The sequence below is a fragment of the Citrobacter sp. wls714 genome (assembly GCF_005281025.1).
GTDB classification, from domain to species: Bacteria; Pseudomonadota; Gammaproteobacteria; order Enterobacterales; family Enterobacteriaceae; genus Citrobacter; species Citrobacter werkmanii.
The window spans coordinates 1-55706 of the sequence record NZ_SZWZ01000094.1 but is presented as its reverse complement, the minus strand read 5'-3'; the positions used below and the strand labels follow the sequence as shown (position 1 = coordinate 55706).

Genomic DNA, 55706 nt, shown 5'->3' with positions numbered 1-55706 from the left:
GTTGGACGATCAGGAAGCGATTACCGTTTTTGACTTCAAAACCAAGCTGGAGCTGCAAATTAGTGGTTTGGGATGCGGATATATTCCACGTTACCTGACGCAGCGATTTTTGGACAGCGGCGCGCTGATTGAAAAGAAAGTGGTCGGACAAATTCTGTTTGAACCCGTGTGGATAGGGTGGAATGAACAGACCGCCGGGCTTGCCAGCGCCTGGTGGCGGGATGAGATTTTAGCAAATAGTGCTATTGCCGGGGTGTATGTTAAAACGGATGCTGATAAATCAATCAGTTGAGAAAAAATATTTTTTTACAGTTGCTTCAATCTCTTGTTATTTCTCCCCAAATTAGTGCAAAATACGCCGCTTGCAAAAAATGACATTAACCGACGTTTTAATACGCGTCGGTTATTTTTTTGCATCAAACCAATCATTCATAAAAGAGGCCGGGCTTCGTACCGGATAGATACTTACTTAAAAATCGACAGTTGTTGTCGCTGAGGATTAACAAAAAATGGGGCAATTTTTTGCTTACGCGACGGTTTTCGCCGTAATGGGGGATAACTATGTCGCATAACGCTACTCCAAACACCTCTCGCGTGGAATTACGTAAAACGCTTACGCTGGTTCCGGTTGTCATGATGGGCCTTGCCTATATGCAGCCGATGACGCTGTTCGATACATTCGGTATCGTCTCAGGAATGACCGATGGTCACGTCCCGACAGCTTACGCCTTTGCACTGATCGCCATCCTCTTTACCGCACTAAGCTACGGTAAACTGGTTCGTCGCTATCCGTCCGCAGGCTCTGCCTACACTTACGCCCAGAAATCCATTAGCCCGACCGTTGGCTTTATGGTTGGCTGGTCATCGCTGCTGGACTACCTGTTCGCGCCGATGATCAACATTCTGTTGGCGAAAATATATTTTGAAGCGCTGGTGCCCTCGATTCCATCGTGGATGTTCGTGGTGGCGCTGGTGGCCTTTATGACCGCCTTCAACCTGCGTAGCCTCAAATCCGTCGCCAATTTCAACACTGTGATCGTGTTGTTGCAGGTGGTGCTGATTGCGGTGATCCTCGGCATGGTCGTTTATGGCGTGTTCGAAGGGGAAGGGGCCGGTACGCTGGCAAGCAGCCGTCCGTTCTGGTCTGGTGATGCGCACGTGATCCCGATGATCACCGGTGCGACCATCCTGTGCTTCTCGTTCACCGGTTTTGACGGTATCAGCAACCTGTCAGAAGAAACCAAAGACGCTGAGCGCGTGATCCCGCGTGCGATTTTCCTGACCGCTCTGATTGGTGGCCTGATCTTTATCGTCTCCACCTATCTGTTGCAGCTGTACTTCCCGGATATCTCGCGCTTTAAGGATCCAGATGCTTCGCAGCCAGAAATCATGCTGTATGTTGCTGGTAAGTTCTTCCAGGTAGGCGCGCTGATTTTCTCTACCATTACCGTACTGGCGTCCGGTATGGCGGCGCATGCAGGCGTTGCGCGTCTGATGTACGTGATGGGCCGTGATGGCGTATTCCCGAAAAGCTTCTTCGGTTATGTACACCCGAAATGGCGTACTCCGTCCATGAACATCATTCTGGTTGGTGCGATTGCTTTGCTGGCAATCAACTTCGACCTGGTGATGGCGACGGCGCTGATTAACTTTGGTGCGCTGGTGGCGTTTACCTTCGTTAACCTGTCGGTAATCTCCCAGTTCTGGATCCGTGAGAAGCGTAACAAGACGCTGAAAGATCACTTCCAGTACCTGTTCCTGCCAATGTGCGGTGCGCTGACCGTTGGCGCGCTGTGGGTGAACCTGGAAGAAAGCTCAATGGTTCTGGGCCTGATCTGGGCGGGTATCGGTCTGATCTACCTGGCTTGCGTGACCAAAAGCTTCCGCAACCCGGTCCCGCAGTACGACGAAGATATCGCGTAATAATTGCATTTAGCTGAAAAAAAACGGAGACATGTTCTCCGTTTTTTTATACGTGGGATTTATACAATCTCTTGCGCATATTGCCAGAGCGCTTTCAGCAGCGTCAGCTTCTCTTTGTTATCCGCATATTGCTGACTCAGCATCTGTAATTCATTGGCGTAATTTTGCAAAAACTCCGGCGTGAATACCTGACGACGATGGTCCAGCCAGCGCTGTTGTTCGGCTTCATCCAGCGTGCCGGGGAAGTTACGCGCACGGTAGTTAAACAGCAGCTTTTCAATGCGTTTATCGACAAAGGTGATATCCAGCGCCGGTAAATTGCGCGGCTCGGTTTCCAGAACGATTTTCATTGCGGCACGGTCGGCATCGCTGAAAAAGCCGTTGTACAGCTGGGCGTCTACGTTATCAGATGGCGCAAAGGGCTCCGCTTCGGCGAAGATTGCCACGACTTTGTCGCGTACCTGTGGGTTTTCGCGCAGAGTTTTGAGGTTATCCAGACAATGCTGGCGGTTAATACCAAGACGATCTGCATCTTCCGGGCGCAGGGTATTCGCCTGTGCCAGTACCGGACATTTGTTGATGTGCACCAGTTTAACCGGAACCGCTGGGTTACCTCCCAAATCTGCCTTAGCGGTGTAGAGCCGATCACGCAGCGCGTCGCTGTCCATTTCGAGCAGTGGTGAAATATCACCGGCTAAGTCGACCATGATAACCGCGTTGCGATTCTCCGGATGCCAGGCCAATGGCGCCACCCAACTGGTGTTACCGCGCCAGGCGCCGAACATGCCCGAGACATGGACCAGCGGTTTCATCTGCGGCACATCAATTAGCGCCGCCAGTTTGTGCTTATTACGATAGCTATAGAGATACTCAAACAAACGTGGTTGCCGTGACTTGACTAATTGCGCCATTGCAATCGTGGCATACACATCGGCCATTGCATCGTGGGCATTGGCATGCTCAATCCCATTCGCTTTGGTCAAATGTTCCAGGCGAAAGCTGGGCAAGCCATCGTCGTTTTCCGGCCAGTTAATACCTTCAGGACGCAGGGCATAGCAGGCTCGCATTACATCCAGCAGATCCCAACGCGAATTATCGTGCTGCCAGCTCCAGGCATAGGGATCGTAGAAATTGCGATACAGGATGTTTCGCGTCACTTCATCATCGAAGCGCACGTTGTTATAGCCAAGAATGCAGGTTTTCGGCACGGTAAACAGGGCGTGAATACGCGCAGCAAAAGCAGCTTCATTTTCTCCCTTTTCACGTGCTTCCTGCGGTGTGATACCGGTAATCAGCACCGCCTCTGGCTGTGGCAGATAGTCGTCTGCGGGTTTGCAATAAAAGACTTCAGGTTCACCGATAATGTTGAAATCGTTATCTGTGCGGATGGCCGCAAATTGTGCGGGTCTGTCCAGCGCCGGATGGGTACCAAAGGTCTCGTAATCGTGGAAGAGAAAACCAGGTTGCTGCTTGCCGTCATTCATTGTTCAGTTATGTCCGGGATCAATTTAGCGCTTATCTAAGAATACCAAAAAATAGCGAGGGAATCAGCAAGAGGATTATCGATGCGGAATGACCTCCGCAAGAAAATTGCGCTGAACGAAGCTTTGAACGAATGGTTAATTATTTTCTCCTCATTAAAGGAAATTACTGGAATAAATTTTCTTAAAATCAGAACTTGGGAAATAAGTTAATTGATAACCATTATTGTTATTTCCATTTCGTTTTCTGTGTTCTGGAAACTTTTAAAGTCTTTTATAAACAACGGTTTCATATTTCAATTAATACGCTTGTATCCATTGTAATAAAATGTGAGTGAGGTTAAGAATTAATAATCCAAACTCCATATAATAATTGGATATATCTAATAACAGGAGGTTATATGAGCATTAGTCGGCGTAATTTTCTACGAGGGGTGGGGATAGGCTGCTCAGCCTGTGCGATAGGAAGTTTTCCACCAGGCGCACTGGCGCGAAATTCTCCCGAGCACATAAAAGGGAAAACATCCCTGACGCCAAGTTTGTGCGAAATGTGTTCTTTTCGCTGCCCAATTCAGGCTCAGGTAATTAATAATAAGACGGTTTTTATTCAAGGAAACCCTAATGCGCCTCAGCAGGGCACACGTGTCTGTGCGCGCGGAGGGAGCGGTGTTAGCCTGGTCAACGACCCGCATCGTATTGTTAAACCGATGAAACGCACAGGACCTCGCGGGAGCGGTGAATGGCAGGTGATTAGCTGGCAGCAGGCATATAAAGAAATTGCCGAGAAAATGACGGCAATAAAAGCGCAGCATGGTCCCGAGGGGGTCGTATTCTCTTCCAAGTCCGGTTCGCTTTCTGGCCATTTATTTCATCTCGCGACGGCTTTTGGATCGCCGAACACGTTTACTCACGCGTCGACATGTCCCGCCGGAAAAGCGATTGCCGCTAAAGTTATGATGGGCGGCGATTTAGCCATGGATATCGTCAATACCCGTTATATGGTCTCTTTTGGCCATAACCTCTATGAAGGCATTGAAGTTGCCGACACGCATGAACTGATGACCGCGCAGGAAAAGGGCGCGAAGATGGTCAGCTTTGATCCCCGTTTGTCCGTCTTCTCCAGCAAAGCGGATGAATGGCATGCGCTTAAGCCTGGCGGTGACTTACCGGTGCTGATGGCGATGTGTCACGTCATGATCAAAGAAAATCTGTATGACGCAGACTTTGTGGCACGCTACACCACAGGGTTTGACCAACTGGCTGAGGCGGTACAAGAGACCACGCCGGAATGGGCGCAAAAGCTCGCTGATGTGCCTGCTGATGTGATTATCCGGGTCACCCGCGAAATGGCCGCCTGCGCGCCTCACGCCATCGTCAGTCCGGGTCATCGTGCGACGTTTTCGCAAGAAGAAATTGATATGCGGCGCATGATTTTCACCCTCAATGTGTTACTTGGAAATATTGAGCGTGAGGGCGGGTTGTATCAGAAAAAAGCGGCGGCAACGTACAATAAGCTGGCCGGAGAGAAAGTTGCTCCCGTGCTGGCAAAACCCGATGCCAAGTTACCCAAGCCAACGGCGCAGCGTATCGATCTGGTTGCCCCGCAGTTCAAGTACATCGCGGCCGGTGGCGGCGTAGTGCAGAGCATTATTGATGCCGTCTTAAATCAAACGCCGTATCCGGTGAAGGGATGGATTATGTCCCGACACAACCCTTTCCAGACCGTGACCTGTCGACCAGATCTGGTTAAGACTGTTGAACAGCTCGACCTGGTGGTCAGCTGCGACGTTTATTTAAGCGAAAGCGCGGCGTATGCCGATTATCTTTTACCTGAATGTACTTACCTTGAGCGCGATGAAGAAGTTTCTGATATGTCAGGGCTGAATCCAGCCTATGCCCTGCGTCAGCAGGTTGTAGAGCCTATCGGTGACGCGCGTCCGAGCTGGCAAATCTGGAAAGAACTGGCTGTTCAGTTAGGCCTTGGGCAATTCTACCCATGGCAGGATATGCAAACGCGTCAGCTGTACCAGCTTAATGGCGATCATGCGTTATCTGCTGAGCTACGTCAGAAAGGGTATCGCGAGTGGGGTGTTCCGCTATTGCTGCGCGAACCCGAAGCGGTGCGTCAGTTTGTGGCGCGCTATCCGGGCGCGGTTGCGGTTGATAGCGACGGCACCTATGGTGAACAACTGCGCTTTAAATCCCCGTCAGGAAAAATCGAACTTTACTCTGCGGAGCTGGAAACACTCCTGCCTGGCTACGGTGTTCCCCGCGCCCGCAATTTCGCGCTCAAAGGCGACAATGAACTCTACTTTATTCAAGGGAAAGTGGCGGTTCATACCAATGGCGCAACGCAATATGTGCCACTGCTGAGTGAGCTGATGTGGGACAACGCGGTGTGGATCCACCCGCAAACGGCCCGTGAAAAAGGCATCAAAAGCGGCGATGACATCTGGCTGGAAAATGCAACCGGTAAGGAAAAAGGCAAAGCGCTGGTCACCGCTGGTATTCGACCCGATACGCTATTCGTCTATATGGGATTTGGCGCCAAGGCAGGAGCCAAAACAGCCGCGACGACGCACGGTATTCACTGCGGTAATTTGCTTCCGCATGTCACCAGTCCGGTGTCAGGTACGGTGGTCCACACCTCTGGCGTTACGCTTCGTCGGGCATGAGAAAGGAGTACATCATGAATCAATCAATAAACCCTTATGTCATGCTGCATGACGAAAAACGCTGTATTGGTTGTCAGGCGTGTACGGTTGCCTGCAAGGTACTGAATGACGTGCCTGAAGGTTTTAGCCGCTTACAGGTGCAGATCCGTTCACCGGAACAGGAACCCGAGGCATTGTCCCACTTCCAGTTTGTTCGTGTTTCCTGCCAGCATTGTGAAGATGCGCCGTGCGTCAGCGTTTGTCCAACCGGTGCTTCATTCCGCGATGAAAATGGCATTGTGCAGGTGGATAAATCCCGCTGTATTGGCTGTGACTACTGCGTTGCTGCTTGTCCGTTCCATGTACGCTACCTCAATCCACAAACGGGAATCGCAGACAAATGTAATTTCTGCGCGGATACCCGCCTGGAGGTTGGACAGTCGCCCGCCTGCGTTTCCGTTTGTCCTACGGATGCGTTGAAGTTTGGTCGTCGCGATGACCCGGAAATACAGCACTGGATCAATCAAAAAGAGGTTTATCGCCAGCAGGATACGCGTAGTGGTCCGGTGAATGTTTATCGGCGTAAAGAGATCCATCAGGAGGGTAAAGTATGAATTCTATCTGGGGAGCGGAGCTTAATTATGCGCCGGACTACTGGCCGTTGTGGCTCATTTATGCGGGCGTTATTGTTGTGCTGATGATTGCGGGCCTCGTCACGCACGCGCTGTTACGTCGGATGCTGGCGCCGAAAACGGCAACCGGAGAGGAGCACCGGGAGTACCTCTATTCGCTGGCTGTTCGCCGTTGGCACTGGGGAAATGCGCTACTCTTTATTCTGCTTTTGATGAGCGGCCTGTTTGGCCACTTCTCTGTCGGACCGGTAGCGTTGATGGTACAGGTGCATACCTGGTGCGGCTTCGCATTGCTGGCCTTCTGGATAGGCTTTGTGTTAATAAACGCAACCAGCGGCAACGGCTGCCATTATCGCGTGAAGTTAAACGGGTTGATATCACGCTGCCTGCTGCAAACGCGCTTTTATCTGTATGGCATCATGAAAGGCGAGCCGCATCCGTTTGCCGCAACGGCAAAGGATAAATTTAACCCACTGCAACAACTGGCCTACCTGGCCATTATGTACGCGCTGGTTCCGCTGTTGATCATCACAGGGTTGTTATGAGGGCCGGTAATGCTGGTGCTGCATATGGCGTTAGCGATTGTGGGTTTGCTGTTCATCTGCGCACATATTTACCTGTGCACGCTGGGCGACACGCCAGGGCAAATTTTCCGCAGTATGATCGACGGCTACCATCGGCATCGCAGTCATCACGCAGAGACTGCGCCACGCAAAGGATAATTTCGCGCGCGGTTTGTCTCTGACAGCCTTGTATAACAGCAAGAAAATGTGCCTTGTGTCACATTTTCTTGCAATTTATTCAAGTTTGTTCGACAGAACTTCCGTAAAAAGAACGGCTATTTCTCCCTTTTCTGAGGACATGCTGTTGAAACGCCGTTTGTTTATTGCCGCTTCACTATTCACGATGAGTTTTACGTCCGCCTGGGCGACCGATGCCGCCAGCTTCGCCCCTCAGCCGCCTGTGATAAATGCCGGGGCGTGGGTATTAATGGATTACACCACGGGCCAAATTCTGACAGCCGGTAATGAACACCAGCAACGTAACCCCGCCAGTCTGACCAAGCTGATGACCGGCTATGTTGTTGACCGCGCAATCGACAGTAAGCGCATTAGTCCAACCGATATTGTCACCGTTGGGCGCGATGCCTGGGCGAAAGACAATCCGGTATTCGTCGGTTCATCCCTGATGTTCCTGAAACAAGGCGATCGCGTTTCTGTGCGCGACCTCAGCCGCGGGCTAATTGTTGATTCCGGTAATGATGCCTGCGTGGCGCTGGCTGATTACATCGCCGGGGGACAACCGCAGTTTGTCGCGATGATGAACAACTATGCGCAAAAGCTGAACCTGCAGGACACCCATTTTGAAACGGTCCATGGTCTGGATGCGCCAGGTCAGCATAGCTCTGCTTACGATCTGGCCGTATTGTCGAGGGCTATCATCCATGGTGAACCAGATTTCTACCATATGTACAGTGAGAAAAGCCTTACCTGGAACGGAATCACGCAGCAAAACCGTAATGGCCTGTTGTGGGATAAAACCATGAACGTTGATGGTCTGAAGACAGGGCATACGTCCGGGGCCGGGTTCAACCTGATCGCTTCCGCCGTTGATGGACAACGTCGACTGATTGCGGTTGTGATGGGGGCGGAGAGTGCGAAAGGGCGCGAAGACCAGGCGCGCAAGCTGCTGCAATGGGGGCAACAAAACTTCGATACGGTGCAGGTTTTGCGTAGCGGTAAGCAGGTCGGTACTGAACGGATCTGGTATGGCGACAAAGAAAAAATCAGCCTGGGCACCGAGCAGGATTTCTGGATGGCCCTGCCTAAAACGGAAGTCGCTAACATTAAAGCAAAATATGTCCTTGATAAGAAAGAACTGGTCGCGCCAATCGCGGCACATCAGCGTGTGGGTGAAATTGAACTCTACGATCGGGACAAGCTGGTGGCGCACTGGCCTCTGGTTACGCTGGAGTCCGTCAGCGAAGGCGGCGTTTTCTCGCGTCTGAGCGATTATTTCCACCATAAGGCGTAGTTATTTCCTGGAATGCCTGACTGGCAAGAGTGCGAATCTGCTCACATAATAATCACTGTTTGCTTGTGGCCGTAATACCTAAAAATTACACTGTATATAAATACAGTGCAATCGCGGAGGTTATATGGAGTACGAGATTAAGCAGGTCGATAAACGCAGGATTGCCGGGTTTCACATGGTTGGTCCGTGGGAACAAACGGTAAAGCAAGGTTTTGAGCAGTTAATGAAGTGGGTCGACGGGAAGCAAATTGTTCCGCTGGAATGGATAGCCGTTTATTACGACAATCCTGACGTTGTCCCGGCGGAGAAACTGCGTTGCGACACCGTGGTATCTGTGCCTGAAGATTTTGCGATCCCGGAAAATAGCGAAGGGGTGATCCTGACCGAAGTGGCGGGGGGCGGCTATGCTGTTGCCGTTGCGCGCGTTGAAAACCATGATTTTGCGACGCCCTGGTATCAGTTCTTTGACCGCCTGATGCAGGATACGGCTTACGAAATAGCCGCTAAACCCTGCTTTGAAGTGTACATGAACAATGGCATGGAGGATGGCTACTGGGACATTGAAATGTACATACCGGTGCAGTCGAAGTAACTGTTTTTGATGCAAAACAGGATGATATTTTCAGGCAAAAAACGAGTACAATTTTGTTCTTTGCTATTCGCTGACGGAGTGCATGAGTGCGTGCCAATAAGTCACTGAGTCCTTTTGAAATTCGTTTGTATCGTCATTATCGTGTAGTGCACGGTATTCGCATTGCGCTTGCGTTTATTCTCACTTTTCTGTTGGTACGCCTGTTAAACATTCCTGAAGGTACATGGCCTCTGATCACTCTGGTGGTGATCATGGGGCCTATTTCTTTTTGGGGTAACGTTGTTCCCAGAGCTTTTGAACGGATTGGCGGCACGATCCTGGGATCGGTGCTTGGGCTGGTGGCCCTGCGTCTGGAGCTTTTTTCGCTTCCGCTAATGCTGATATGGTGTGCGGTGGCGATGTTTCTCTGCGGTTGGCTGGCATTGGGCAAAAAACCGTATCAGGCGCTGCTGATTGGTATTACGCTTGCTGTCGTTGTGGGCGCGCCCGCTGGGGATATGAATACGGCGTTATGGCGCGGTGGCGATGTTATTCTCGGTTCGTTACTGGCGATGCTGTTTACCGGCGTGTGGCCACAACGGGCATTTATACACTGGCGTATTCAGCTGGCGCATTGCGTAACGGGGTACAATCGAGTGTACCAGGCGGCGCTCTCCCCCAATCTGCTTGAACAACCGCGACTGGAGAAGCATTTACAACAGCTGTTGAGCGAGGTTGTCAAAATGCGCGGGCTCATCGTCCCTGCCAGTAAAGAAACCCACATTCAAAAATCCATTTTTGAAGCTATTCAGACGGTTAATCGTAACCTCGTCTGCATGCTGGAGCTGCAAATTAATGCGCTCTGGGCCAGCCGTACCAGCCATTTTGTTATGCTGAACGCGCATACTCTGCGTGAAACCCAGCTCAGGACGCAGCAGGCGCTACTGACAATAACGCATGCATTATATGAAGGTAACCCGCAGCCAGTGCTTGCCAATACGGAGAAGCTCAATGATACCGTGGTGGAGCTGCGTCAGCTTATCGCTGAGCATAAAGGTGATAATGTCGCGGAAACGCCTATTCACGGCTACGTTTGGTTAAATATGGAGATGGCGCGACAGCTGGAGTTACTTTCGCATTTAATCTGTCGCGCGTTGCGCAAATAAAGAGCAGATGAGGGGATTGGTTCTACTGCTGCTTCGATTCAGCAAAGATTAGAGGTATGATACTGAAAAAGGCTAAAACCATTGGTAACTGCAATGGCTTTACCCTCGATAATTCAGGTTTCAACCATGCATTGTCGATGCAGATGCAACTTGAAGTATGGCGGGCATGAAAGTAATGTTGACCCACTTTAGCCGTTGTTTTAACGAATCCGAATCTCACATTATCAGGGGTGTAAAAATGGAAACTACCAAGCCTTCTTTCCAGGACGTGCTGGAATTTGTTCGTCTGTTCCGTCGTAAAAACAAACTGCAACGTGAAATCCAGGACGTTGAGAAAAAGATCCGTGACAACCAGAAACGTGTCCTGCTGTTGGACAACCTGAGCGACTACATCAAGCCTGGCATGAGCGTCGAAGCGATCCAGGGCATTATTGCCAGCATGAAAAGCGATTACGAAGATCGCGTTGATGATTACATCATCAAAAATGCTGAGATCTCAAAAGAGCGCCGCGATATTTCTAAGAAGCTGAAAGCCATGGGCGAACTGAAAAACGGCGAAGCGAAAGCTGAGTAACGATTTATGCTTGTCCGGGTCGCTGCTGCGCGGCGACCCTTATTGCAGTTCAACTCCGCCTGCGACCATCCGTAATAAATGCTGTTCCGGCCAGTGGGCCGTCAGTTTTTTCTGCGTCAGCATCCATTTAATGTAATCCACATCATGACGTGTTCTGTCCAGCATCAGGCCGACAACGCTGCCGCTGTGCGCGACGTTAACGCCGTATAAATCACATTCCTCTACCAGCGCTAAGAGCAAATCAAAATCAGGCTTCGGTAACAGCAACTGGCTGGCGACTGCGCTAAGCGTAGCGGCTTCGCCCAACCGGTAAGGGTTTTGGCTGATACAGGCATCCTGTACTTTTTCCCATGCCTGTTTGAGGGCCGGAGCGCCTGCCTGTAACCCGGCATGACGGGGAATACGGTGATAATCCGCAGTACGCAAGGTCTCCGGGCTTTCGAGAACCAGCAGATCGAGTTGGGGCTGGGATTCGCAGGCAATTTGCGTTGAGGCGTCGTTATGATCGAAAAGGGTAAGCTTACGAAAAACGGTGCTGTCGGTAGGCTCCAGCGAAACGCAAAGGTGCGCCAGCGTAGGCTCGTCCAGGTGATGGCCCAGATGATGTGCTGTGGCGACAGCAGTGGCGGCAATATCTGCAGTGCTGCTGGCCATTCCTTTAGCGATGGGAATAGTTGACTGGACATCAATTCGGATATCCTGACTCATCTGCGCCGGGTATTGCCAGTGCTGCAATAGCCGATTAACCATCGCCCGTGAAAGTGGACGTTCCTCTGCCAGCGGCGAGCCTGAAGTGACCTCAACGGTGCTATACCATTCGACCGGGCAGGAGACTAATTTCTCGCTGCCCAGAATCCAGCCCTGGATAAGTTCTCCGCACGATGCGGGACATTGCGCAACAGCCACGTCTTCACCTTTGTGATCAGCAATCTTCGGCGCATAGTGTCATGGCGATCATGCTATTACCATGATTTGCCGCAATTTGCGGTGCGGCAGCGCTAAGCGGGAATGCCCAATGTCACAGTTTCTGATATCGCTAAACGCATAACGTCCTGCGCTATCATCAGCTCTTCATTGGTATTAATCACCGCCACTTTAACCAGCGCATTTTCTGTCTGAATAAACGTGGCGTTTCGCTGATTTTTTTCTTCATCGACGGCCAGTCCCAGGAAATTCAGATTGCGACAAATTGCCGCTCGCGCTCGCGCTGAGTTCTCGCCGATCCCACCGGTAAATACCAGCGCGTCCAGGCCGCCCATCTGCATAATATAGCTGCCAATGGTGGCGCGAATACGCTCGGCAAAAAGCGTCAACGCCAGCGCCGCCTGATGATTACCTGCATCTGCGGCATGTTCAACATCGCGATAGTCAGGTGAGATGCCAGAGACACCGAGTAGTCCGGATTCATTGTTGAGCAATTGGTTGAGCTGCTGCGGTGTTTTGCCTTCGCGCAGGGCAATCCATGGCAAAATCGATGGGTCAATATCGCCGCTTCGCGTGCCCATCATCACGCCTGACTGCGGCGTAAATCCCATTGAGGTATTAACCGATTGCCCACCCTTAATGGCGCAGATGCTGCTGCCGTTGCCGAGATGGCAACAAACGACGCGCAGGGCGCTGAGGGGCACTCCCAGCTTTTCAGCAAGCTGGGCACTGACGTATTTGTGGCTGGTGCCATGAAAACCGTAACGACGAATACCCAGCTCTGAATAGTAACGCCAGGGCAGGGGATAAATAAAAGAAGGCTCGTCAAGAGTCTGATGAAAAGCCGTGTCAAAAACCGCAACGGCTGGCGTTTCGGGTAATAGCTGGCGAAATACCGCGATCCCCAGGGCATTTACCGGGTTATGTAGCGGCGCCAGTTCGGCAAGGCGATCGATTTCCGCCAGCGTTTCATCAGTCACCAACGCGGAGTCTTTAAAAGATTCCCCACCGTGCGCAACGCGATGCCCTACGCCGTCGATTTCTTGCAGGCTGCTGATAATGTTGTGGCTGAGTAGTTTTTCCAGTAACAGCGTCACTGCTTCACGGTGATCGGCGACGGGCAATGTTTCCAGCCATTTCTGCGCTGGCGTCTTAAGAGTGACCTGCGCATCAGACATACCGATACGTTCGATCAACCCCTGACAAATCATTTCACCTTGCGGCATCGCCAGCAGCTGAAACTTAAGCGAGGAACTCCCCGCGTTAATGGCCATTATTTTGTGAGACATGAAAGTTCCTTTGCATTCAGAAAAATGAACATCTCATCGACCCCTGTATTCTCCAGCGCGCTGGTGACAAACACTTTTTGCGCGCCAGCCTCGGCTAACCAGCTCTCAACGAGGGAAATGCGCTGCGGGTTGGCTAAATCGGCTTTAGTGACGAGGCCAATAACGGGTCGGTTCATTGGGCCGGTGAAACCGGGAGAAAATGGTGACCACGGCGCGTCAGCATTGAGGACCAGCGCGATGATGTCTGCTTCACAGGAGCTGGCCAGCAGCGCACTATACAGACAGCGGTTTTCAAGATATTCGCCCGGTGTATCTATCGCTGTGGGCGACCAGACTATGGCCTGGGTCTTCTGATAGTGAAGCGCTTCTCCCCGCATGCATTGTGTGAGCGACGTTTTTCCGCACTGGCTGGGTCCGATTAGCATGATGCGTTTCATGGGATTACGTCCGGGTGATGGGGCAAGCGGTAAAACGCATCATTTCGCCCAGCGTTCGGGTTACCTGTTTCAGCGCGTACTCAACGGCGGAGACATCGCCCGTCAGTACCACTGCGCCGGTAAATCGGTCGAGAAAACCAATCTCTACCGCCCCGGATTTCGTGGCGATATCGCAGGCGATAATTGAGGCTTCGCTGGGGGTAATCGTCAAAATCCCGATTGCGGATACTGAATCCTGTAATCCCAGCTTCTTGAACAAATCTTTTCCGGGATTGGCGATAAGATGCGCCAGCGTGACCTGCTTGCCAGGAACATATTCCTGGATCATACGATCCGTGGTGGGCTGTCTTTCCATTATCCCTCCACCATCTGCCGCCACATGCTTTCATGCGGGCGAGGTATGACAGAACGATAAACCAACAGGCCTTTTTCACCCGCGCTTTCACTGGCAACCGTTACTGCGTTATTCACATCGGATACATCGCCAGCGACAACCATGTAGCACTTGCCGCCAATACCAAATGCCATGTGCACACGAACCAATGTGACATTGGAAGCTTTAACTGCGCGATCCGCGGCACAGATACAGGCCGCCACGCTCCATGTTTCAACAATCCCGACGGCCTGACGCTTATCCACGCTATTTAACCCGCTGATCGCCGGGAGTACGCTGGCATGAATATTAGGCAGTACCAGACTGTCAACGAGCATATCGCCAGCAAGAGATGTACCAGTGGCTATCGCCTGCTGTACTGCGCCTACGTCACCACCAAGCATAAGCAGGAATTTTCCCGGGCAGATGGTCTTGCTGACCAGTAAATTCACATTCGCGCTTTTTAACATGGCATCGCCAGCTTCCATTCCTTTGGCAATGCTGGTGAGTTCTAAGATCCCTATAGCCTGAGACATGATTAACCTCTTATTACCGTGATGGATTGCTCAGTGATTTCGCTGACAATACCGTCAATACTGGCGTGGACTGGCGCACCTAATGCGCCTACCGGCACATCGGCAACGCATTGACCGCGAACAACGCGATCGCCTTGCTGTACACATGGGATGGCGCTGGCGCCAATATGCTGGCGTAGCAACAGCGTCGTTTCATCGGTGGAATAATCAGTCTCAGCCAATGGCGCATCGTGATACCAGTCGCTAAGACCCAGTTTGGTAATAAGGCGCTTAACCGGGATCAACCGGTACTTCGCCATTTCATCCTCAGGATTTAGCGGCCCTTCATAACGATGGTTGAGCGCCCGTAGTTCGCGTTTAAGCATGCGGTTGATTCGCATCGGCGATATCCCAACCGGACAGGCTACGTTTTCACAGACATTGCATTCTGAGCAGGTCAGGGCCGTGAGCAGCAGCTGTGGTGTGGCCGCCTGCTGATAATTAACCGCGCGAACCAGCAGGTGTGGTGATAATTCATGTCCGATTAAGTGCCTTGGGCACAAATCCGTACACAAACGGCACTGCTCGCATACGGTTTTTGCGACGGAAAGCACGGTGCGTTCATCCTGCATTCGCCGCTGAACCAGCGCATGAGATTTTGGTAAAACCAGCAACCCACCGGTGGTTTTGCTGACGGGGGTATCCAGGGAGGTAATCAGACCGCCCATCATCGGGCCGCCATTAATAAATCCAGGATCGTCAACGGTTGCGCCTCCCGCCAGCGCCAGCACCTCGCGAAGTGACATCCCGATAGGGACAGTGAGAGTGATTGGTTTGGCGACTGCGCCGTTGACGGTCAGCGTGCGACGGGTAACGGGATATTGCTGTTCAACCGCTCTGGCGATGTTGAGCACGGTCTGGACGTTATTGACCACCACGCCGACGCTGACCGGCAGTGCGGCAGATGGGACCCTCCGGCCTGTTGCCATCCAGATGGTCAGCACCTCGTCACCGGCTGGGTAGACATCTGGTAAAATGTGTAACCGGATATCGGCAGGCAGCAGGGTAGCTAACGCATTGATAGCATTCTGGTATTTTTCTTTAAGCGCAATAATGCCGGCACTGGCTCCGGTAGCCGTCATGGCATATTTAACGCCGCGAATAAGTCGACCTGCCTGGACGCTCATCAATTGCTGGTCAACTTTTAACATCGGTTCACATTCGGCGGCATTCACCAGAAATGTATCGACCTGCGCCTGTAATTTTACGTGTGCAGGAAAACCCGCACCGCCTGCCCCGACAACGCCAGCAGCCCGAACGCGTTCGCGTATCGTCTGCGCATCATAAAGCGTGGACTCTGCCGTCATGGCTGTATTCATAATAATTCCTCAAGCAGTTCCTGCATGGCACTGGCGTCGGCAACACGAGGATTGGTTTGCAGCGTGACATCAGCCAGCGCGGCCTGAACCATCGACGGTATACGCTGTGACCAGATTTGCTTTCCGTCTTTGAGCGCGTCAACTAAAGAAGGTAACGCACACTGTTTTTTGAGAAGCTCAATGTGATGAATGAGCGCATTCAGCGCAGCCGTATCGTTCGCATTATCCGGGCATAAATGGCAGGCTTTAGCGAAACGGGCATAGCGCTTCGCGGCTCTGGGGTCGCGGGCGTTAAAATGAATGACAGGGGCCAGCAGCAGCGCATTGGCAAGTCCGTGTGGCAGATGAAACTGGCCGCCTAGCTGATGGGCAATCGCATGGTTTATCCCCAACCCCGCCTGACTAAATGCCATTCCCGCGAGTGTCGACGCGTTGTGCATTTTCCCCCTGGTTGCCAGACACTCGCCTTTGCTGACGGCGACGGGAAGGTACTGGAAGACGATTTGTGCCGCTTTTTCCGCCAGAGCGTCGGTGAAATCGCTGGCCTTCGTGGACACGTAAGCCTCCAGCGCATGCGTCAGGACGTCCATGCCGGTATTCGCGGTGATGGCTGGAGGTACGCTAACAACCAGTGTTGGATCGAGGATGGCCATATCCGGGTAAAGCGCATTATTAAACAAGGGATATTTAATGCCTTTATCCGGATCGCTAATCACGCAGGCGCTGGTCACTTCCGAGCCTGTCCCGCTGGTGGTTGGAATAGCAACACAGGTTTCGATTTCAATACCGAACTGTCGGCTGAACCAAACGATGGCTTTCGCGGCATCCAGCGCTGAGCCTCCGCCAAAACCAATGACAACATCCGGTTGCAGAGACTGCATTTGCGCAATCCCTTGCACCACCGTGCTAATGGTTGGATCGGGGGTAATATCGCTGAAAATGCTGATGCGATTATCCGCAGGAAGCGTGTTGCGCAGCTTTTCAATCACAGGAGAACGCGCAAGAAAACCATCGCAGATAATCCAGATATGCTTATTCGTGAAACGTTTGAGCATATCCAGGCTTCCCTGACCGCTGTACAATCGAGTTTGCAGTGAAAAGCTTTTCATAACGGCCCCATTAGCGAATAGAAAAACCGTTTGTCAGCACGCAACGACGAGAACGTGCGAAAGTACGTGCCGATGTTGTTCCTTCACCGGTCGGCGTCGCAATCGTGAAAGTGGTAAAGCCTTCACCACCCACGCCAATCCCGGCGTAAGAGGGGCCATTTTTCACAAAAATGGAGGTCTGAAGTGTGCGTGCGGCAAGATTCAAACGCGACACATTTTGTGAATGCATAATGGCGGTGTGATGCAATCCCTCTTCAACTTTTAGAGCCAACGTTAACGCACTGTCAAAATCGCTCACCGTGACGACGGGGAGCATTGGCATCAACTGCTCGCTGGTAACCCACGGGTCGTCAGCCTTGACGATACCTATCAGTAATCGAGGCGCTTTTGCCGGAACAGGTATTCCTGCGGCTTCCAGTAAGGTGGCCGGGCTTTTTCCTACCAGCTTTTTATTAGCCATGCCTTCGGGCAAACAGACTGCCCGCAGTTTTTCTACCTCTTCGCTAGTGAGAAGCAGCGCGCCAAAAGACTGCATTTGTTGAACCAGACGTTCGGCAACGGCACTAACGACGATCAGGCTCTTCTCAGCAATGCAGGGGAGGTTGTAATCAAAAGATGCGCCGTTGATGATATCTTCCGCCGCCTTAACCAGGTCGGCTGTTTCATCGACAATACAGGGAGGGTTGCCTGCGCCTGCGCCAATGACTTTTTTCCCGCTTTTCATACCCATAGCAACAATGCCTGGGCCACCGGTAATCGCCAGAACTGCGATTTTAGGGTGTGCCATCATCTGCTGGGTAGCCTCAAAAGTGGGTTCTGTGACCGTGACAACAAGATTCCGGATCCCGCAGCAGCGGAAAGCAATATCTTCAATCATGGCAATCAGTTTGAGTGAGACCGCTTTCGCGCCCGGATGCGGGCTAAAATAAACGCTGTTCCCCGCAGCCAGCATACTGATGCTGTTGTTAATTATGGTTTCCGTCGGGTTGGTACTGGGGGCGACGGAGCCAATCACGCCAAACGGTGAATACTCGAATAACACCATGCCGCCATCGCCGGTCAGTGCCGTGGTAGTGAGATCTTCGATTCCTGGAGTGTTGTCCAGCGCAGCTTTATTCTTGAGGAATTTATCCTCTTTGTTGCCCATTCCAGTTTCAGCTGCGCTCTCTGCGGCCAGGGAAGCAAGCTGAGGGGTCAGTTCTTCTCGCAGGGCGTGAATGATGGCGCTGCGGGTTTTTAATGGAGATTGCTGGTAACGTAAAAAAGCCTGATGAGCGGCATCGATAGCTTCACCAACGGACGGAAAGATTCCGTTTCCTTTGGTTTCTGTTTTTGCCGGGGCGAGTTGTTCACTCAAAATGTTACGGATGAGGGTTTCAAGTTCTGAAGTATTCATTGATGTGTTCTCACGTTAATCGCCGCAATGGCCGTTTCTGCAATGTCCATATCCTGTTCAACGCTTCCCCCGCTGATGCCAAGACCCCCAAGAAGTAAACCTTCACGCCATAATGCGAACCCGCCGCCAAAGGTGACGACTTTTCCCTGCATATGGCTTTCCAGACCGTAAAGCGCCGCGCCTGGTTGCACCGCAGACGTTAATTCATGCGTGGCGGTTTTCATCGCCACGGCGGTCCAGGCTTTTTTGGGTGCCAGTTCGCTACTGACGAGTAATGCGTCAGGCATACGCCAGGTCACCGTTTGGGTCCCGTTCGCATCAACAATGCTGATGACGACCGGAACCTGAAGTTCTTCTGCTCTCGTCACCGCAGCGCGAGTCAGTTGGTGGAGCTCCTGAAAAGACAGAGACATAGTCGGCTCCTTTATGGCTGATGTACGGATGGCGGCGAGATAACGCTCAGCCACTTTCTGAATAATGTCGTTTTGATGGGCGTCATGATCTTCTGCCCGTGCAAGCGCATATAAGCAGTCGGACAGACGATTGATATAACGCATCAGTACATGTCTGACGGCGATAGCGGCAGACAGCTCGACCAGTCGCCTCTCTGCGCGGCGAGCCAGCGTACGGGCAAAATGCAGACGGCTGGCCGCTTCGCTGCGGCCCGGTAAAATAAAGCTGCGCAGCGGCGGTACTCTCCCCATCGCGGTATCGATGGCGGCTTCCAGAGCAGCAATTTCTTCTGAACTGATGTAGCGCTGCTCTGGGTTTGGTTGTTCGCTCTCGCTGGCGAGTTCGGCGCTGAACCAAAAAAGCTGCAGTTGAATGTTTTCAAGTAGCTGGCGGTGCTGTGGGCTTTTCGCCGCACAAATACACAGGCTAAGTGCCGCATTGAGTTCGTCCAGCGTCCCGTAAGCTTCGACGCGTGGATGCGTTTTGCTTACGCGTTGCCCGGTAAAGAGGGCCGTTGTGCCGGCATCGCCAGTGCGGGTATAAATCGCCATAGTTCCTCCTAACGAGAAAGCGTGTCGACAATGCCGACAATAGCCAGATCGATGGCCTCATTTGGGCCGGAGAAAACGTGCCTGGCACTGGAGCCGCTGCTGAGTAAAACCAGTTCGCCGGTTCCCGCGCCGACAGAATCAACGGCGACTTCGTCCCCGGTCGTCGGGGAGGCTGGCAGCTCTCCGTCAGCACTCACGCGACGTACCAGTAACAGCTTCTTCCCGACCAGGGAGGGGGACTTTTGCGTGGAGACAACAACGCCTGTAACCCGTGCCAGATGCATAGCTCACTCCTGCTTAATTAATTGGACATTTCGCGTACTGACAGTTTCCTGAGCCAGTGCAGTGACGACACATCGACGGCGTAGCACTAAAACCGCATCGTGCAATTGGGCGACGTCGGCGTAACTGAGAAGTTTTTCAGGATGCAGAACGATGGCTCGCCCCAGTTCGTCACCAAATTCCAGCGGCAGACGCGCGAGTTTTTTCACGGGTACTGCGGGTAACAAGTGGTGATGTAGAGAAATTTTCACGCGGACTCCGTATGCCAGCGCTTCGTGGATCGTGACCACCGACACATTGGCAGAGCTGCTTTCGGCAATTTGTTCCAGCAGGAGCAGATCAGCCTGTAAAATGTGCAGCGACGAGTACTGGCAGCATAGTATCCGTGGGTCTATTTCCCGTAACTGCGCGACGCTAAGGGAGATCGTGCTTGCCGCGCGTTTTTTTAATCGGGAAACAACCTCCTCGATAATGCGTTGCAGCAGTTCGTTGTTCATCGTGAAGTCACCAGTGTGGCGAATGCCTGAGGATTATCCGCCCCCGCAGCATTGGCTTCGTCGGTATCAATATGCATCTCAAGGCGCATATCCGGCGAAACGCGTACGGCGACGTTATCGAAAATCAGCCGGCGTTCATCGCCATTAATGGCGACCGAGACTTTATCGCCATGGGAAACCCGCAGGATCAGGGCATCGAGCGGCGACATATGGATATGCCGTTGAGCAACGATGACGCCGCATGTTAAGTCCAGTTCAGCAAATGGACTGACAAGGCGAATACCCGGCGTGCCCTGGATATTGCCCGACATCCGCAGCGGGGCAGCAATACCTAGCGTACGGGCATCGGTACGTGAAATTTCAACCTGACTGGTGCTACGTAGCGGGCCGAGTAAACGCACATTTTTTAACTGTCCTTTAGGTCCGACCAGCGTGACGGTCTGCTCTGCAGCGTATTGACCTGGCTGCAACAGCCCTTTTTTCTCGCTGATAGGCTGATTGGGAAACAAACGGACATAATCTTCAGCGCAAAGATGAATATGACGATTAGAGATCCCCAGCGGAATAGGGCGCTCGCGCATTTCATCCAGAACTTTGGTGACCGTTGACTTGAGTTGCTGTTTATCCATCACGCTTTACCTCGTTTTCCAGAGTGCAGACAAAGAGAGCGGGGCTCACCTTTCTGGCGGGTACAGGCTGGGTCAAGGCACAGATTGCAGCTAATCAACTCCGCATTTTGCGGTGCTTCGGACGCTGTACTGTCCACCAATATCTCTTCTTGCGGCTCGACCTGGATGGGGGCGGGTGTTGGCTCTGCTTCCGGGGCAACGCTATGTGACAGGATTCCGTCCCCCGGTCTGGAAATGACTTTGTGAGCCACCAGCCCATCGCGTTGGTCAGCGAAATTGACACCGGTAGAAATGGCCGCCTGCACGGAGGCCACATCCCCGATAATCTTGATCACCGTCCAGCCTGAACCGTTGGTTTTTTCGAGGCCCACCAGCGTGATGGAGGCGGCTTTCGCCATGACGTCCGCGCAACTGATGGCTAATGCCAGACCACTAACTTCGAGTAATCCCAGTGATTGCTTCACGCTGTGCTCCTTGGTTGCAACGACTTATGCGGATTTAGGTAAAATGGCTTCAACGTCGCTGTGCGGACGCGGGATAACGTGGCAGGATTTCACCTCGCCAACGGCGCTTGCCGCTGCGCTTCCTGCATCTACTGCGGCTTTCACCGCGCCGACATCACCACGGACCATAACGGTGATCAGGCCTGAGCCGATTTTTTCGTAACCAACCAACTGCACGTTTGCGGATTTCACCATGGCATCAGCGGCTTCAATAGCGCCGACAAGCCCTTTTGTTTCAACCAGTCCCAGTGCGTTATTCATACTGCTTGTCTCCTGTGGGTTATGAGTGGCATTCCCTGAATGGAATGCCTTTAACCAGCCGCGCAGCGTTATTACCGATGCTGCGACGAGCGTGGTTATCTTGTTGATACATCAGCGTAAAAAGCGGCGCTGACGCGGGTAGGTTTTTGTAGTGCACGATCAGTTTTTCGCGACTGCAGCCAATGCCAACCAGCAGTGGCGACTGACATGCCGCGAGCCATGCGTTGTGCGTAACGTCGGTTGAATGGCCCTCCTGAATCACAAAGGGGATCCCTTCTTCTTCAATACCCAGCAGCACGTCGCTCCAGGCGTTGGCGCAGTCACCGGTGGTGAAGATAACGATGGCTGGCGTGTTGAGATTACTTTCCATGAGCGAACGCCTTGTGCCAGGAGAGAATCAGCCCGGTCGCAACCGCATTGCGCGGACCTTCGGTGCCACGAATGTTGCCGCGCCCGGCAACCAGGCGATAATGCGCCAGCGCATCGGTGACCAGTTGCGGTACTTCGAAGTCCAGGGATGAACCGCCAACCAGCACCACAAAGGGAATATCCCGAATGTTTCCGGTCGGACTCACCTGACGTAACGCTCTGAGCGCGTTGGTGACAAAAACGCGCTCCTTGGCGCTGCGGCGAATGGCCCGTACTTTCTCCAGCGCCAGTTCGCCTGGCAGGGGTACCAGCCCATCAGGTTTTACTACGCACACGCGGGCAAAAACCGTTGGCGGAAGAGGCTCAGGGAAGAACTGAACGCTGCCATCTTCGTGGCGAAGATGGAACAAGCTCTCAACTTTCGCCAGCGGGTACTTTTTGATCTCTTCGGCGAGATAACGGTCATCCAGCCCCAGTTCACGGGCAATAATCATCGTGACCATATCGCCCGCGCCCGCCAGGTGTGTGGCAATAATTTCGCCTTTCGGGTTGATGATGGAGGCGTCGGTCGATCCCGCACCGAGATCCAGAATAGCCAGTGGTCGCGTCGTGCCCGGAGTGGTTAAGGCCCCGAGTATGGCAGCTTCGGCTTCAGCCCCGCCAACCTGGACATCAATGTTGAGCTTTTGCGTGATTTCCTGAGCAATCATCGCCATTTGCAGACGGTCTGATTTCACCATTGAGGCAATGCCGACAGCCTGTTCCAGCGAAAATTCACCGGCAAGCCCGCCGGTCACGCTGACGGGAACCGAGGTATCAACCGCCAGTAGATCCTGAATAAAGATTTCCTGACTGGGTTTGTTGGTTAATTCAGCCATTGTCTGGCGTACATGCTCCAGCATGCCGCCAATATTGGTCCCCGCCTCGCCGGTGACGTTATCCAGTTTCGGGCACTCACCAACGGCTTTCATAATCGCGTCAGCGCCAGCTGCTACGTCGACGCGTACGGTGCGGCCTTGTGACTGTAGCTCCAGATTCCCGGCAGGAATGGCTCGTGCTTTCACATCGCCTGACGGCGTTTTCACCACCACGGCAGAGCGGTTGCCGATCAGCGCCCGCGCCATCGGGACAATGTTTTTAGTCTCGTCGGCATTGAGACCAAAAACGGTCGCAATCCCGTAGGGGTTAGAAAGCGTTTCAATGACCTTTCCTGGAACCGCGACTTCAATAGCAGCTAACATACCCAATGGGATACGGTCGATATGAAGCACTTCATCCACGATGGGCAGGGGGTGAGTCAGACGATTGCTGACCAACACGCCATCGTCTTGCTGCAAAATTACGCCAGTTAACTGGTATCCGGCGCGTACCGAGGCATTAATCATCGTGGCGACATCAGCGAAATCGAATGCTGATGACACCACCAGAATATAAGGTGTATCCGCCGGACGGCTGAGCAGGTCTTCCGGCGTAATAGTAATGCCAACACCCAGCCCGACACCGCCCGGCGTTTTAGGGTTATGGCCGATCATGGTGGATTCAGTGATGATGGTTTCGGTAATCGTTTCCATCGCCACGTCGCCAATGACCGGAGTGGCTTCATTAATACGGATGAGCGAAATATCGCTGACATTGATGCCGGCGTTTTTTGCTGCCAGCGTAAGTGCCTCCTGGATGCCAAACACATTACGCAATGTGCCTTTAATCCCGGTGGTTTCTGCCAGGGCGCTGTTGGTAATACTCAACGCTCCAGCCTCATCCAGGGTAGCCAGAGCGACTTCCGTTGATGAGTTACCTATGTCAATGCCAGCTATATATCGCATGATCCTGTCCCTGAGTTAGTCGTCACCTTTGAGTTTTTTACGCTCAACGTACAGCGCTGCCGCTTCACGAACGAAAGCCGCACAGATCTTTGCCTGATAACGATTTTCGAGATCGTCAGCGATAGCCATCAGCTCATCTTTAGTAGAGCGATACGGGCGAAGCGCGTTGTAGATCTCCAGGATGCGATCATCAGGTACAGCGGTTAGCTCTGCGGCGCGCTCAAAGTTCATCGCCAGCCTGTCACGCCCGGCATCTTTGGCGATTTCCGCCTGCAGGCGCAGCGTTTCAGGTGTGATTCGCATGTCCTGTGCCGTCACCTTGTTGCTCAGAACATTTTCGAGCGTGAAGTCATCCAGAGTTTTATTGGTCGCGGTTTTTACCCACTCAGGATGTTTATTCGCGAGAGGGTAATCCGTGACTTTCGCGGTATGTGCTGATGAACTTGCCGCAACCGGAGTAGCGGACTCGCTTTGCAGGCTGTTCATCCGGCTCAGCACATCCCGAACCATCGATTCAATTGCGTCGGTATTCATGGAGTTATCCTTTATCAAAGCGCCACGCGCAGTTCCTGCGGGTTTTTGCCCGTCACGACGTATTTGGTCTCTTTAATATGCAGAATGGCCGATTTCGCCTGGTACTTGGGGCGAGCCATCTGGTCATTCAGCGTAGGGACCGGTTGCGGAGATTCACGCTTGGCATAACGCGCGGCGTTTTTACCGATCTGACGATAGGTTTCCAGCGTCAGAAGCGGCGCCTGAGGGAACAGTTCCAGGTTAGAAAGCGGCGGTAACCCCTGCTGGTGGATAACCGTGGTGCCTTTTGACTGGATGCCGATAGAGATCCCGGAACCGCTCAGACGGTTGCCTTCCACGGCGACAAACGCGACATCAGAGGATTTAAAGCAGCGGATAACGCGTGCTTTAATGCCTTCCTCTTCAATCCCGGCAATCACTTCGCGCAAGATATTCTTATGCGGGATCCCGACGATATTGACAGTTTGTGAGAGCCCGAACGCCGGACCTACGGCAATAATCACTTCGTCCTGCTGCTGACCTTGTTTAGCTTCGCCAATCTCGGTCAGAAAACTGTCGGCCTGTACCGCTGTGGTCTGTGGCGCGCTTGCCGCTGACGATGTGCGGAATGAGACGGGTTTGTCGCTGGTCTGCATTTCAGACAGTACGTCTTCAATTATCTGGCGCAGCAGCTTTTCATTGATTTCCATTTTTCACCCCTTAGCCAAGTTCGTTGGGATCAAGTGCGCCAGGGATGTTTTTGATCTCTTCCCAGCGTTCGCCTTGCAGGCGATAACCTGTTGCCGGACCGGCATAGTCATTGACGTCATTTACTGCGGATAGCACCTGTCCGTCGCCAACGATAATGGCGGAGGTATGCAGATAATCCCCGGTTAACTTGGCTTTCTGGATGTTGAGCATGTCCTGAGCGACATCGGTAAACCCGCCCTGAGCAAGCGCTTTTACCACTTCCAGGCCGTTACGGTTTTTATTGATAATCTCTTGTGCGAACTTGATGTCTTCAACGATGTTGCGCTCCGGCATATCTTTCGAACCGTGGGCGTAGGTCGCAGCCTCCACTTCTTCATCCGTGATTGGTGGTAATCCCATCCCGGCAAATACTGCCTGTAGCGCACGCGCCGCTTTGTTACGAATGGCGATAACATCTTCTTCTCGAACCGGACGCAGACCGCCGTCCACTTTCAGGTCGCGCTGGATAACGTTGTAGTCATCAAAGTCTTCCGCATCTTCGTTGGAACCGGCGAACATGTTGTCGTAGTTCGGTACCGCGGAATAACCGGAAGAGATGAAGTCAGTACCTGGCAGGAACTGCATCAGCAGACGCGCGGTACGACGCATATCCGAGTGGGTAAAGGTCTGGTCGTTGCTGGAGGCGCATTCCAGATCCAGAGAAGAACAGATCAGGTTTTCGGCCAGAACCGCACGAATACCGGACGGTACGGCGGAAGGCACGCCGATGCAGCTTACTGAGCCGTTCTGCAAACCCTGCACGCCAGCGGCTTTGGTGATGTAAATGCAGCGTGCTTCCAGATAAAGCATTGATTTACCTTCGGCGTAACCCATCTGAACTTCTGAGCCAGAGCCGGAGGTAAAGCGCATTTTCAGGCCGCGAGAGGCGTAGGAAGAGGCGAGGAAGCCTTTCGACCATGGCGTGTCGTCGCCGTCGGTAAAGACGGGTTCTGTACCATAGACGGAGATAGTTTCCGCGTAGCATGTGTGGCCCAGCATGCCGAGCTTAAGTTCGGTCGCTTCTTCCAGCGAGCACTGAGTTAACACGCCAGGGCGTCCAACCTGTGAACCGACTAACAGGGCAATGGCGTTAAATGGCGCGTAGCGTGCGACGGCAACGGTCGTTTCCTGCTCGTCAAATCCGCGCCATGCGCCTTCTGCGGCGTCTGCGGCAATCTGTACCGGGTTATCTTTAACGTTAGTGACGTGCGCCTGTTGAGACGGAGTACGACGAGCACGCATTTTCTGCATGGCCATCATCATCTCGACGACGTTCATATGGGACACCACTTCGACAATTTTAGCTGGTGTCATTGCGGTGGTCAGCGGCACGATATCTTTGCGCTTCACGTTAGGGTCGCAAAGCATATTGGCTAGTTTGACCGAGTCCATTGCCATGACTTCTTCAGCGCGCGCCAGGTTAATGCCGTAGCGGGCAATGAAATGGTCAATTAAGTCAAATTCACTGGCGGATTTGCCATCCAGTTCAGTCACTGTTCCGTTGACGATTTTAATCGATGGTTTAGGGTCGTTCGGGCTTTCCATCGCAATGAAGCCTTCTTCGATCCACTCCTTAACGAAACCATCCTGATTCACAGGGCGTTTCGCCAGTGCTTCAAATCTTTTCGATCTCATGAATCAGCCTCACTGATATCAGATATAGGACGGACGATCGTTTTTCGGCTCTGAGCCGAGGGTCCCGAGTACGGTTTTACCGATTTCACGGGCGGAGATAACGGCCTGACGAACTGCGCCGGAATCACCTGAGATGACCAGAATGGCTTCGTTGCTGAAGCTGGTGCCATGGGCCGGGGAGCTGTAGGCTACAACTTCCACATTGGCGGATTTCAGCGCAGTATCAGCCATCAGGACACCTACGGAGGCTGGTGCACCGACAATCACACCACAGGCACGGCCAATCGGTGCGCCAAAGGCTTTTTCCAGCGCGTAGCTGGCGCGGGCGGTGTATTGCATCTCGATGTGACCGGCTTCGTTCGCATAAACATCGCCAAAGGTGCGATCCAGCTCTTTCAGCGCAACCTCAATTCCGCGTTTCACGTCGGAAACATCGTTGCCACCGAGGATAATCAGCGAGCCGTGGCCCGCACCGCCTTTGGTATCTCGTGGTAATTCAATACTGACGACTTCCGTATTTGTTGCTTTTACCGCTTCATCGGCGGCCATAATGTGCGGACCCGCGCCAGTACGGGCGCCAAGGATGCCAATGGAGCGATAACGTTTTTCAAGTTTCATCGCGTCCAGTAAGGCGCTGTCTACGTTGGCGATAACCAGACCGACGGTGTCGCCAATCGCAGTACCGACAAACTCCGTTAAACTGCAGTTTTTCTCTGCCATAGCCGTTTCTCGTGTTGGGTGATTATTTTCAGGGATAGCCTGCTGTTCTGGGGTTGCCACGCGAGCAATCACCTGCGCCATGATCTGTTCAACCAGCTCATTGCTGCTCATTAGCTAATTCCCTTCGGTAAGATTTTTTCTACATCGGTATGAGGGCGTGGGATAACGTGTACGGCTTTCACTTCTCCCACATTACGGGCTGCGGCGGCACCGGCATCTGTTGCTGCTTTGACTGCGCCGACATCGCCGCGGACAATAACTGTTACCAGCCCCGAACCAATTTTTTCGTAGCCGACCAGCATTACATTGGCTGACTTCACCATTGCATCTGCGGCCTCTATGGCTGCAGTTAAGCCTTTGGTTTCTACCATTCCTAACGCTTCTTGTTGCATAAAGACCTCGCCTGGGTTGTCCCGATTTTCATGACTATAAAAAGAAGCGAGGAAAAAGAATGGCTGAGTTGAAAGTATGAATGAAAAAATAGTGAGGATATGGTGATATAAAATTGCTGTGATTTATTGTATCTATCTGTTTTTGTTGGTTGTTTATTATTTTTCCAATGTGAATATTTGGCTATGTTAATTCCATATTTACACTTTTGTTAGTGACATTAAAAATAGCATTTGCTATGCGAAAAATGAAATTGTGATGGTTGTCTGAAATCATAATTCTGCCCATGACAATATTTTATTATTTTACAAATGTACCATTAATAGTGGATTCCCCCGTTTTTCGGCCTGTTTTAATAAAGGAGACAGCAAGAATTTGCTATCTCAACACGATTTTGAGGGACCAGTCGCCTTCATATTGCCAACAATTTGCCGACACGGCTTTTTATAGTAAGCCTCGAAGTATTCTACGTGCCAGCAAGGAGTCCGCTGGTAAAGACACGAACTCTGCTTAGAAGGTGTCACAATGAACGATTCACTAAAAGCGCAATGTATTGCTGAGTTTTTGGGTACCGGGCTGTTTTTGTTTTTTGGCATCGGATGCCTGAGCGCACTTAAAGTCGCGGGTGCCAGTTTGGGGTTATGGGAGATCTGCATCATATGGGGGTTGGGGATCTCGCTTGCCGTTTACCTGACGGCGGGGATTTCTGGCGCGCATCTCAATCCTGCTATCACCATCGCACTGTGGTTATTTGCCTGTTTTCCGGGGCGCAAAGTATTGCCATACACCGTTGCGCAGGTTGCGGGTGCCTTTGGCGGCGCGTTGCTAGCCTATCTGCTGTACGGAAGTTTATTTACCGAGTATGAGTCGGCCCATCAAATGGTGCGCGGCAGCCTTGAAAGCCTGCAACTGGCCAGTATTTTTAGTACTTATCCAGCGGCGGCGCTCAGCGTCTGGCAGGCTGCGCTGGTCGAAGTAGTGATCACTTCCATTCTGATGGGCATGATCATGGCGCTTACCGATGACGGTAATGGCGTCCCCAGAGGGCCGTTGGCACCTTTATTAATTGGCATTCTGGTGGCTGTTCTCGGTGCATCTACCGGGCCGCTCACCGGATTTGCGATGAACCCGGCACGTGATTTTGGTCCAAAATTGTTTGCATGGATGGCCGGTTGGGGAGATGTGGCGATGACCGGCGGGCGTGATATCCCTTATTTCATCGTACCGATTGTGGCCCCTGTCATCGGTGCTTGCGCGGGCGCAGCAATTTATCGTTATTTTATTGGCAAAAATTTACCGTGTAATACGTGTAAGCTGGAGGAAAATGAGAGCTAGCTTCACGGAAAATGTTTATTTTTGAAGCGTAAAAACTGTTTTCGTGATCCGGTTTCCTGAACCGCTGAAAAAGTCTCCCCACAATGGGAGACTTTTGTTATGTTCGATGATGACTTTCATCAGCGCCCAGGAAAGCGAGATGAAAATGAATGTGTAAATAGTATGTTTTATTTATAACAATAAATTAACTGAGAGGTTTTATCATGATTTCTGCGAGTGCCCTGAACTCAGAACTCATTAATAAAATCGCACAGGATTTTGCGCAGGCCACCAGTCTGGCTGTTGTGGTTGTCAATATTCACGGTGATGAAATTTCTGAGCTTTTTAATTTCACCCCTTTTTGTCAGTTGATGCGCCAGCATCCTCAGCACAGTAACCGTTGTCGAATGAGCGATCGCTGTGGAGGGCTGGAAGCTTCAAAATCCGATCAACCCTGCATCTATCGCTGCCACGCGGGGCTTACCGACTTCTCAATTCCGCTGGTCATAGCGGGTCACCTGGTTGGGTTTGTATTGTGTGGCCAGGTGCGTTTAAGTAACGATGTTGGCCTGGTTGATATCCTGAACGTCGATGACCGCTGGCAAGCCGATCCCGAGCTGCTAAGTGAATTTCGTAATGTGCCGGAGATGGACTATTCGCGAGTCATCGCCTCGGCGGACCTGCTAAAGCTCATCGTAGAAAATTGTCTTAAGAAACAACTTAATTTTGTGGTTATCAAGGATAACCCACAGCAAGCAGAGCCGGTACGCGCTAACCGAACACCGAATCCTCACGACAGCAAAATGAAAAAAGCTCTGCGCTATATTGATGCGCATTTGTCAGATGAGTTACGCCTGGAGGATGTTGCGTCTCATGTTTACCTTAGCCCTTACTATTTCAGTAAATTGTTCAAAAAATATCAGGGTATCGGGTTTAACGCCTGGGTAAATCAACAGCGAATGGCGAGTGCCAAAGAGTTGCTCTGTCATAGTGACTGGAGCATAGCCAGCATTGCGCGTAATTTAGGCTTTTCACAAACCAGTTATTTCTGCAAAGTATTCCGTCAGACGTATCAGGTTACGCCACAGGCATTTCGCCAGCAAATAAATGTCATTTCACGCGGTGAGTCCGCTTAAATAGCAATATTTTGCTATTGCCGATTTTTGATATAGGGCGCTATGTCAGTCACTATAAAATGAAAAGTAACAACAGCAGTCAATAAATTGTCATAGCGCAACAAAATAATAGTATTAGAGGGATAAACTGCACCAGTTTTTATTTTTGTGATGAGATACAGTGTCTGTGTGCATGACTTTCTTTATTCTTTGCAGATACTTTCATTCAAAATGTGAACATTATGAATAAGTGGGTTTACGCCAGAAAATTGGCTGAATGAACCCAGTAAGATATTAAATTGAATTATTGTCATGAGGTCGTGAATTTACCTCATAACAGGGAGCTTAATTACGGCTCTTGAACTGACAGGTTTGCCACATTTGTGGTAGGGAAGGGGGTGAGAATCCCCCGCAGCCCCCGCTGCTGTGATGCTGACGACCCCGTATGGACCACTGATCGCAAGATTGGGAAGGACGGGTGAGGATGACGCTAAGCCAGAAGACCTGCCTGTCAGTGACTACCAACAACTTCGGTGGGAAGTGGGTGGTTCAGATGCATACAGTCGAGAGACTGGGTATCTCTACACCCCTACCACCCTGAACAGGATCAGGGTATGGCGGCCAATTTTCACGCATTTGTTCTTGCAGGTACCGGAAGCGGCTGTGGTAAAACCACGGTGACGCTGGGCTTGTTGAGCTTGTTGAAAAAACGCGGTTTACGCGTCCAGCCTTGCAAAGTGGGGCCTGATTACCTTGATACCGGCTGGCATACAGCGGTATGCGGTACCGCTTCCCGCAATCTTGATAGCTTCATGCTTCCCGCTTCCACTCTCAATGCGTTATTCCGCGAGCAGATGCAACATGCCGATATCGCCGTGATTGAAGGCGTGATGGGGTTGTATGACGGTTATGGTACCGACCCGAACTACTGCAGTACCGCCGCGATGGCCAAACAGTTAGGTTGCCCGGTCATCTTACTGGTTGATGGTAAAGCTGTTTCCACCTCGATAGCCGCAACGGTAATGGGTTTTCAGCATTTTGATCCCACGCTGAACATCGCCGGGGTGATCGTTAATCGGGTCAACAGCGAAACGCATTATCAGCTGCTGAAGGTGGCGATTGAGCGTTACTGTTCCGTTCCTGTATTAGGCTACGTTCCCCGTATGGAAGGCGTTGCGCTTCCAGAGCGTCATCTGGGACTGGTTACTGCACGTGAGTCTGTTATCAATCAGCAGCCGTGGCAGGCCTTTGCCGCGACGCTGGAGCAGACGCTGGATATTGATGCTCTACTGAAATTAAGCCAGCTAAACACCCTTCCTGCGGGTGAATGGCCTGCGCTTCCCGCTCCTGACGCCGGAGAAGGGTTAACGCTTGCTATCGCTGATGATGAAGCGTTCAACTTTTATTACCCGGACAATATCACTTTGCTTGAACGCACTGGGCTGAAGATTGTCCGTTTTAGTCCGTTGCACGACACCTGTTTACCCGATTGTCAGATGATCTGGCTGGGGGGCGGATACCCTGAGTTACATGCTGCGGCGCTGGCCCGCAATGTCTCGATGCTGAAGCAATTGCGAGCCGCCCATCAGCGCGGCGTCGCGATTTATGCCGAGTGTGGCGGGCTGATGTATCTCGGCAGTTCGCTGGAGGACAGCCACGGTGATCGCTGGCTGATGGCGGATATCATTCCCGGTCATAGCAAAATGGGGAAACGTCTGACCCGATTTGGTTACTGTGAAGCGCAGGCCGCACAGCAAACCTTATTAGCCGCAAAAGACGAAGTGCTGCGTGGACATGAATTCCACTATTCCGATTTCACTCCTGAGACACCTGCGGTGATGCACTGTCGCAAAATGCGCGATGGCAAAACGCTGCAGGCCTGGTCCGGCGGCTGGCAGGTCGGAAACACCTTCGCCAGCTACCTGCACGTTCATTTTGCCCAACGTCCGCAGATGCTTAACCATTGGTTGGCAGCCGCGAGGAATGCGCTATGACAATCCTTGCGTGGTGTGTTGCCTGGCTGCTTGATTTTATTATCGGCGATCCGCAGAACTGGCCGCATCCGGTGCGCTGGATTGGCAATCTGATTTCTGCGGTGCAGCGAATTATCCGGCGTTATTGCCATAGCGATCGTGCGTTGCGTATTGGTGGCGCGGCGATGTGGGTAGTGGTGGTTGGCCTGACCTGGACTGTCTCCTGGGGCGTACTGGTGCTGGCGCAATCTATTCATCCCTGGCTTGGTTGGGTGGTAGAGGTTTGGATGATCTTTACCGTGCTGGCGGGGCGCTGTCTGGCGAACGCCGCGCAGGATGTTGAACGCCCGCTACGTGCCGGTAACCTTGCAGCAAGTCGGGAAAAACTGTCATGGATCGTGGGGCGCGATACCTCGCAATTACAACCTCAGCAGATCAATCGCGCCGTGGTGGAAACCGTGGCCGAAAACACCGTTGACGGCATCATCGCGCCGCTGTTTTTCCTTCTTCTCGGTGGCGCGCCTATGGCGATGGCCTACAAAGCGGTAAATACCCTTGACTCCATGGTGGGTTACAAACATGAAAAATACCGCGCTATCGGTATGGTCAGCGCGCGTCTGGATGATGTCGCAAATTATATTCCTGCGAGACTGAGCTGGCTGTTGCTGGGCGCGGCTGCATTTTTATGCCGTCAGGACGGCTCGCGTGCTTTGCAGATCGGCTGGCGCGATCGCTACAACCACAGTAGCCCAAACTGCGCGTGGTCGGAGGCCTCCGTTGCCGGGGCATTAGGTATTCGTCTGGGTGGCCCTAATGACTACTTTGGCGAGCGCGTTGAGAAACCGTGGATTGGTGATGCGCAACGCGACATTTCGGTAGACGACATTTCCCATACGATTCGATTGATGTGGGTGGCATCGACGCTGGCACTGGCGCTGTTTATCGCGCTGCGGTGGCTGCTGGTCGGTGTAGCCTGAGGACAACACTATGCAATATATCCAGCAACCCCAGGCTATTGAGGCCAAAAGTTTCGACATTATTGGCGAGATTATCCGTGAAACCCGTCCGGACTATCAGTTTGCCAGTCCGTTGCATGAAGCCATTATCAAGCGGGTCATTCACACCACCGCGGATTTCGACTGGCTGGACATTCTGTGGTTTTCCAGTGATGTGCTGGAGCAGTTCTGCGCGGCGCTTAGCCGTTCGAGCGTAATTTATACCGATACCACGATGGCCCTTTCCGGGATCAATAAAACGCTGCTGGCAAAATTTGGCGGTGAGTGCCGCTGCTATATCAGCGATCCACGGGTCGTACGAACGGCAAAAGAGCAGGGGATCACCCGTTCAATGGCGGCTGTCGATATTGCGGTGAAAGAAGAGGGGGAAAAGCTGTTTGTCTTTGGCAATGCGCCGACAGCGCTGTTCCGTCTGCTTGAGCATGATGTTGCCGTCAGCGGTGTGGTGGGTGTACCGGTCGGGTTCGTGGGTGCTGAGGAGTCGAAAGATGCACTGACCCAAAGCAACCTCCCGGCCATTGCTGCGTTAGGACGTAAAGGGGGAAGTAACGTCGCCGCTGCTATCGTCAACGCCATGCTTTATCACATGCAGGGGGCGCGATGAGCGAGGCCTTCGATACACCTGTGTGGCACAACGGTAAAGCGCTGCGTAAAGGATATACCACGGGATCGTGCGCGACGGCGGCTGCAAAAGTGGCGGCGCTGATGGTATTGCGCCAGCACCTGATCCATCAGGTTTCCATCGTGACGCCTTCCGGGGTGACGCTGTGCCTGAACGTCGAATCGCCGCATATCGAAGGGCAGCAGGCGATAGCCGCGATCCGTAAAGACGGTGGCGATGATGTCGATGCCACGCATGGGATGCTGATTTTTGCCCGCGTGACGTTAGATGATAGTGGCGTGATCGCCTTACAGGGCGGTGAAGGGGTCGGTACGGTTACCCGCAAAGGGATCGGTCTACCGGTGGGGAGTTCGGCGATTAACCGCACACCTCGCCAGACCATTGAGTCGGCGGTACGTGAAGCGATTGGTCCAAATCGTGGGGCGCAGATTGAAATCTTCGCGCCGGAAGGCGAAGAGCGGGCGCAAAAAACCTACAACTCGCGCCTTGGCATTCTGGGTGGTATTTCGATTATTGGCACCACGGGTATCGTCACGCCAATGTCGGAAGAAAGCTGGAAGCGTTCTCTGTCGCTGGAGCTGGAAATTAAACGCGCGGCGGGTCTGGATCGCGTGGTTCTGGTGCCTGGAAACCACGGTGAACGTTTTGTTCGCGAACAGATGGGCATCGACACCCAGGTTGTGGTCACCATGAGCAACTTTGTCGGCTACATGATTGAAGAAGCCGTCCGTCTGGGATTTCGGCAAATCGTGCTGGTGGGACATCCCGGGAAACTTATCAAAATCGCGGCGGGGATCTTCCATACCCACAGCCATATTGCCGATGCGCGCATGGAAACGCTGGTGGCCCATCTCGCGTTGCTTGGCGCACCGCTGGAACTGCTGAGGCTGGTCAGCGACTGCGATACTACCGAAGCGGCGATGGAACACATCGACGCGTACGGCTTTCAGCATATTTATAACCATCTGGCGGAGCGTATCTGCATGCGCGTTCTGCAAACATTGCGCTTTACCAAAAATCCCCCGACCTGCGACGCCATCATGTTCTCGTTTGACAATCAGGTGCTTGGCAGTAATCGCCCGATCGCTGAAATTGCTGAGGAGATGCAATGTTAACCGTTGTGGGAATGGGACCCGCGGGTTTGCATTTGATGACACCTGCGGCGCGTGAAGCGGTCGCAACGGCTGATGTGCTGGTCGGCGGAAAGCGGCATTTGCAGCAATTCCCGGATTTTACCGGTGAACGGTTTGCTCTTGGCGCCAATATTGCGGAGCTCCTGAACTGGGTAACTGCGCACCAGGATAAGCATGTCGTCGTGCTGGCGTCTGGCGATCCGCTGTTTTACGGCATTGGGACGCGCATGGTGGCGCATTTTGGCATTGGGCAGGTACGCATAATTCCCGGTATTAGCGCGGTGCAGTATCTGTGCGCGCAGTCCGGTATCGATATGAACGATATGTGGCTGACCAGTAGCCACGGGCGCAGCGTCTGTTTCGATGAGCTGGCCCGACATAACAAGGTGGGGATGGTAACAGATGCGTTGTGCGGCCCACGTGAAATCGCACAGGAGCTAATCACTCGAGGCAAGGGACATCGCTGGATGGTCATTGGCGAAAACCTGGCGATGGAAAACGAGCGGATCCATGTCCTGCCTGTGAGTGAAATTAACGCCGACTATGACATGAATGCAGTGGTGATCCTTGATGAAAGATGAGCTGTTTCTGCGTGGAGAAAAGGTGCCGATGACCAAAGAAGCGGTACGCGCACTTGCCCTCTCAAAACTTGAATTACACCGTGCCAGTCACCTGATTGATATTGGGGCGGGAACCGGCAGCGTGTCGATAGAAGCGGCGCTGCAATATCCCGGATTGCGCGTGACGGCAATCGAACGTAACCCGGCGGCGCTCAGGTTGCTGGATGAAAATCGCCAGCATTTTGCCTGCGCAAATATCGACATTTTTCCCGGCGTTGCGCCAATGACCATCGCCGAAAAAGCCGATGCCATTTTTATGGGTGGCAGCGGTGGGCATCTGACCGATCTCATTGACTGGTCGATGCGTCAACTGCATCCCGCCGGGCGGCTGGTCATGACGTTTATCCTCCAGGAAAACCTCAACACCGCGTTGGTTCATCTGGACCATCTGGGCGTACAGGGAGTGGATTGCCTGCAGCTACAGGTTTCCTCGCTTACCACGCTTGGCAGTGGTCATTATTTCAAACCGAATAACCCCGTATTTGTTATCGCCTGTCAGAAGGAAGGAAACCATGTCTGAGATTTTTGATCCCCGTAGCGTGTGGTTCGTTGGCGCAGGTCCTGGCGATCGCGAGCTGATTACCCTCAAAGGTTACCGTTTGCTACAACAGGCGCAGGTGGTTATCTACGCTGGATCGCTGATTAACACCGAACTGCTGGAATATTGTCCCGCCGATGCTGAATGCCACGACAGCGCTGAACTGCATCTGGAGCAGATCCTCGATCTGATGGAAGCTGGCGTGAAGGCTGGCAAGACCGTGGTGCGTCTGCAAACTGGCGATGTCTCACTGTACGGTTCCGTCCGCGAGCAGGGCGAGGAACTGACCAAACGCGGGATCGACTGGCAGGTGGTGCCCGGCGTCAGCGCCTTCCTCGGTGCGGCGGCAGAACTCGGCGTGGAGTACACCGTGCCTGAAGTCTCACAAAGCCTGATCATTACCCGTCTGGAAGGGCGCACGCCGGTCCCCGAGCGCGAACAGCTGGAGTCGTTTGCCAGTCACCAGACATCTATGGCGATTTATCTGTCCGTCCAGCGTATTCATCGGGTGGCCGAGCGTTTAATTGAAGGCGGTTATCCGGCGACCACGCCAGTGGCGGTGATCTACAAAGCGACCTGGCCGGAAAGCCAGACCGTGCGCGGTACCCTTGCGGATATTGGCGACAAGGTGCGCGATGCGGGCATCCGCAAAACGGCCCTGATTCTGGTCGGTAATTTCCTGGGCTCGGAGTATCACTACTCCAAACTCTATGCGGCGGACTTTAGCCATGAATACCGTAAAGCCTGAGTCAATTGCGCTTTTTTGCCTGACGCCAGGTGGCGTTGTGCTGGCGAAACGTCTGGCGGCTATGCTGCCGGTCACCTGTTTTACCAGTGAAAAGCTGCTGGAGGAGGGGTTTATTCCCTTTGAAAACGGCTTTGCCAATACCGCCCGTGATGCGTTTATGAACTACTCGGCGCTGATTTTTATCGGGGCGACCGGCATTGCGGTTCGCGTGCTGGCTCCGCTGGTCAACGATAAATTTTGCGATCCGGCGGTGGTGGTCATTGATGAACGTGCCCAGCATGTCATCAGTCTGCTTTCCGGTCACGCGGGGGGCGCGAATGCGCTGGCGCGTTATCTGGCAGGCATGTTGGGGGCCGACCCGGTAATCACCACGGCGACGGATGTCAACGATATGGCGGCCCTGGATACACTGGCATTCCAGTTGAATGCGCGGATGAGCGATTTCCGTTCGGCGGTGAAGATCGTTAATCAGATGCTGGTCAGCAACAAACGGGTTGGCCTGTGGTGGGATGACGAACTGACCCAGGATGTCAGCCATTGTGATCGCCGTGGTTTTATCACGGTAACCGATCTCAATCAGCTTCCCGAACTGGATGCGCTGGTGTGTATCACCTTACGCACCAATTTACCCGATCTGCCTGTTCCGCACTGGAAGCTGGTGCCGCAGCGGGTTGTGGCTGGAATTGGTTGTCGCCGCGACACACCGTTCCCGCTGCTGGCTGCGCTGCTTGCCCGCCAACTTGAAGCCCAGCAGCTCGATCCGTTGGCACTAAAAGCCATTGGCAGTATCACGCTGAAAAAAGATGAGCAGGGACTCATCCAACTGGCTTCGTGCTGCCGCGTGCCTTTCGAAACCTTTACCGCTGACGCGCTGCGTGAGCATGAGCACCGTTTTCCGGCCTCATCGTTTGTTCGCAAAACGGTGGGGACAGGAAGCGTTTCTGGTCCTGCAGCCTGGCTGCTGAGCCACGGACAACTGTTAGGCGAGACCCTGCGAGAACAGGGCGTCACTATCACTTTGGGAGTTTCACACTGATGTTAAGCGTAATTGGAATTGGCCCTGGCTCGCAGGCAATGATGACCATGGAAGCCGTTGAAGCTTTGCAGGCAGCGGAAATTATCGTTGGCTATAAAACCTACACCCATCTGGTAAAGGCCTTTACAGGCGATAAGCAGGTGATCAAAACCGGAATGTGCAAAGAGATTGAACGCTGTCAGGCGGCGATCGAACTGGCGCAGGCGGGTCACAATGTGGCACTCATCAGCAGCGGTGACGCGGGAATTTACGGTATGGCTGGGCTGGTGCTTGAGCTGGTCAGTAAGCAAAAACTGGACGTTGAGGTCAGGCTTATACCTGGCATGACCGCCAGTATTGCCGCTGCTTCCTTGCTGGGCGCACCGTTGATGCACGACTTCTGCCACATCAGCTTAAGCGATCTGCTAACGCCATGGCCGGTTATCGAAAAACGCATCGTTGCTGCTGGCGAAGCCGACTTTGTCATCTGTTTCTACAACCCGCGCAGCCGGGGTCGCGAAGGACATCTGGCGCGCGCATTTGAGCTGCTTTCAGCCAGCAAGAGCGCGCAAACGCCGGTCGGTATTGTGAAGTCAGCCGGACGTAAAAAGCAGGAAAAATGGTTGACCACCTTGGGTGAAATGGACTTTGAGCCGGTTGATATGACCAGTCTGGTGATCGTTGGCAACAAAACAACCTACGTGCAGGACGGCCTGATGATCACGCCACGAGGTTATGTGCTGTGAATTACGGTGACGTGTTGGTCATGGGCGGTACCAGCGATGCGCGCATGCTGTGCCAGCAACTGGATGCGGCAAACGTGGCCTACACCCTGTCAGTTGCGACCCCGACGGGGAAGCAGCTGGCGGGAGACATCAAAGGTCAGGTGCGCTGCGGACGTCTGGAACGCGAGCAAATGATAGCCTGGCTGCAGGAAAATCGGACGCGCTGGGTGATCGACGCCTCGCATCCGTATGCCGAGGTGGTGAGCCGCAACATCATGAGCGCTTGTGAAGCCGCGGGCGTACTGCTGAGCCGCTATCAGCGTCCTGAACAGTTGAGTGGTTTAACCCACCCGCATCTGCATACCGTGCAGAGTATTCAGCAAGCCTGCGAGGTGGCGCGACGCTTCGGTAAACGCGTGTTGCTCACCACCGGCAGTAAAGATCTGGCCATCTGGCGCGAAGGGTTGCCTGAAAAAACGCTGCTGGCGCGCGTTCTGCCTGTACCTGAGGTCATTCAGCAATGCGCTGATCTGGGCTTTGGCGTCGGTGAGATCTTCGCCTTGTGCGGACCGTTTAGCACCGAGTTCAACGCCGCGTTTTATCGTCAGTGTCAGGCTGATGTGGTGATCACCAAAGCATCCGGTGCGGAAGGTGGTTATCAGGAAAAAGTTCAACCCTGTCTGGATGCCGGTATCCCCTGCATCGTGATTACACGTCCGGCACCGTTGGTGACGGGAGAAGAGTTACTGGAAAGTCAGGCCGCATTTGGGGCGCGTTTAACGCGCTGGCTGGCCGCTGCTTAAGGAGTTAGAGATGAAAAAGGCGCTTCTGGTGGTCAGCTTTGGCACCAGCTATCACGACACTTGTGAGAAAAATATTGTGGCCTGTGAGCGCGATCTCGCGGCCAGTTGCCCGGATCGTGACCTGTTTCGGGCGTTTACCTCTGGGATGATTATCCGCAAGCTCAAGCAGCGTGATGGCATTGATATCGACACGCCGCTGCAGGCGCTGCAAAAGCTGGCGGAGCAGGGGTATCAGGATGTGGCTATTCAGTCACTGCACATCATCAACGGCGATGAATACGAAAAAATTGTCCGCGAAGTGCAAAGTATGCGTCCGCTGTTTTCTCGCCTGACGCTCGGCGTACCGCTGCTGAGCAGCCATGAAGATTACGCCCAGCTGATGCTGGCGCTGCAACAGCAGATGCCGCCGCTTGGCGAAAAGGAAAAAGTGGTGTTTATGGGGCACGGCGCCAGCCATCATGCCTTTGCCGCTTATGCCTGTCTCGACCATATGATGACGGCGCAGCGCTACCCGGCGCGGGTCGGGGCGGTGGAAAGCTACCCAGAAGTAGATGTGTTAATTGAGAGTTTGTCTCAGGAAGGGGTGACGGCGGTGCATCTGATGCCGCTGATGTTAGTTGCTGGCGACCATGCCATCAATGATATGGCCTCCGACGAAGACGATTCGTGGAAGACATTGTTTAATGCGGCCGGGATACGGGCTACGCCGTGGCTCAGTGGGTTGGGTGAGAATCCGGCGGTGCGCGCCATGTTTGTGGCGCATTTACAGCAGGCGCTGAATGTGGCGCTGGAGGAAGCGGCATGAGCGGAAAACTGTACGCATTAAGCACCGGGCCAGGCGCTTCCGATCTCATCACCGTGCGCGCCGCACGCACGCTGGGTCGGCTCGATATTCTCTATGCGCCTGCCGGGCGGAAAGGCGGCGATAGCCTGGCGCTGTCAATCGTGCGGGAGTATATAGGCGAGCAGACCGAAGTCCGCTGTTGCCATTTTCCAATGAGTGCCGACAGCGCAGAAAAAGAGGCGGTATGGGATGAGGTTGCTGCCGCGCTGGTTCAGGAAGTGGAGGCCGGTAAACAGGTTGGTTTTATTACCCTTGGTGATGCCATGCTGTTCAGTACCTGGGTCTTTTTACTCCAGCGTATTGGCTGTCCTGACTGGTTGGAAATCGTTCCGGGCGTGACCTCTTTCGCCGCGATTGCCGCGCGTTCAAAAACGCCGCTCGCTATGGAGCAACAGTCGCTGGCGGTGGTCTCCTGTACCGCGCCGGAAGCGGAAATCCAGCAGGCGCTAAAGCAGCATGACAGCCTGGTACTGATGAAGGTGTACGGACGTTTTGCGCGCATCAAAGCATTACTGCAACAAGAGGGCTTGTTGAATTGTGCATTGATGATGTCTGAAGCCACGCTGCCTGGTGAGCAGTGCTGGCGTCATCTCAACGAAGTCAGCGACGACCAGCCGCTGCCTTATTTCTCGACCATTCTGGTTAATAAACAGTGGGAGTATGCACAATGAAGCTTGAACAACAGCTAAAACAGCTGTCTTTCAGCGGGTTGGCTGCGGCGCTATTACTGATGATTGTTCCTGAGCAAGCGTTCGCCATGCACATTATGGAAGGCTTCTTGCCGCCAATGTGGGCGCTGGCATGGTGGCTGCTGTTTTTACCTTGCCTGTGGTACGGATTAGTGCGCTTGCGTCAAATCGTACAGGAAGACAGTCACCAGAAAGTGTTATTGGCCCTGTGCGGCGCGTTTATTTTTGTGCTGTCGGCGCTGAAAATTCCTTCCGTTACTGGAAGCTGCTCGCATCCGACCGGTGTCGGCCTGGCGGTTATCCTGTTCGGACCGGGTGTGGTCGCTATTCTCGGTGCGATAGTCCTGCTGTTCCAGGCCTTGCTGCTGGCGCACGGCGGTTTAACGACGCTCGGGGCCAACGGCATGTCGATGGCGGTGATTGGCCCGGTAGTGGGTTACATGGTGTGGAAAATGGCCTGCCGCGCGGGGCTGCGCCGGGATGTCTGCGTCTTCCTGTGTGCCATGTTGGCGGATCTCGTCACCTATTTTGTTACTTCTGTTCAGTTGGGCGTTGCGTTCCCGGATCCGTCCGCTGGCGCAGTGGGGTCGATTGTGAAATTCATGGGCATTTTCTGCCTGACGCAGATCCCAATCGCGATTGCGGAAGGTCTGCTCACCGTAATGATTTATGACCAGCTAACCAAACGACAGTTGATAACCGCACAAGGACATTAACGATGAAAAAGACGCTGATTTTGTTAGGCATGGTGGTGGCGCTGGTGATCATGCCGTTCTTTATCAACCACGGTGGAGAGTACGGTGGTTCAGACGGTGAGGCGGAAAGCCAGATTCAGGCTATCGCCCCGTATTATGAGCCGTGGTTCCAGCCGTTGTACGAACCGGCAAGTGGCGAAATTGAAAGCCTGCTGTTTACGCTCCAGGGGTCGCTGGGCGCAGCCGTAATTTTCTACATTCTGGGTTACACCAAGGGCAGACAACGCCGTGATGACCGGGCTTGACAGGCTTAGCTATCAAAGCCGCTGGTTTCATGTCTCGCCGGTGCGGAAATTTCTGCTTTGGCTGATGATGATGATTCTGGCGTTTACCCTGCCCCCGTTGGGGCAGGGTATCGAGCTGTTACTGATTGCCGCGCTGAGCTGCTGGCTGCTGCGTATTTCCTTCTGGCGCTGGTGCCGCTGGATGGCGTTGCCGTTTGGTTTCCTGACGGTCGGCGTCGTAACTATCCTGTTTAGTTTTAGCCGCGATCCGCAAACCCTGCTGGCCAGTATCCCCGTAGGAAGCTATTGGTTAGGCGTGAGCGCGCCAGGCCTGGTCACTGCCAATGAAACCTTCTGGCGCAGCCTTGCAGCGCTGGCGGCAACCTTCTGGTTAGTGCTGAATCTGCCGTTTCCGCAGTTGATTATTTTACTCAAACGCGCACACGTTCCTCGCCTGCTGACTGAACAGATCCTGCTGACCTGGCGGTTTATTTTTATCCTGTTAGATGAGGCGCTGGCTATTCATCGCGCACAAACGCTGCGTTTTGGTTATCGTAGCTTGCCGTTGGGCTACCGCTCGCTGGCGATGCTGGTGGGACTGTTATTTACCCGTGTGTTGATCCGCTACCAGCAAATGACCACCACCCTGGATATCAAACTGTATCAAGGTGATTTTCACCTGTAAGGAAAAGTATGCTTGCCACTTCAGCGCTTTGGTTTCGCTATCAGGATGACCCGATCCTCAAAGGGCTAACGCTGGACTTTTCTACGCATGCCGTCACCGGGCTGGTAGGGGCCAATGGCTGCGGGAAATCCACGCTGTTTATGAATCTGAGCGGGTTATTGCGACCGCAGCAAGGCGCGGTGATGTGGCAGGGTAAACCGCTGGATTATAGCAAGCGCGGCCTGCTGGCGCTGCGTCAGCAGGTGGCAACCGTATTTCAGGATCCCGATCAGCAAATCTTTTATACCGATATCGACAGCGATATCGCCTTTAGCCTGCGCAACCTTGGGGTGGATGAAGCTGAGATCTCACGCCGGGTGGAGGATGCGCTAACGCTGGTTGATGCCCAGCATTTTCGCCATCAGCCGATTCAGTGTTTAAGCCACGGGCAAAAAAAACGCGTGGCGATTGCTGGTGCGCTGGTGTTGCAGGCGCAATATCTGCTACTGGATGAACCCACTGCAGGCCTTGACCCATCAGGCCGCACGCAGATGATTGAGATAATCAAACGCATCGTTGCGCAAGGAAACCACGTCGTAATCTCCAGCCATGATATCGATCTTATCTATGAGGTCAGCGATGCAGTTTACGTTTTACGCCGGGGCGAAGTGCTGACGCACGGCACGCCGGGTGAGGTTTTCACCCGGACGGATCTTATTGAACAAGCTGGATTGACTCAGCCCTGGCTGGTGAAGCTGCATACTGAGCTGGGTTTCCCGCTGTGTAAAACAGAGGCTGAATTTTTTAGTCGTATGCGAGAGAACGCACTGAAGGAGGCGTCATGACGCAGGCAATAATGTTGCAGGGAACGGCATCTGATGTGGGTAAAAGCGTGTTGGTCGCCGGGCTGTGTCGTATTTTTTATCAGGACGGACTGCGTACCGCGCCGTTCAAATCGCAGAATATGGCGCTGAACTCGGGCATTACGCCAGAGGGTAAAGAGATGGGCCGCGCGCAAATTTTTCAGGCGGAAGCCGCCGGTATTACGCCGGATGTGCGTATGAATCCGGTGCTGCTTAAGCCAACCAGCGATCGTAAAGCGCAGGTTGTGCTGATGGGTAAAGTAGCGACCGATATGGATGCGGTGAGTTACCACGAGTATAAGCCACGCCTGCGGGAGCAGATCCTGTCAGTGTATAACAGCCTGGCGCAGGAGTTCGATGTGCTGGTGCTGGAAGGCGCGGGAAGCCCCGCTGAGATTAACCTGCGCGATCGCGATATCGTCAATATGGGCATGGCTGAGATGGCGCAGTGCCCTGTCGTTTTGGTGGCAGATATCGATCGTGGCGGCGTGTTTGCCTCTATTTACGGCACGCTGGCGCTACTGCATGACCATGAACGCGCCAGGGTAAAAGGGGTTATCATCAATAAATTTCGCGGTGATGTGGCGCTGCTGTACTCCGGTATCGAGCAAATTGAAGCGCTGACCGGCGTTCCGGTGCTGGGCGTCATGCCATGGCTGGATGTTGATCTGGAAGACGAAGATGGCGTGGCGCTGCAAAAGGGCAAGTATCTGCGTACTGATAAACGCGACATCGATATCGCCGTTGTTCAACTTCCGCACATTTCAAACTTCACTGATTTCAATGCGCTTGCGGCACAGTCGGACGTGCGCGTGCGCTATGTTCGCCAGCCTGAAGAACTGGCGGGGGCCGATCTGGTGATTCTGCCAGGCAGCAAAAACACGCTGGGCGATCTGGTCTGGCTGCGTGAAAGCGGAATGGCGCATGGCGTCGTGCAATTGCATCGTAATAACGTTCCGGTGGTGGGGATTTGCGGTGGCTACCAAATGCTCGGCGACACCATCATTGATGAGGTGGAATCAGGGCTCGGTACGCTGCCGGGTCTGGGCTTGCTTAATACGGTGACCCATTTTGCCCAGCACAAAACCACGACCCTGGTTGAGGGACAAATGTCCTCATCGCTGCCTGACTGGCTGGCGGGCACGGCGGGATTATCCGTTCGCGGTTATGAAATCCATATGGGCGAAACGGTATTATCCGAAGCATGCCAGTCGGTAATGACACTGCGCAAAGAAGACGGCAATGTCGCTGACGGCGCGGTAACGCCGGATGGCCTGGCCTTCGGTACCTATCTTCACGGACTGTTCGACAGCGATGCATTTACCCGTGCGTTGGTGAATGGCCTGCGTGTACGCAAAGGGTTAGCACCGCTGGATTCCACCTTCCATTACGCGCAATATAAATCGCAGCAGTTTGATCTGCTGGCGGATGCGATGCGACAACACATCGATATTGAGAAAATTTATACCATCATGCAGCAACATCAGGAGCCCGTATGATGATTCTGGTTACGGGCGGCGCACGAAGCGGCAAGAGTCGGCATGCGGAAGCGCTGATCGCTGATTCCCCAAACGTTCTGTATATCGCGACTTCGCAGATTTTTGATGAGGAGATGGCGGCGCGAATTCAGCACCATCGTGATGGACGCCCCGCGCACTGGCGTACTGCCGAGCGCTGGCAACATCTCGATGAACTGATAACGGCAGCAAACGATCCTCAGGAAGCCATTTTGCTGGAGTGTATCACCACCATGGTAACCAATCTGCTGTTTGCGCTGGGTGGTGACAGCGACCCGGATAGCTGGGATTACGCGGCGATGGAGCAGTCCATCGAGGATGAGATCCGTTCGCTAATTGCTGCCTGTCAGCGCTGTCCGGCAACGGTCGTACTGGTGACTAACGAAGTCGGAATGGGGATTGTTCCGGAAAACCGTCTGGCCCGTCATTTTCGCGATATTGCAGGACGCGTGAACCAGCGACTGGCGACGGCAGCTGATGAGGTGTGGCTGGTGGTATCAGGAATTGGAGTCAAAATTAAATGAGTAAGTTGTTCTGGGCAATGCTGTCTTTCATCAGCCGCTTGCCCGTTCCTGCTCGCTGGTCGCAAGGACTGGATTTCGAGCACTATTCGCGCGGTATCGTGATGTTCCCCCTGATAGGCGTGGTGCTGGGCGGGTTAACGGGGCTGGTCTTTATGGCGCTGCAGCCCTGGTGTGGTATTCCACTGGCAGCCTTGTTTGCCGTATTGACGCTGGCGTTGTTGACCGGAGGTTTTCATCTGGACGGCCTGGCGGATACCTGTGACGGTATTTTTTCTGCCCGTCGACGCGAACGGATGCTGGAAATCATGCGCGACAGCCGTCTGGGAACCCATGGCGGGCTGGCGTTAATTTTCGTTTTGCTGGCCAAAGTGCTGGTGGTGAGCGAACTGGCTTTACGTGGCACGCCAATGCTGGCGGCGCTGGCTGCGGCATGTGTCGCCGGGCGGGGTACCGCTGTTTTGCTGATGTATCGACATCGCTACGCCCGCGAAGAAGGGCTGGGTAATGTCTTCATCGGCAAAATTACCGGGCGTCAAACCGCCGTCACGCTGGGGTTGGCGGCGATCCTGGCCGCCGTGCTGCTTCCGGGTATGCGGGGCGTGGCGGCGCTGGTTGTCACGATGGTGGCGATTTTCATTCTTGGGCAGTTATTAAAACGTACGTTGGGTGGGCAAACCGGCGATACGCTGGGCGCAGCCATTGAACTTGGCGAGTTAATATTCTTGCTGGCTCTGCTTTGAGTCAGCCAACATACTGGAACCCTTATGCAGACTTTAACCTCTTTACTCCACGCGATTCCTTCACCTGACAGTGCCGCGATGCTGCGTGCTCAGCAGCATATTGATGGCTTACTAAAGCCGCCGGGCAGTCTGGGTCGCCTCGAATCGCTCGCCGTGCAACTGGCTGGTATGCCTGGCCTGAAAGGCGCACCGCATGTGAACGGCAAAGCGATGTTGGTGATGTGCGCCGATCACGGCGTCTGGGATGAAGGGGTTGCCGTTTCGCCTAAAGTGGTTACGGCTATTCAGGCCGCCAATATGACGCGTGGCACGACCGGCGTTTGCGTTCTGGCCGCTCAGGCTGGAGCAAAGGTGCATGTCATTGACGTCGGGATTGATGCGGAGCTTATCCCCGGCGTGGTGAATATGCGCGTCGCGCGCGGCTGCGGCAATATTGCCCAGGGCCCGGCAATGAGCCGTTCGCAGGCCGAGGAACTGCTGCTGGAAGTTATCCGCTATACCCATGAACTGGCGAAAGAGGGCGTAACGCTGTTTGGCGTGGGTGAACTCGGTATGGCAAATACCACGCCTGCGGCGGCTATCGTCAGCGTGCTGACCGGCAGCGATGCCGAGGATGTGGTAGGCATTGGCGCTAACCTGCCGCTTTCAAGAGTAGGCAATAAAGTTGAGGTTGTGCGGCGAGCCATTGCCGTCAATCAACCGGATCGTAATGACGGTATCGATGTACTGGCTAAAGTGGGCGGGTTTGATCTGGTGGGCATGGCGGGGGTGATGCTTGGCGCGGCCTCCTGTGGGCTGCCGGTCGTGCTGGATGGTTTTCTTTCATACTCTGCTGCGCTGGCGGCCTGCCAGATCGCACCGCAGATTAAACCCTATCTGATTCCGTCACATTTCTCTGCTGAGAAGGGGGCTCGCACTGCGTTGGCGCATCTGGGGCTGGATCCGTACCTCAATATGGGGATGCGTTTAGGTGAAGGCAGCGGGGCCGCGCTGGCGATGCCGATTATTGAGGCAGCCTGCGCGATGTACCACAACATGGGGCAGTTAGCCGCCAGCAACATTGTGCTACCGGATGGTAAAGAAGCATAGTTACGTGAGCCATGAACCTCGCCGCTTGGCGAGGTTTTTTATGCGCATTGAAGTTGTAACCCACTAAAAGTGATAATAAAAGCTATAATTACTGGATATCGGCTGCGGCAACGGAAAGGTAAAAGATGCGTCGTGTAAAACTGCTTTGTTCACTCATCATGCTGTTTGCAAGTCAGGTAGCACACGCGGTGAGTTATCCGCTGCCGCCAGAAGGTAGTCGTCTGGTAGGTACCCCGCTGACGATAACGGTCCCGCCCGGAAACACCCAGCCGCTGGAGGCATTTGCCGCGCAGTACGGGCAGGGATTGAGCAATATGCTCGAGGCCAATCCCGGCGTAGATGTTTTTCTGCCTAAGTCTGGCTCAACGCTGGTGGTGCCGCAGCAACTGATATTGCCGGATACCGTGCGTGAAGGCATTGTTATCAATGTCGCCGAAATGCGTCTTTACTATTATCCCGCGGGCAGCAATACGGTAGAGGTTTTACCCATTGGTATTGGTCAGGCAGGGAGAGAAACCCCGCGTAACTGGGTGACCGCGGTTGAGCGTAAGCAGGAAGCGCCGAGCTGGACCCCGACGCCGAATACCCGCCGTGAATACGCCGCACGTGGGGAAACCTTACCGGCGTTTGTCCCTGCCGGACCAGATAATCCGATGGGTCTGTATGCAATTTATATCGGCAGGCTTTATGCCATTCACGGTACCAATGCTAACTTTGGTATTGGTCTGCGGGTGAGCCAGGGCTGCATCCGTTTGCGTAATGACGATATTAAGTACCTGTTTGACACGGTGCCGGTTGGAACGCGTGTGCAACTGATTGACCGACCGGTAAAATACAGCCTGGAGCCAGACGGCAGTCGCTGGGTAGAAGTGCATGAGCCGCTGTCACGAAATCGTTCGGAGTACGAGTCTGACAGAAAGGTTCCCTTGCCGATCACTCCCGCTTTGCGCACATTTATCAGCGGGAGTGGCGTGGACGTGAGCCGCGGGAATCAGGCGCTGGAAAGACGCTCCGGCATGCCAATAAACATCAGCCAGGTTCAGCAGCATTTTTAATATCAAAGCGGCCAGGTTTATCGTCAGGTAAGATGGGCGCTTTTTTTTGATACTGGCCCATTTTTACCACGCCGATATGGTCTGCCATTAGCTGCGCTTCATGCTCGCTGTGGGTAACCAGCAGTGCCGTTTGCCCGGCAGCGCGCAAAATATCCCGTACTTCGTTGCCAAGGCGCTCACGTGTGCGCTTATCAAGGCTGGAAAAGGGTTCATCCAGTAACAGGATTTCCGGATGTGGTGCCAGCGCACGCGCAAGGGCGATGCGCTGCTGTTGACCGCCGGAAAGTTCATGGGGATAGCGGCTGGCATGGCTATGTAACTCCACCATTTTTAACAGTTCCGCCACCCTGGTCTGCTGCTCTTCACGCGGCATGCGGCGTAATCCAAAGGCGACATTTTGGTGCGCGGTCAGATGTGGAAATAGCGCATATTCCTGAAAAACCATGCCGACATGGCGTTTTTCAGGCGGGAGATGAACACCGGGAGCGGCAACACGATGCTGGGACACATAGATCTCTCCGCTTCGCAGTCGTTCAAACCCCGCAACTGCGCGTAGAACCGTGGTTTTCCCGCAGCCTGAAGCACCCAACAGACAGGCGATTTCCCCTTTGCGTACCGACATTGAAAATCCATTCAGTACCGATTGCTGGCTGTTGCCATAGGCAACGTGCACATCCTGGAGGCGTAATGCAATTTCTGACATTGTTACTCTCTTAACCCCGGCGAGTCATTTGGTGACGCACCAATAAAATAACCGGTAGCGTGCCAGCTAAAACAATCATTAGCGCGGCGATTGCACCTTCTTCATAAGTTCCACGAGCGGCTTCCGCATACAGCAATGTTGCCAGCGTTTCGAAGTTAACCGGACGCAAAAGTAATGTTGTGGGTAGCTCTTTCATCGCGTCGGCAAAAACCAGCAGAGCGCTGCTCACCAGGGCTGGGCGCAGTAAAGGGAAATGAACCCGTGCAAACGTGCCCGCACCATTCTCGCCCAACAGCCGGGAAGCCTGCTCCAGCGAAGGTGGAATGCGTCCCAGACCGGAATCCAGCGCGCCGATGGCAATCGCCTGGAAACGCATAGCACAGCAAATAACCAGCAGGATCCCGGCTGACATCAGCGGTAGGCCACGCACATCCAGCAAGTCAGCCAGCCAACGGTCAACCGCCATGGCGGGCGTTAAAAAACCAATCGCCAGGATTGTGCCGGGAACCGCGTAGCCTAAAGAGGCCAGACGCATCACGCCACGGCGAAACCCCGGCATCGCGTTGTCTGCAGCGCTATGGCGAGCGCTCCAGGCTACCAACAGACTGACACAAACCACCACCAGCGTGGTTCCCGCCGCGAGCAAGAGCGTATTTTGTAATGCTGACAGTAACGAGGGTGAAAGGAGGTTGTCATCGCCGATACGTTTGGCGCTTTCCCACATTAAAAACAGCACCGGGGCCAGAAAACCCAGCACAACCGGCAGCGAAATAACGGCACCAAGCAGCCAGCCGCGCCAACCCTGCACGCGCGTGGGTTGAATTTCCCGCAGACTGCGGCTGCTGAACCCCTGTTTTCTGCGGCCATAAAATTCCAGCGTCAGAATAAAGAAGATAAACATCAGCATCATGCTGGCGATTTGCGCAGCTGAAGATAAATCGGAGCGCGAGATCCATGTGGTGTACACGGTAACTGTTAACGTCTGTACCCCAAGGAATTCCGATGCGCCGATGTCGTTAAGCGTTTCCAGCAATGCCAGACTGATGCCAACGGCCAGGGCCGGACGTGCCATGGGGAGGGCAACACGAAAAAAAGTTCCGGTCGCGCTGCATCCCAGCGTACGTGCGGCTTCCAGCAAATGAGCCGGCTGGCTGATAAACATGGCGCGTGTGGTCAGGTACACGTAAGGATAAAGTACTAAGCCGAGCAGAATTATTGCACCAGAAAGAGAGCGTAAATCTGGCAGGCGGAACTGTCGTGGGCTGTCAAAGCCCAGTAAGAAACGAATAAAGGTTTGCAGGGGACCAATCGGATGCAGCAGATCGAGCCAGGCAAAGGCGACGATGTAGGTCGGCATCGCCAGCGGCAATAGTAGCGCCCAACTGAGAATTTTGCGGCCAGGAAAATCCCATGCCGTCACCGCCCATGCGCTACCTACACCAATGACGCCGACCATCACGGCGACCCCCGCTAACAACAGTACGGTGTTTTTTAACGCGGCAGGCAACACCCACGTCAGGAGATTATCCCAGTGAGATAAATCGGCCTGGGTAGCCTGCCAGATCAGCGCAATGATGGGTGTCAGGACGCCAAGCGCCACGCACAGCGCGCCAAGATGCAACGGCGTGAATAATGACTGCGGCCCGGAAACCAGGCCGCGTAACGCTGGAAACTGCAAAGGTTTATTGATCGAATCCAACTTTATCTACCAGCAGGCTAGCTTGTTTACGATATTTCACGATTTCGGTTAACGGTGTCTTATCGACATCAATTTCACCGATGGTGGCGCTGATAACCGGATCAAGCGTTACGCCTTTCAGTACCGGATATTCGAAGTTCGCTTTCGCATACTGCTGCTGGGCAGGCGCGGAAACCAGATACTCCATCAGCTTAACGGCATCGGCTTTATTTGGCGCATAGCGGGCAACGGCAGCGCCGCTGATATTGACGTGTGTACCACCATTCTCAAAGGTTGGTTTTACGACTTTGATGGCATCGCCCCATTGACGAGCATCGCTGCCTTCTTTGGCATTTTTCATATGGCCGACGTAATAGGAGTTAGCCAGACCGATATCACAAATTCCACCGAGGATATCGCGGGCAACATCGCGGTCACCGCCGGTAGCTTTACGGGCCAGGTTAGCTTTCACGCCGCGCAACCAGTCTTCGGTTTTAGCTTCTCCGTGATGGGCAATCATCGCGGCAATCAGCGCCGTGTTATACGGATGTTGTCCAGAGCGGATACAGACTTTTCCTTTATACTCCGGGCTGGCGAGTTGTTCGTAATGCCAGTTATCGATTGGCAGTGACTTCTCGGCATACAGCACGCGGGCGCGCATAGAAAGCGCAAACCACTGATTATCCGCACCGCGAAGGTTAGCAGGAACGGCGGCTTTCAGCGCTTCTGACTCTACCGGTTGGGTCACACCCGCTTCAACTAAATCGAGGAGATTGCCTGCATCTACGGTCATCAGCAGGTCGGCAGGTGAATTTTTCCCTTCTGCTTTGACACGCTCAAGCATGCCATCCTTGATATAGACCGTACTTACTTTGATACCGCTGGTTTTTGTCCAGCTATCAAGTAAAGGCTGGATTAGACCGGGTTCGCGGGTAGTGTAAAGCGTTAATGTTTCCTGGGCGAAAGCCGGCAGGCTAACAGCGAAGACCAGGGCAGAGGCAAGCGTGATACGGCGCAGTCCGGTGCGAGGCAGAGCATTCATCGTTTATATCCCAGAGTAATTGGAACGTACAGTGAACCGAGCAGGGCTCGTTCTTTTGGCTCGCGTACAATAAATGATAATCACTAGCAGTTACAATAATTGCAAAGTTTAAACGATTTACATTTACATAACTTTAATCAATGGTGTGATGAGACATGGAATAGGGGCGGTACAACAGGCAGAATGCTTAGGCAGGATGCTTTTATGAAAGCCTGAAAAGCAAAAAGCCCGCTCAAGTTTCCTTAAGCAGGCTTCTTAAATTTGGCTCCTCTGACTGGACTCGAACCAGTGACATACGGATTAACAGTCCGCCGTTCTACCGACTGAACTACAGAGGAATCGTGTGAACGAGGCGCATATTACTGACCTCACCCTGAGGTGTCAACAGTAAAATTAGCGCGTCATTTCAATTGGTTAATTAATCTTCAAATTCAGTGTTAATGCACGTTTGATGAGCGATAATGGCCATCTTCGGGGTTATCTCGTAACCGTTGCATTGGATTTTGGCGATAAAACAGGATGAAACGCTGCCATAAAGCCGGGAAACGTGGAGCAAATAATTCAGGAGCACTGAAAAAATACTCGGATAATACGGCAAAGCATTCGGCCGGATCGGTTGCAGCGTAAGCATCTATACTGCATGCGGTTTCCCCTACCAGATCGATTTCATCCTGAATGTTGTTCATTGCGGCATGCAGGTCGTGCTCCCAGCCGGCAATATCTCGCAGAGGAATCGCCGGAATACCGCTGGCGCGATCGCCATTACGCATATCCAGCTTGTGCGCGACTTCATGAATGATCAGATTAAAGCCTGAGGCATCAAAGGAATCCTGAATATCAAGCCAGTTGAGGATTATCGGGCCTTGCTGCCAGCTCTGCCCGGACTGAACGACACGTTGATTGTGCACCAGACCAATTTCGTCTTCCCATTCGTCGTCTACAACAAATGGGGCAGGGTAGATGAGAACTTCATGAAACCCATCCAGCCACTCGATCCCTAATTCCAGAACAGGTAAACAGAAGAGCAGAGCAATGCGCGCACTTTTCAGCGGGTCCAGTTCAAACCCCTGAAGTGCTACCAATCTTTTTTGCTGTAAAAAGCGCTCGGCCAGGGCGATAAGTCTGGCTTGTTCTTGCTCGGTGAGATTCACCAGAAGCGGAATAGCCAGGGCGTTATCCCACGGCCAGTCGTCATTTCGGGCTGTTTCTTGCTCTTTCCAGGGCCACTTAATCATCGTTTTGCTCGCAAACTCGTCACTTGAACGAAATTGACGGAACTGGGTCTGTTAAAATGCCAAATTACCTGGCATCATGGCAACCGCCAAAACGGAGAGATGCCAGAGCGGCTGAATGGACCGGTCTCGAAAACCGGAGTAGGGGCAACTCTACCGGGGGTTCAAATCCCCCTCTCTCCGCCACTATTCAAACACTTAGCTCAATCCCTTTCAACGACTCATGTCACACTTGGTATAGTGTCGGTATATTCGCTTAGTATAAAGCTCGCCATCATCATCTTCTGATTTGTTCAATACCGGAAGATCCAGTGTGGGGAAATTTTTCACTTTTCTGTCATAAACCACAACTTGCATTCAGTTTTGTGACCTGAGAATAGTTGTTTGTCCTTTTTCGAGTCTTGGTAATCTGATATCCCCTTGGCTTTGAGTTCATGAAAGGTACATGGCAATATTTATTGAGGTTATGCCCACGACTTGTTTTGGATAACCACCCTATATCCGTCGAGGTCAACAAATGTCCTTCCGTTCACGTCCCAGTAGGGATTGAATGACGCTGTCATTCTGAAACCAGCATCGTTCATTCTTTCGCAGACATGCGACCATTCATTTGCATCAGGGTAATAAAGAACGAGTAAATCTTCTTCAGTGTGCAAAGGTTGAACGGGATGGTTTTGGCAAAAGGTGAATTCTATGTGCCAGTCTAAGTCTTCCCGCCCTAACATTATTCCATTGAACCCCTCATGATCGTTAAATTCAGCAATTTTATGTAGCCCCAATCCCTGGCTGTACATCAGAAAAGATCTTTCGAGATTGTTGACGGGTTTGGCAATACGCATATGAGTAAACATCCGGGGTCTCCAGGGGAAATACCGTTTAACATTACAATCGCGCTGAGTTTACATGTGATTATCTTTTGCATTTGTCCATAAGAGCCTCCGAAATATCATGCTTCACCCTGCTAATGGTCTGCTGCCGACACTGAGTGGACAGTCAGATTCGGTTTGGCTCTGTGCCGTGACAGTGCCAGCTCAGTCCCTTCAGTATTGCCACACCCTGTGTAGCTGTAAAATAAACTGTGGAAATGATAATTATTTCTATTTATCATTATTTCTTTGAGAGGGGGATAACACTATGAATAACAAGATTTTTGGTGTGGCTTTAATTACTACTTTGTCTGCTGGTTTAGCTTTTAGTACTCATGCAAGTGAAACAATCAGCAAAACCGAGGTAAGAACGTTGGTGGATGAAAACAATAAATTCAAAGTTGTATATGATATTGATGATAAAGGAAAAGTTATAAATATCAGATTTCCTGATGGAGTCGTTGATGCTGATACTAAGCAAAAAATTACCAGGGAAATGGAAAGCTGGGCATTCGAAGCAGGCAATCCACAGACCGATGTCAGCTCTATGGTGACGTTAAAATTAATCACAACGTCCGCGCATAGTAGACCTCGCGGCGCTTCAGACGGCCTTTTTGTACTAAGCTAAAGTAGTTTTGGTTGTGTTCAAACTCACCTAACCCTTTGTGATACGATGATTGTCTTAGATCGTCACATGGGGCCAGATTTTGAATTCATACGTTTTCCTTGCCGGGGCCATTATAGCTGAAGTAATAGGTACAACCCTGATGAAGTTCTCTGACGGATTTACACGCCTATGGCCATCTGTAGCAACCATTGTGTGTTACTGCACTGCTTTTTATCTTCTCTCTCAGACGCTGTCGACCATTCCAACGGGCATTGCGTATGCAATTTGGTCAGGTGCTGGAATCGTATTAATCAGCCTTTTGGGCTGGTTAGTAAGTGGACAAAAGCTGGATTTCCCGGCGATCGCAGGCATGTTCCTGATTTGCGCTGGGGTTCTGGTTATTAATATTTTTTCAAAATCTTCCCCACATTAATTCTATTGAAAGAGTGTCGGATATCTGGCGCTGTTAGCAGATCTTATCCCAAGCGGGCTTGCGTATTTTTGTGGGTAATTAGAACTGGTAGACTAAACCAACGGCAACGATGTCGTCAGTCGCGATACCATTGCTTTCATAGAAGCTATCGTCTTCATCCAGCAGGTTGATTTTGTAATCAACGTAGGTAGACATGTTTTTGTTGAAGTAGTAAGTCATACCTACATCAACATATTTGACCAGATCTTTGTCGACATAACGCCAGTTACCACGACTTACTTCCTGGCCACCTAAATCCTTGCCTTTAGATTGCAGATAAGCGATGGAAGGGCGCAGGCCGAAGTCGAACTGATACTGTGCAACAACTTCAAAGTTCTGGGTTTTGTTGGCAATACCGCCATTACCTTCGCCATTGCCACCGCCGTAGTAGGTCATGTTGCGGGTTTCTGCATACATAGCAGCCAGGTAAACGTTATTGGCATCATATTTTGCGCCCACGGTCCAGGCTTCAGCGGTTTCACCGCCTGCATAGTTGTTACGATGATTCATTCCGTCCTGGTAGCCACGAGCAACTTGATCGTCGGTACGGTCAGATGCGGAGTACGCTGCACCCAAACTTAAACCGAAGTCAAAGTCATAGGAGGTAGACATACCGAAGCCGTCGCCGTTTTCTTTCGCCAGTTTACGGTTAGTGCTGTTTGAATCGCCACAGATAATCTAGACACT

At 52.9% G+C, this 55706-nt stretch carries 60 protein-coding genes, 2 tRNA genes, 4 pseudogenes and 1 riboswitch (1 of these 67 running past the window's edge); of the genes and pseudogenes, 36 read left to right on the top strand and 30 right to left on the bottom strand.

The features are described from left to right. The 3 genes and pseudogenes from FDX11_RS20480 to plaP form a co-directional block, all read left to right on the top strand. Nucleotides 1–347: pseudogene (locus tag FDX11_RS20480) on the top strand (LysR substrate-binding domain-containing protein) (it extends 638 nt beyond the left edge of the window). 162 nt (nucleotides 348–509) lie between these two features. Further along, nucleotides 510–572, top strand: coding sequence for a membrane protein YoeI (gene yoeI, locus FDX11_RS25785; RefSeq protein ID WP_137398468.1), 63 nt, complete (start codon nucleotides 510–512; stop codon nucleotides 570–572). Beyond that, nucleotides 562–1923 carry a putrescine/proton symporter PlaP gene (gene plaP / locus FDX11_RS20470; RefSeq protein ID WP_003030167.1) on the top strand — a complete coding sequence of 454 codons (1362 nt, stop codon included), beginning with the start codon at nucleotides 562–564 and terminating at the stop codon, nucleotides 1921–1923. The genes yoeI and plaP overlap by 11 nt, the downstream gene beginning before the upstream one ends. 59 nt (nucleotides 1924–1982) lie before the next feature. Here plaP and sbcB read toward each other — a convergent pair whose 3' ends face one another. Next, complete coding sequence (gene sbcB, locus FDX11_RS20465; protein ID WP_137398462.1) at nucleotides 1983–3407, bottom strand: exodeoxyribonuclease I; 1425 nt, start codon at nucleotides 3405–3407, stop codon at nucleotides 1983–1985. Nucleotides 3408–3805: 398 nt separating this feature from the next. Between sbcB and phsA the strand changes: the two genes are divergently transcribed. The 7 genes and pseudogenes from phsA to FDX11_RS20430 all read left to right on the top strand — a co-directional run bounded on the left by phsA (nucleotide 3806) and on the right by FDX11_RS20430 (nucleotide 11035). Beyond that, nucleotides 3806–6079, top strand: a complete 2274-nt coding sequence (gene phsA / locus FDX11_RS20460) for a thiosulfate reductase PhsA (protein ID WP_137398461.1) — start codon at nucleotides 3806–3808, stop codon at nucleotides 6077–6079. Nucleotides 6080–6093: 14 nt separating this feature from the next. Beyond that, entirely contained in the window at nucleotides 6094–6672 is a 579-nt protein-coding gene (gene phsB, locus FDX11_RS20455) for a thiosulfate reductase electron transport protein PhsB (protein WP_137398460.1), read from the top strand. Then, a pseudogene (phsC, locus tag FDX11_RS20450) lies at nucleotides 6669–7412 on the top strand (thiosulfate reductase cytochrome B subunit). The gene phsB and the pseudogene phsC overlap by 4 nt, the downstream one beginning before the upstream one ends. Nucleotides 7413–7551: 139 nt before the next feature. Next, complete coding sequence (dacD, locus tag FDX11_RS20445; RefSeq protein ID WP_137398459.1) at nucleotides 7552–8724, top strand: serine-type D-Ala-D-Ala carboxypeptidase DacD; 1173 nt, start codon at nucleotides 7552–7554, stop codon at nucleotides 8722–8724. A gap of 124 nt (nucleotides 8725–8848) precedes the next feature. After that, nucleotides 8849–9316, top strand: coding sequence for a DNA gyrase inhibitor SbmC (gene sbmC, locus FDX11_RS20440; RefSeq protein ID WP_137398458.1), 468 nt, complete (start codon nucleotides 8849–8851; stop codon nucleotides 9314–9316). Nucleotides 9317–9402: 86 nt separating this feature from the next. Beyond that, a complete protein-coding gene (locus FDX11_RS20435) occupies nucleotides 9403–10461 on the top strand; it encodes an FUSC family protein (protein WP_038641701.1) in 1059 nt (352 codons plus the stop codon). Between the two features lie 238 nt (nucleotides 10462–10699). After that, the gene (locus FDX11_RS20430; protein ID WP_032939582.1) at nucleotides 10700–11035 is read left to right on the top strand and encodes a DUF496 family protein; all 336 of its coding nucleotides are present in this window, start codon (nucleotides 10700–10702) and stop codon (nucleotides 11033–11035) included. 39 nt (nucleotides 11036–11074) lie between these two features. Here FDX11_RS20430 and FDX11_RS20425 read toward each other — a convergent pair whose 3' ends face one another. The 21 genes from FDX11_RS20425 to pduA form a co-directional block, all read right to left on the bottom strand. Further along, a complete protein-coding gene (locus FDX11_RS20425; RefSeq protein WP_137398457.1) occupies nucleotides 11075–11941 on the bottom strand; it encodes an L-threonine kinase in 867 nt (288 codons plus the stop codon). A gap of 92 nt (nucleotides 11942–12033) precedes the next feature. After that, nucleotides 12034–13248, bottom strand: a complete 1215-nt coding sequence (locus tag FDX11_RS20420) for an acetate/propionate family kinase (RefSeq protein ID WP_137398456.1) — start codon at nucleotides 13246–13248, stop codon at nucleotides 12034–12036. Continuing rightward, on the bottom strand, nucleotides 13233–13685 hold the full coding sequence (pduV, locus tag FDX11_RS20415) for a propanediol utilization protein PduV (RefSeq protein WP_137398455.1): 453 nt from the start codon (nucleotides 13683–13685) through the stop codon (nucleotides 13233–13235). Before pduV ends, FDX11_RS20420 begins: the two co-directional genes overlap by 16 nt. A 4-nt stretch (nucleotides 13686–13689) precedes the next feature. Further along, nucleotides 13690–14040: a propanediol utilization microcompartment protein PduU gene (gene pduU / locus FDX11_RS20410; protein ID WP_032939586.1), complete on the bottom strand. Its 351-nt coding sequence runs from the start codon at nucleotides 14038–14040 to the stop codon at nucleotides 13690–13692. Continuing rightward, the gene (pduT, locus tag FDX11_RS20405; protein ID WP_003030201.1) at nucleotides 14040–14594 is read right to left on the bottom strand and encodes a propanediol utilization microcompartment protein PduT; all 555 of its coding nucleotides are present in this window, start codon (nucleotides 14592–14594) and stop codon (nucleotides 14040–14042) included. Before pduT ends, pduU begins: the two co-directional genes overlap by 1 nt. A gap of 2 nt (nucleotides 14595–14596) precedes the next feature. Beyond that, the gene (gene pduS, locus FDX11_RS20400) at nucleotides 14597–15952 is read right to left on the bottom strand and encodes a cobalamin reductase PduS (protein WP_137398454.1); all 1356 of its coding nucleotides are present in this window, start codon (nucleotides 15950–15952) and stop codon (nucleotides 14597–14599) included. After that, nucleotides 15949–17061, bottom strand: coding sequence for a 1-propanol dehydrogenase PduQ (locus FDX11_RS20395; RefSeq protein ID WP_137398453.1), 1113 nt, complete (start codon nucleotides 17059–17061; stop codon nucleotides 15949–15951). The genes pduS and FDX11_RS20395 overlap by 4 nt, the downstream gene beginning before the upstream one ends. A gap of 10 nt (nucleotides 17062–17071) precedes the next feature. Further along, nucleotides 17072–18457, bottom strand: a complete 1386-nt coding sequence (pduP, locus tag FDX11_RS20390; RefSeq protein WP_137398452.1) for a CoA-acylating propionaldehyde dehydrogenase PduP — start codon at nucleotides 18455–18457, stop codon at nucleotides 17072–17074. After that, entirely contained in the window at nucleotides 18454–19461 is a 1008-nt protein-coding gene (gene pduO, locus FDX11_RS20385) for a two-domain cob(I)yrinic acid a,c-diamide adenosyltransferase PduO (RefSeq protein ID WP_137398451.1), read from the bottom strand. The genes pduP and pduO overlap by 4 nt, the downstream gene beginning before the upstream one ends. Nucleotides 19462–19469: 8 nt before the next feature. After that, on the bottom strand, nucleotides 19470–19745 hold the full coding sequence (locus FDX11_RS20380) for a EutN/CcmL family microcompartment protein (protein WP_042307565.1): 276 nt from the start codon (nucleotides 19743–19745) through the stop codon (nucleotides 19470–19472). Nucleotides 19746–19748: 3 nt separating this feature from the next. Continuing rightward, entirely contained in the window at nucleotides 19749–20240 is a 492-nt protein-coding gene (pduM, locus tag FDX11_RS20375) for a microcompartment protein PduM (protein WP_061381978.1), read from the bottom strand. Continuing rightward, nucleotides 20237–20869 (bottom strand): phosphate propanoyltransferase, encoded by a 633-nt coding sequence (locus FDX11_RS20370; protein ID WP_042307570.1) that lies wholly within the window; start codon nucleotides 20867–20869, stop codon nucleotides 20237–20239. Before FDX11_RS20370 ends, pduM begins: the two co-directional genes overlap by 4 nt. Then, the gene (locus tag FDX11_RS20365; protein WP_137365973.1) at nucleotides 20869–21333 is read right to left on the bottom strand and encodes a BMC domain-containing protein; all 465 of its coding nucleotides are present in this window, start codon (nucleotides 21331–21333) and stop codon (nucleotides 20869–20871) included. The genes FDX11_RS20370 and FDX11_RS20365 overlap by 1 nt, the downstream gene beginning before the upstream one ends. Nucleotides 21334–21357: 24 nt before the next feature. Further along, entirely contained in the window at nucleotides 21358–21633 is a 276-nt protein-coding gene (gene pduJ / locus FDX11_RS20360) for a propanediol utilization microcompartment protein PduJ (RefSeq protein WP_001057752.1), read from the bottom strand. A 19-nt stretch (nucleotides 21634–21652) separates the two neighbouring features. Next, on the bottom strand, nucleotides 21653–22003 hold the full coding sequence (locus FDX11_RS20355) for a glycerol dehydratase reactivase beta/small subunit family protein (RefSeq protein ID WP_061381976.1): 351 nt from the start codon (nucleotides 22001–22003) through the stop codon (nucleotides 21653–21655). Further along, on the bottom strand, nucleotides 21993–23825 hold the full coding sequence (locus FDX11_RS20350) for a diol dehydratase reactivase subunit alpha (RefSeq protein WP_137365971.1): 1833 nt from the start codon (nucleotides 23823–23825) through the stop codon (nucleotides 21993–21995). Before FDX11_RS20350 ends, FDX11_RS20355 begins: the two co-directional genes overlap by 11 nt. 15 nt (nucleotides 23826–23840) lie before the next feature. Beyond that, nucleotides 23841–24359, bottom strand: coding sequence for a propanediol dehydratase small subunit PduE (pduE, locus tag FDX11_RS20345; RefSeq protein WP_042307577.1), 519 nt, complete (start codon nucleotides 24357–24359; stop codon nucleotides 23841–23843). A 14-nt stretch (nucleotides 24360–24373) separates the two neighbouring features. Further along, nucleotides 24374–25048, bottom strand: coding sequence for a propanediol dehydratase medium subunit PduD (gene pduD, locus FDX11_RS20340; RefSeq protein ID WP_042307579.1), 675 nt, complete (start codon nucleotides 25046–25048; stop codon nucleotides 24374–24376). Nucleotides 25049–25058: 10 nt separating this feature from the next. Continuing rightward, the gene (gene pduC / locus FDX11_RS20335; RefSeq protein ID WP_042307581.1) at nucleotides 25059–26723 is read right to left on the bottom strand and encodes a propanediol dehydratase large subunit PduC; all 1665 of its coding nucleotides are present in this window, start codon (nucleotides 26721–26723) and stop codon (nucleotides 25059–25061) included. An 18-nt stretch (nucleotides 26724–26741) separates the two neighbouring features. Further along, on the bottom strand, nucleotides 26742–27554 hold the full coding sequence (gene pduB, locus FDX11_RS20330; protein WP_042307583.1) for a propanediol utilization microcompartment protein PduB: 813 nt from the start codon (nucleotides 27552–27554) through the stop codon (nucleotides 26742–26744). Further along, entirely contained in the window at nucleotides 27554–27835 is a 282-nt protein-coding gene (gene pduA, locus FDX11_RS20325; protein ID WP_003030255.1) for a propanediol utilization microcompartment protein PduA, read from the bottom strand. The genes pduB and pduA overlap by 1 nt, the downstream gene beginning before the upstream one ends. Before the next feature lie 523 nt (nucleotides 27836–28358). Between pduA and pduF the strand changes: the two genes are divergently transcribed. The 23 genes from pduF (at nucleotide 28359) to ldtA (ending at nucleotide 48419) form a co-directional block, all read left to right on the top strand. After that, nucleotides 28359–29168, top strand: a complete 810-nt coding sequence (pduF, locus tag FDX11_RS20320; protein ID WP_061381975.1) for a propanediol diffusion facilitator PduF — start codon at nucleotides 28359–28361, stop codon at nucleotides 29166–29168. 203 nt (nucleotides 29169–29371) lie between these two features. Then, nucleotides 29372–30283: a regulatory protein PocR gene (pocR, locus tag FDX11_RS20315; protein ID WP_137398450.1), complete on the top strand. Its 912-nt coding sequence runs from the start codon at nucleotides 29372–29374 to the stop codon at nucleotides 30281–30283. A gap of 330 nt (nucleotides 30284–30613) precedes the next feature. Beyond that, nucleotides 30614–30789, top strand: a riboswitch (cobalamin riboswitch). Nucleotides 30790–30876: 87 nt separating this feature from the next. Further along, nucleotides 30877–32256 (top strand): cobyrinate a,c-diamide synthase, encoded by a 1380-nt coding sequence (locus tag FDX11_RS20310; RefSeq protein ID WP_137398449.1) that lies wholly within the window; start codon nucleotides 30877–30879, stop codon nucleotides 32254–32256. After that, nucleotides 32253–33212 (top strand): adenosylcobinamide-phosphate synthase CbiB, encoded by a 960-nt coding sequence (gene cbiB / locus FDX11_RS20305; protein WP_137398448.1) that lies wholly within the window; start codon nucleotides 32253–32255, stop codon nucleotides 33210–33212. Before FDX11_RS20310 ends, cbiB begins: the two co-directional genes overlap by 4 nt. A 10-nt stretch (nucleotides 33213–33222) precedes the next feature. Continuing rightward, nucleotides 33223–33855, top strand: coding sequence for a cobalt-precorrin-8 methylmutase (locus tag FDX11_RS20300; RefSeq protein WP_008785140.1), 633 nt, complete (start codon nucleotides 33223–33225; stop codon nucleotides 33853–33855). Further along, nucleotides 33852–34988 (top strand): cobalt-precorrin-5B (C(1))-methyltransferase CbiD, encoded by a 1137-nt coding sequence (gene cbiD, locus FDX11_RS20295; protein ID WP_038641657.1) that lies wholly within the window; start codon nucleotides 33852–33854, stop codon nucleotides 34986–34988. The genes FDX11_RS20300 and cbiD overlap by 4 nt, the downstream gene beginning before the upstream one ends. Next, on the top strand, nucleotides 34982–35587 hold the full coding sequence (locus FDX11_RS20290; RefSeq protein ID WP_042307592.1) for a cobalt-precorrin-7 (C(5))-methyltransferase: 606 nt from the start codon (nucleotides 34982–34984) through the stop codon (nucleotides 35585–35587). Before cbiD ends, FDX11_RS20290 begins: the two co-directional genes overlap by 7 nt. Beyond that, on the top strand, nucleotides 35577–36146 hold the full coding sequence (locus FDX11_RS20285) for a decarboxylating cobalt-precorrin-6B (C(15))-methyltransferase (protein WP_042307594.1): 570 nt from the start codon (nucleotides 35577–35579) through the stop codon (nucleotides 36144–36146). Before FDX11_RS20290 ends, FDX11_RS20285 begins: the two co-directional genes overlap by 11 nt. Next, entirely contained in the window at nucleotides 36139–36912 is a 774-nt protein-coding gene (locus FDX11_RS20280; protein ID WP_042307599.1) for a cobalt-precorrin-4 methyltransferase, read from the top strand. Before FDX11_RS20285 ends, FDX11_RS20280 begins: the two co-directional genes overlap by 8 nt. Continuing rightward, the gene (gene cbiG, locus FDX11_RS20275; protein ID WP_042307600.1) at nucleotides 36893–37948 is read left to right on the top strand and encodes a cobalt-precorrin 5A hydrolase; all 1056 of its coding nucleotides are present in this window, start codon (nucleotides 36893–36895) and stop codon (nucleotides 37946–37948) included. Before FDX11_RS20280 ends, cbiG begins: the two co-directional genes overlap by 20 nt. Then, nucleotides 37948–38673 carry a precorrin-3B C(17)-methyltransferase gene (locus tag FDX11_RS20270; RefSeq protein WP_003030278.1) on the top strand — a complete coding sequence of 242 codons (726 nt, stop codon included), beginning with the start codon at nucleotides 37948–37950 and terminating at the stop codon, nucleotides 38671–38673. The genes cbiG and FDX11_RS20270 overlap by 1 nt, the downstream gene beginning before the upstream one ends. Beyond that, nucleotides 38670–39455, top strand: a complete 786-nt coding sequence (locus FDX11_RS20265; protein ID WP_042307605.1) for a cobalt-precorrin-6A reductase — start codon at nucleotides 38670–38672, stop codon at nucleotides 39453–39455. Before FDX11_RS20270 ends, FDX11_RS20265 begins: the two co-directional genes overlap by 4 nt. 10 nt (nucleotides 39456–39465) lie before the next feature. Further along, the gene (locus FDX11_RS20260; RefSeq protein ID WP_042307607.1) at nucleotides 39466–40260 is read left to right on the top strand and encodes a sirohydrochlorin cobaltochelatase; all 795 of its coding nucleotides are present in this window, start codon (nucleotides 39466–39468) and stop codon (nucleotides 40258–40260) included. Then, nucleotides 40257–40970, top strand: coding sequence for a cobalt-factor II C(20)-methyltransferase (locus tag FDX11_RS20255; RefSeq protein ID WP_137398447.1), 714 nt, complete (start codon nucleotides 40257–40259; stop codon nucleotides 40968–40970). The genes FDX11_RS20260 and FDX11_RS20255 overlap by 4 nt, the downstream gene beginning before the upstream one ends. Beyond that, nucleotides 40967–41704: a cobalt ECF transporter S component CbiM gene (gene cbiM, locus FDX11_RS20250; protein ID WP_061381969.1), complete on the top strand. Its 738-nt coding sequence runs from the start codon at nucleotides 40967–40969 to the stop codon at nucleotides 41702–41704. The genes FDX11_RS20255 and cbiM overlap by 4 nt, the downstream gene beginning before the upstream one ends. A 2-nt stretch (nucleotides 41705–41706) precedes the next feature. After that, nucleotides 41707–41988: an energy-coupling factor ABC transporter substrate-binding protein gene (locus FDX11_RS20245; protein ID WP_137398446.1), complete on the top strand. Its 282-nt coding sequence runs from the start codon at nucleotides 41707–41709 to the stop codon at nucleotides 41986–41988. Continuing rightward, nucleotides 41975–42652: an energy-coupling factor ABC transporter transmembrane protein gene (locus FDX11_RS20240; RefSeq protein ID WP_016156861.1), complete on the top strand. Its 678-nt coding sequence runs from the start codon at nucleotides 41975–41977 to the stop codon at nucleotides 42650–42652. Before FDX11_RS20245 ends, FDX11_RS20240 begins: the two co-directional genes overlap by 14 nt. Before the next feature lie 8 nt (nucleotides 42653–42660). After that, nucleotides 42661–43476, top strand: a complete 816-nt coding sequence (locus tag FDX11_RS20235; RefSeq protein WP_137398445.1) for an energy-coupling factor ABC transporter ATP-binding protein — start codon at nucleotides 42661–42663, stop codon at nucleotides 43474–43476. Further along, nucleotides 43473–44993 (top strand): cobyric acid synthase, encoded by a 1521-nt coding sequence (locus FDX11_RS20230; protein ID WP_137398444.1) that lies wholly within the window; start codon nucleotides 43473–43475, stop codon nucleotides 44991–44993. Before FDX11_RS20235 ends, FDX11_RS20230 begins: the two co-directional genes overlap by 4 nt. Next, nucleotides 44990–45535, top strand: a complete 546-nt coding sequence (gene cobU / locus FDX11_RS20225) for a bifunctional adenosylcobinamide kinase/adenosylcobinamide-phosphate guanylyltransferase (protein WP_042307622.1) — start codon at nucleotides 44990–44992, stop codon at nucleotides 45533–45535. Before FDX11_RS20230 ends, cobU begins: the two co-directional genes overlap by 4 nt. Continuing rightward, entirely contained in the window at nucleotides 45532–46275 is a 744-nt protein-coding gene (gene cobS, locus FDX11_RS20220) for an adenosylcobinamide-GDP ribazoletransferase (RefSeq protein ID WP_042307624.1), read from the top strand. The genes cobU and cobS overlap by 4 nt, the downstream gene beginning before the upstream one ends. Nucleotides 46276–46299: 24 nt before the next feature. Then, complete coding sequence (cobT, locus tag FDX11_RS20215; RefSeq protein ID WP_137398443.1) at nucleotides 46300–47364, top strand: nicotinate-nucleotide--dimethylbenzimidazole phosphoribosyltransferase; 1065 nt, start codon at nucleotides 46300–46302, stop codon at nucleotides 47362–47364. 125 nt (nucleotides 47365–47489) lie between these two features. Beyond that, a complete protein-coding gene (gene ldtA / locus FDX11_RS20210) occupies nucleotides 47490–48419 on the top strand; it encodes a L,D-transpeptidase (RefSeq protein ID WP_137398442.1) in 930 nt (309 codons plus the stop codon). On the opposite strand, the gene FDX11_RS20205 is transcribed toward ldtA, so the two are convergent. The 5 genes from FDX11_RS20205 to mtfA form a co-directional block, all read right to left on the bottom strand. Beyond that, a complete protein-coding gene (locus FDX11_RS20205; protein WP_137398441.1) occupies nucleotides 48394–49122 on the bottom strand; it encodes an ABC transporter ATP-binding protein in 729 nt (242 codons plus the stop codon). The two genes, ldtA and FDX11_RS20205, sit on opposite strands and share 26 nt — an antisense overlap. Nucleotides 49123–49132: 10 nt before the next feature. Continuing rightward, nucleotides 49133–50821, bottom strand: coding sequence for an iron ABC transporter permease (locus FDX11_RS20200; protein WP_137398440.1), 1689 nt, complete (start codon nucleotides 50819–50821; stop codon nucleotides 49133–49135). After that, entirely contained in the window at nucleotides 50805–51842 is a 1038-nt protein-coding gene (locus FDX11_RS20195; RefSeq protein ID WP_137398439.1) for an extracellular solute-binding protein, read from the bottom strand. The genes FDX11_RS20200 and FDX11_RS20195 overlap by 17 nt, the downstream gene beginning before the upstream one ends. Before the next feature lie 262 nt (nucleotides 51843–52104). Continuing rightward, nucleotides 52105–52180: transfer RNA gene (locus FDX11_RS20190), tRNA-Asn, on the bottom strand. A 99-nt stretch (nucleotides 52181–52279) separates the two neighbouring features. Beyond that, nucleotides 52280–53077 carry a DgsA anti-repressor MtfA gene (mtfA, locus tag FDX11_RS20185; RefSeq protein ID WP_137349984.1) on the bottom strand — a complete coding sequence of 266 codons (798 nt, stop codon included), beginning with the start codon at nucleotides 53075–53077 and terminating at the stop codon, nucleotides 52280–52282. 93 nt (nucleotides 53078–53170) lie between these two features. Between mtfA and FDX11_RS20180 the strand changes: the two genes are divergently transcribed. Next, nucleotides 53171–53260, top strand: a tRNA-Ser gene (locus tag FDX11_RS20180). A 27-nt stretch (nucleotides 53261–53287) separates the two neighbouring features. Here the strand turns inward: FDX11_RS20180 and FDX11_RS25550 are convergent. Together FDX11_RS25550 and FDX11_RS20170 are read right to left on the bottom strand one after the other, a co-directional pair. Then, nucleotides 53288–53517: pseudogene (locus tag FDX11_RS25550) on the bottom strand (hypothetical protein); the annotation flags it as partial. A gap of 21 nt (nucleotides 53518–53538) precedes the next feature. Next, nucleotides 53539–53925, bottom strand: coding sequence for a VOC family protein (locus FDX11_RS20170; RefSeq protein ID WP_079223651.1), 387 nt, complete (start codon nucleotides 53923–53925; stop codon nucleotides 53539–53541). A 283-nt stretch (nucleotides 53926–54208) separates the two neighbouring features. Between FDX11_RS20170 and FDX11_RS20165 the strand changes: the two genes are divergently transcribed. Then, nucleotides 54209–54568, top strand: a complete 360-nt coding sequence (locus FDX11_RS20165) for a hypothetical protein (protein ID WP_079223666.1) — start codon at nucleotides 54209–54211, stop codon at nucleotides 54566–54568. A 79-nt stretch (nucleotides 54569–54647) separates the two neighbouring features. Next, nucleotides 54648–54980 carry an EmrE family multidrug efflux SMR transporter gene (locus tag FDX11_RS20160; RefSeq protein WP_137398438.1) on the top strand — a complete coding sequence of 111 codons (333 nt, stop codon included), beginning with the start codon at nucleotides 54648–54650 and terminating at the stop codon, nucleotides 54978–54980. Between the two features lie 78 nt (nucleotides 54981–55058). On the opposite strand, the pseudogene FDX11_RS20155 reads toward FDX11_RS20160, so the two are convergent. Then, nucleotides 55059–55685, bottom strand: a pseudogene (locus FDX11_RS20155) (porin); the annotation flags it as partial. Nucleotides 55686–55706 lie beyond the last annotated feature (21 nt).

Bases quoted from the DNA above. Each gene is read 5' to 3' on its own strand.
- plaP (WP_003030167.1), top strand. From the start codon at position 562: ATGTCGCATAACGCTACTCCAAACACCTCTCGCGTGGAATTACGTAAA.
- sbcB (WP_137398462.1), bottom strand. From the start codon at position 3,407: ATGAATGACGGCAAGCAGCAACCTGGTTTTCTCTTCCACGATTACGAG.
- phsA (WP_137398461.1), top strand. From the start codon at position 3,806: ATGAGCATTAGTCGGCGTAATTTTCTACGAGGGGTGGGGATAGGCTGC.
- phsB (WP_137398460.1), top strand. From the start codon at position 6,094: ATGAATCAATCAATAAACCCTTATGTCATGCTGCATGACGAAAAACGC.
- dacD (WP_137398459.1), top strand. From the start codon at position 7,552: ATGCTGTTGAAACGCCGTTTGTTTATTGCCGCTTCACTATTCACGATG.
- sbmC (WP_137398458.1), top strand. From the start codon at position 8,849: ATGGAGTACGAGATTAAGCAGGTCGATAAACGCAGGATTGCCGGGTTT.
- FDX11_RS20430 (WP_032939582.1), top strand. From the start codon at position 10,700: ATGGAAACTACCAAGCCTTCTTTCCAGGACGTGCTGGAATTTGTTCGT.
- FDX11_RS20420 (WP_137398456.1), bottom strand. From the start codon at position 13,248: ATGTCTCACAAAATAATGGCCATTAACGCGGGGAGTTCCTCGCTTAAG.
- pduV (WP_137398455.1), bottom strand. From the start codon at position 13,685: ATGAAACGCATCATGCTAATCGGACCCAGCCAGTGCGGAAAAACGTCG.
- pduU (WP_032939586.1), bottom strand. From the start codon at position 14,040: ATGGAAAGACAGCCCACCACGGATCGTATGATCCAGGAATATGTTCCT.
- pduT (WP_003030201.1), bottom strand. From the start codon at position 14,594: ATGTCTCAGGCTATAGGGATCTTAGAACTCACCAGCATTGCCAAAGGA.
- pduS (WP_137398454.1), bottom strand. From the start codon at position 15,952: ATGAATACAGCCATGACGGCAGAGTCCACGCTTTATGATGCGCAGACG.
- FDX11_RS20395 (WP_137398453.1), bottom strand. From the start codon at position 17,061: ATGAAAAGCTTTTCACTGCAAACTCGATTGTACAGCGGTCAGGGAAGC.
- pduP (WP_137398452.1), bottom strand. From the start codon at position 18,457: ATGAATACTTCAGAACTTGAAACCCTCATCCGTAACATTTTGAGTGAA.
- pduO (WP_137398451.1), bottom strand. From the start codon at position 19,461: ATGGCGATTTATACCCGCACTGGCGATGCCGGCACAACGGCCCTCTTT.
- FDX11_RS20380 (WP_042307565.1), bottom strand. From the start codon at position 19,745: ATGCATCTGGCACGGGTTACAGGCGTTGTTGTCTCCACGCAAAAGTCC.
- pduM (WP_061381978.1), bottom strand. From the start codon at position 20,240: ATGAACAACGAACTGCTGCAACGCATTATCGAGGAGGTTGTTTCCCGA.
- FDX11_RS20370 (WP_042307570.1), bottom strand. From the start codon at position 20,869: ATGGATAAACAGCAACTCAAGTCAACGGTCACCAAAGTTCTGGATGAA.
- pduJ (WP_001057752.1), bottom strand. From the start codon at position 21,633: ATGAATAACGCACTGGGACTGGTTGAAACAAAAGGGCTTGTCGGCGCT.
- FDX11_RS20355 (WP_061381976.1), bottom strand. From the start codon at position 22,003: ATGGAAAGTAATCTCAACACGCCAGCCATCGTTATCTTCACCACCGGT.
- FDX11_RS20350 (WP_137365971.1), bottom strand. From the start codon at position 23,825: ATGCGATATATAGCTGGCATTGACATAGGTAACTCATCAACGGAAGTC.
- pduE (WP_042307577.1), bottom strand. From the start codon at position 24,359: ATGAATACCGACGCAATTGAATCGATGGTTCGGGATGTGCTGAGCCGG.
- pduD (WP_042307579.1), bottom strand. From the start codon at position 25,048: ATGGAAATCAATGAAAAGCTGCTGCGCCAGATAATTGAAGACGTACTG.
- pduC (WP_042307581.1), bottom strand. From the start codon at position 26,723: ATGAGATCGAAAAGATTTGAAGCACTGGCGAAACGCCCTGTGAATCAG.
- pduB (WP_042307583.1), bottom strand. From the start codon at position 27,554: ATGAGCAGCAATGAGCTGGTTGAACAGATCATGGCGCAGGTGATTGCT.
- pduA (WP_003030255.1), bottom strand. From the start codon at position 27,835: ATGCAACAAGAAGCGTTAGGAATGGTAGAAACCAAAGGCTTAACTGCA.
- pduF (WP_061381975.1), top strand. From the start codon at position 28,359: ATGAACGATTCACTAAAAGCGCAATGTATTGCTGAGTTTTTGGGTACC.
- pocR (WP_137398450.1), top strand. From the start codon at position 29,372: ATGATTTCTGCGAGTGCCCTGAACTCAGAACTCATTAATAAAATCGCA.
- FDX11_RS20310 (WP_137398449.1), top strand. From the start codon at position 30,877: ATGGCGGCCAATTTTCACGCATTTGTTCTTGCAGGTACCGGAAGCGGC.
- cbiB (WP_137398448.1), top strand. From the start codon at position 32,253: ATGACAATCCTTGCGTGGTGTGTTGCCTGGCTGCTTGATTTTATTATC.
- FDX11_RS20300 (WP_008785140.1), top strand. From the start codon at position 33,223: ATGCAATATATCCAGCAACCCCAGGCTATTGAGGCCAAAAGTTTCGAC.
- cbiD (WP_038641657.1), top strand. From the start codon at position 33,852: ATGAGCGAGGCCTTCGATACACCTGTGTGGCACAACGGTAAAGCGCTG.
- FDX11_RS20290 (WP_042307592.1), top strand. From the start codon at position 34,982: ATGTTAACCGTTGTGGGAATGGGACCCGCGGGTTTGCATTTGATGACA.
- FDX11_RS20285 (WP_042307594.1), top strand. From the start codon at position 35,577: ATGAAAGATGAGCTGTTTCTGCGTGGAGAAAAGGTGCCGATGACCAAA.
- FDX11_RS20280 (WP_042307599.1), top strand. From the start codon at position 36,139: ATGTCTGAGATTTTTGATCCCCGTAGCGTGTGGTTCGTTGGCGCAGGT.
- cbiG (WP_042307600.1), top strand. From the start codon at position 36,893: ATGAATACCGTAAAGCCTGAGTCAATTGCGCTTTTTTGCCTGACGCCA.
- FDX11_RS20270 (WP_003030278.1), top strand. From the start codon at position 37,948: ATGTTAAGCGTAATTGGAATTGGCCCTGGCTCGCAGGCAATGATGACC.
- FDX11_RS20260 (WP_042307607.1), top strand. From the start codon at position 39,466: ATGAAAAAGGCGCTTCTGGTGGTCAGCTTTGGCACCAGCTATCACGAC.
- FDX11_RS20255 (WP_137398447.1), top strand. From the start codon at position 40,257: ATGAGCGGAAAACTGTACGCATTAAGCACCGGGCCAGGCGCTTCCGAT.
- cbiM (WP_061381969.1), top strand. From the start codon at position 40,967: ATGAAGCTTGAACAACAGCTAAAACAGCTGTCTTTCAGCGGGTTGGCT.
- FDX11_RS20245 (WP_137398446.1), top strand. From the start codon at position 41,707: ATGAAAAAGACGCTGATTTTGTTAGGCATGGTGGTGGCGCTGGTGATC.
- FDX11_RS20240 (WP_016156861.1), top strand. From the start codon at position 41,975: ATGACCGGGCTTGACAGGCTTAGCTATCAAAGCCGCTGGTTTCATGTC.
- FDX11_RS20235 (WP_137398445.1), top strand. From the start codon at position 42,661: ATGCTTGCCACTTCAGCGCTTTGGTTTCGCTATCAGGATGACCCGATC.
- FDX11_RS20230 (WP_137398444.1), top strand. From the start codon at position 43,473: ATGACGCAGGCAATAATGTTGCAGGGAACGGCATCTGATGTGGGTAAA.
- cobU (WP_042307622.1), top strand. From the start codon at position 44,990: ATGATGATTCTGGTTACGGGCGGCGCACGAAGCGGCAAGAGTCGGCAT.
- cobS (WP_042307624.1), top strand. From the start codon at position 45,532: ATGAGTAAGTTGTTCTGGGCAATGCTGTCTTTCATCAGCCGCTTGCCC.
- cobT (WP_137398443.1), top strand. From the start codon at position 46,300: ATGCAGACTTTAACCTCTTTACTCCACGCGATTCCTTCACCTGACAGT.
- ldtA (WP_137398442.1), top strand. From the start codon at position 47,490: ATGCGTCGTGTAAAACTGCTTTGTTCACTCATCATGCTGTTTGCAAGT.
- FDX11_RS20205 (WP_137398441.1), bottom strand. From the start codon at position 49,122: ATGTCAGAAATTGCATTACGCCTCCAGGATGTGCACGTTGCCTATGGC.
- FDX11_RS20195 (WP_137398439.1), bottom strand. From the start codon at position 51,842: ATGAATGCTCTGCCTCGCACCGGACTGCGCCGTATCACGCTTGCCTCT.
- mtfA (WP_137349984.1), bottom strand. From the start codon at position 53,077: ATGATTAAGTGGCCCTGGAAAGAGCAAGAAACAGCCCGAAATGACGAC.
- FDX11_RS20170 (WP_079223651.1), bottom strand. From the start codon at position 53,925: ATGTTTACTCATATGCGTATTGCCAAACCCGTCAACAATCTCGAAAGA.
- FDX11_RS20165 (WP_079223666.1), top strand. From the start codon at position 54,209: ATGAATAACAAGATTTTTGGTGTGGCTTTAATTACTACTTTGTCTGCT.